This is a genomic window from Microvirga lenta (genome assembly GCF_020532555.1).
Lineage (GTDB): Bacteria > Pseudomonadota > Alphaproteobacteria > Rhizobiales > Beijerinckiaceae > Microvirga > Microvirga lenta.
Window position 1 is genome coordinate 167,350 of record NZ_JAJBBR010000005.1, and the last position, 55,696, is coordinate 223,045.

Sequence of the window (55,696 nt, forward strand, 5' to 3'; positions counted from 1 at the left end):
GTTCTCGGGGCCGTCCCCCCGGGCGATGGCCCGCAGGATATCCACCGTGGCGGTCAGGCAGACGCTGTCGTCGATGGGCAGGGTGGACTGGGCAATGTGGTAATCGGGCGAGTGGAGCACGAAGCCGCGGCTTGTCTCGACGGGTCCGCCCATGAGCACCTGCATCTGGCCGACCTTTTCCGGCAGGCGGATGCGCTCCATGTCGGGGATGATTTCGAGCTGAACCAGGAGATCGGGAACGTTGACGTTGGCGGCAGGCCTGTTGAGCATGATGCCCATGGCCCCTTCGGCCGAATGGGCGCAGACATAGATGACAGCCCTTGAGAAGCGCTCGTCCGTCATTCCCGGCATGGCCACCAGCAACTGGCCGTCGAGGTAGCTGGAACCGGCATTGAAGGTAGTGGACTGTATCATATCTCGACTTCTGCCTTGCCAGGCCCGCAGCCCGATCACAGGATCGTGGATGGCATGCCCGAAGATAAACCGCATAAGGGAAGCGCGTCAGGAGGGCGTCAGTTCCATGCCAATCATGTTACGTACCGTTCCGGCGGCCATTTTTTTGATCTTGGCCGTTTTTCCGGCTTTCGCCCAGCCCCCGGCATCGTCCTCATGGGTTCAGGGTCTGCACTCCCGGGCGCGCCTGATTTCCGGAGAGACCGAAGGCGGCCGTCACCTGGCAGGCATCGAGATCGCCCTGGATTCGGGCTACAAGACCTATTGGAGGACGCCCGGCGATTCCGGATTGCCCCCGCGCTTCGACTGGGCGGGCTCGGAGAACGTCGCCGACGTGGAGATCCGCTGGCCGGCCCCCTCCCGCCACGAGGATCCGGGTGGCGTCTCCTACGTCTACGAGGATTCGGTCGTCCTGCCGGTCCTGGTGACGCCCAAGGAGGCAGGCAAGCCCGTCACGCTCGCCCTTTCCGCCGATTACGGCATCTGCAAGGACATCTGCATTCCCGCCCATGCGGAGATGAAGGCCACGCTCTCCGGCAAAGGACCGCATCAGGCGGACATCGCCAAGGCGCTGGCGGAGGTGCCGCGGCCTCAGGCCCTGGGAGCCAAGAGCGAGATCGCGGTGGAGAGCATCGAGCGGGTCGCACAGGACCAGCCCACCTTTCGGGTGACGGTCCGGGCTCCCGCGGGAACCAAGCCCGCCCTTTTCCCGGAGGCTCCCGAGAACTGGTATCTTTCGGCTTCGGAGCCCGACGACGCCAATCGCGTCACGGTGACGGTGGAGGACAGGCCGAAGGAGGCCTCCGGCCCCGTTCCGGTCCGGCTCACCCTGGTGGCCGGCGGGAAGGCGATCGAGACGCAAGTGAGCCTCGACGCCGGGCAACAGCCACGCTAGTGAGAAGGCAGCCCCTCGGCACAGTGTTGGAGAACTGCCTATGACGATTCAGATTGGAGAAAGTCTGCCCCAGGCCACGTTCCGCGTGATGACGCCGGACGGACCCGTGGCCAAGACCACGGATGATCTCTTCAAGGGCCGCAAGGTCGTTCTCGTGGCCGTGCCGGGCGCTTTCACGCCGACCTGCCACCGCAACCACCTCCCGGGTTACGTGGAGAAGAAGGACGAGATCATGGCGAAGGGCGTCGACGCCATTCTCGTGACCTCGGTCAACGACGTGTTCGTGATGGATGCCTGGGCGAAATCGAGCGGCGCGGACGGGATCGAGTTCGTGGCGGACGGCAACGGCGACTTCGCCAAGGCTCTCGGCCTCTCCATGGACGGCACCGGCTTCGGCCTCGGCGTGCGCTCCCAGCGCTATTCCATGCTCGTCGAGGACGGCGTGGTGAAGGCGCTGAACGTGGAGGACGCCCCCTCGAAGGCCCAGGTCTCCGGCGCGGAGAACCTGCTCAAGGACCTCTGATCCGGCATTTTCATGCAGGATGGCCGTCGCTCAGTCGGATGCGAGCGACGGCTTCGGGGCACCGCCATTGCCCTTCTTGAACGGCCGCATGGCCGCGACGGCGAGTTCGTCGACCCGGATGTTGATCGGGTCGTCCGCGTGGCCCTTCACCCAGTGCCAGGAGACCTGATGGCGGGACGCCGCCTCGTCGAGGGCGCGCCACAGATCCTCGTTCTTCACCGGCTTGTTGTCGGCGGTGCGCCAGCCGCGCCGCTTCCAGTTGTGCATCCAGGACGTGATGCCCTGGCGCACATACTGCGAATCCGTAAAGAGTTCGACCGTGCAGGGGCGCTTGAGGGCGTTCAGCCCTTCGATGGCCGCGCGGATCTCCATGCGGTTGTTGGTCGTGAACGCCTCTCCGCCGGAGATTTCCTTCTCGCTTCCCCTGAAGGACAGGATGGCGGCCCAGCCGCCCGGGCCCGGATTGCCCGAGCAGGCGCCGTCCGTATAGATCACCACGCGCTCTGCCCCGCTCATGCGTCGAGCCCGTATTCCCGCGCATGGCGGACATGGCGGTGGAAATTGAGCTTACGGTCGTATTCCAGCGGATCCTTGGGCTTCACCAGCGCCCCGGGCGGCACGTTGAGCCAGTCCACGAGGCGGGTCAGCATGAAGCGCAGGGCCGAGCCGCGGCAGAGGATCGGCAGGGCCTCGATCTCGGCGGGCTCCAGCGGACGCACCGCCCGATAGCCCGCCAGCAGGGCGCGCCCCTTGGTCAGGTTGTAGGATCCGTCGGCCTCGAAGCACCAGGCATTGAGGCAGATCGCGACGTCATAGGCGAAGGCATCCGTGCAGGCGAAGTAGAAGTCGATCAGCCCCGAGACCTCGGGACCGATGAAGAACACGTTGTCGGTGAACAGGTCCGCATGGATGATGCCGGTGGGAAGCCCGCCCGGCCATGCGCCCGTCAGGTAGTCGAGCTCGCGCCGGGTCCGCTCGGCGAGCCGGTCCGAGACCGTGTCCGCCTGCGCCTCGGCCTGCGCGAAGAGCGGCGCCCAACTGTCCAGGGACAGGGCGTTGGGCCGGGTCATCCCGAAATCCTCGCCCGCCAGATGCAGCTTGGCCAGGGCTCCCCCCAGGGCGGCGCAGTGCTGGGCCGTGGGGCGGCGGATCGCGATGCCGTCGAGGAAGGTGATGATGACCGCGGGCCGGCCCGCGAGTCGGCCGAGAGACTCGCCCTGGCGGTTCACGACCGGCAGCGGGCAGTTCAGGCCCTTGCGGGCCAGATGCTGCATGAGCGCCAGGAAGAACGGCAGATCCGCCTCCCGCACTCGCTTCTCGTAGAGGGTCAGGATGTAGGAGCCCGCCGTCGTGTGCAGGAAATAGTTGGTGTTCTCCACGCCCTCGGCGATGCCCTTGTAGGACAGGACGGTGCCGATGTCGTAGGTGGCGAGGAAAGCGGACAGCTCCTCGTCGTTCACTTCGGTATAGACAGCCACTCTTTACTCCGCCGCGTGCTCGCGAAGCTCGCGAGGCAGAGGAAAGAAGACGCTCTCATCCGCCGTCGAAACGCTTTCCACCGACACTTCGTAACGCTGGGCGAAGGCGTCGATGATCTCCTCCACCAGAATTTCGGGAGCCGAGGCCCCCGCCGTGATGCCCAGGCTCCGGATGTTGCCGAACAGGGCCCAGTCGATGTCCTCGGCCCGCAGGATGAGGCGCACCAGCGGGCATCCCTCCCGCTCGGCCACCTCGCGCAGGCGCTGCGAATTCGAGGAATTCGGCGAGCCGACCACGATCATCGCGTCCACGGAAGGCGCCACCCTCTTGACCGCGCCCTGGCGGTTGGTGGTGGCGTAACAGATGTCCTCCTTGTGGGGTCCCACGATGGAGGGGAACCGCGCCTTCAGGGCATCCACCATGTCCTGGGTGTCGTCGACCGACAGGGTCGTCTGGGTGACGAAGGCCAGATTGTTCTCGTCGGCGGGCTGGAGGCGGGCGATGTCGTCGACGGTCTCGACCAGGGTCGCGGCGCCCTCGGGTAGCTGCCCCATGGTGCCGACGACCTCCGGATGCCCCGCATGGCCGATCAGGATGATGTGCCGGCCGCGCTTGTGATGGACCTGGGCCTCCCGGTGGACCTTGGTGACCAGCGGACAGGTGGCGTCAATGGCGAACAGCCTGCGGGCCAGCGCCGCTTCGGGAACCGATTTGGGAACGCCGTGGGCCGAGAAGATCACCCGGGCGTCGCCGTCGGGGATCTCGTCGAGTTCCCGAACGAAGACGGCGCCCTTCCGCTTCAGGTTTTCCACCACGTACTTGTTGTGAACGATCTCGTGGCGGACGAAGACCGGCGCGCCATAGATCGACAGCGCCTTCTCGACGGCATCGATGGCACGCACGACACCGGCGCAGAACCCGCGCGGTGCGCAAAGAAGAATATCGAGAGGCGGCTTGGTCATGATGCGGCGATGTGGCGAGAGCAGAGCCCTCCTGTCAAGCGGGAGCGACGCTTATTCGCGGCCGACGCCGCCTGCAAGAAACGCTCGCTCTTCCGGAAAAGACTCCCTAGAAAGGAAGCGTCAAGTCGCACCTCCCGATGACCGATGGCAAACGCAGCCTCCCACGTCAGCTTTCTCCCACCCATTCTGACCTTCTGCGGGGCTGCGGCGGTGGCTGTCCCCCTGTTCAGGCTCCTGGGCCTGAGCGCCGTCCTCGGCTATCTCGCCGCGGGGGTCGTCATCGGCCCTTCGGGCCTGGCACTGGTAGGGGATCCTCAGACCCTGGTCACGGTCGCGGAACTCGGAGTCGTGCTCCTCCTGTTCATCATCGGGCTCGAGCTCAAGCTTTCCCATCTCTGGTCGATGAAGAGGGACATCCTGGGGCTCGGCTTCGCGCAGCTGGCGATCACCGCACTCTGCCTGGGAGGCGCGGCGCTCTATATCGGCTTCTCGCCCCATGCCGCCTTTGCCACCGGCATCGCGGTCGCGCTCTCCGCAACCGCCATCGCGCTGCAGATGCTGGGCGAACGCAACGATCTTCAGACGCCCTACGGCCAGCGCTCCTTCGCGATCCTGCTCTTCCAGGACATCTCGGTCGTGCCGATCCTGGCGCTTCTGCCCCTCCTGGCCTCCGGCACCGGCGAGGTCCAGCATGAAAGCCTCTCCGACCGCCTGTTCGCCCTGGCCGAGGCCGTCGCCGCCATCGCCGCGGTCGTGCTGATCGGCCGCTACGGGCTGAACCCGTTCTTCCGCGTGCTCGCGCGCAGCGGCGCCCGCGAGGTGATGACCGCCTCCGCCCTCCTCGTCGTGCTGGGCGCGGCCCTGCTCATGGAGGAAGTCGGCCTGTCGATGGCGATGGGCGCCTTTCTGGCCGGGCTTCTCCTGGCCGAGTCGAACTTCCGCCACCAGCTCGAGGCGGATATCGAGCCGTTCCGGGGCATGCTGCTGGGCCTGTTCTTCATCAGCGTCGGCATGACCATCGACCTCGCCCTCGTCGGCCGGCAATGGGTTCTGTTGGCGATCGCGGCTCCGACGGTGATCCTCGCCAAGACGTTCATCATCGCCGTCCTGTCGAGGCTGTTCGGCGCCACTTGGCGCGACGGCCTGCGGTCGGGCGTTCTGCTCTGCCCGGCGGGCGAATTCGCCTTCGTGCTCCTCCCCGTCGCGGCGGGGCTTGGTCTCATGGAACCGGAGGAGGCGCAGCTCGTGACGGCCCTGGCCGCCGTCACCATGCTGCTCGGCCCCATCGTCTCGACCCTGGTCGAGAAAATGCTGGAAAGGCGCGGCGGCGAGGCCGGGCCCGGGCTGGCGGACCCGCAGGGGCATGAAGGCGAGTTCGAGAGCCGCGTCCTCGTGATCGGCTTCGGCCGCTTCGGGCAGATCGTGAACCAGGTTCTTCTGGGCCAAGGTGTTCCGGCAACCGTCATCGACAAGGATGTGGAACGCATCCGCGATGCGGGCCGTTTCGGCCTCAAGGTCTATTACGGGGACGGCGCGCGCCTCGACGTGCTGCGCGCGGCGGGAGCCGAGAAGGCGGAAATGATCTGCGTCTGCACGGACGACCCTGAGGTGACGCTCAAGATCGTCGAGATCATCCACGAGAATTTCGGGAATGCCCGCAGCTTCGTGCGCGCCTACGACCGGATCCATGCGGTCGAGCTGATGAAGCACGACGTCGACTACCAGGTCAGGGAAGTCTTCGAATCCGCGATTGCCTTCGGCCGGGCCGCCCTCGAAGAGCTCGGGACGCCGCCCGAGATCGCCGCGGGAACCGCCGACGACATTCGCAAGCGCGACATCGCCCGGCTCGTCCTGCAGAAAGCCAGTGGCGCGATGGGCGGCGCGGAACTCGTCGTCGGGGCCAAGATCGCCCCCGAGCCTCTCCTGGCTCCCGCCGGGAAGGCTCGCGCGCTCAGCGAGGAAACGAGAGACATTCTCGGCGAAGGAGTCTTCTGATGGACGCCTCCCCTGCGGGGAAAACCGCGGACGATCAGGCGGCGCTCCCTCGCTTCGTCGCAGGCTCCACCATGCGCCACGTTCTCGTGATGACGGGAACCGGGACAGCGGGCCTGATCGCGATCTTCGTCGTCGATCTCGTTTCTCTTCTCTACATCTCGTGGTTGGGGGATCCGAGTCTGACGGCGGGCGTCGGCCTTGCCACCGTGGTCATGTTCTTCACCATATCGATCAATGTGGGGCTGATGATCCCCATCGGCGCGCTCGTGTCGCGCGCCCTGGGGGCGAGGCGCCGGGAGGACGCCTGCCGTCTGGCCTCGTCCTGCACCGTTCTCATGGCCGTCGTCGCCGCCGTCGTCAGCGCGGTCGCCCTGCCGCTGCTCCCGTGGGTCCTGAAGCTTCTCGGGGCAACCGACCTGACCTATCGCGTCGCCCACGGCTTTCTCTGGATCGTGCTGCCCACCAATGTGCTGATGGCCATCGGCATGGCCCTCTCTACCGTCCTGCGCGCAGCCGGCGATGCCAAGCGCAGCATGTATGCCACGCTTTCGGTCGCGGCCGTCACGGTCGTGCTCGATCCGATCCTGATCTTCGGCCTCGGGCTCAAGGCTAATGGCGCAGCGCTCACCATCGGTATCGCGCGGGTGGTCTATATCGCTGTCGCCTACGGCTATGTCACCCGGTTCCACAACCTGATCGCAAAGCCGCAGGTGAAGAGCATCATGGCCGATGCGAAGCCTTTCTTCGCCATCGCCGTGCCGGCCATCCTGACCAATATCGCGGCCCCCGTGGCGAACGCCTTCTTCACGAGCATCATGGCCCGCTTCGGCGACCAGGCCATCGCAGCATCGGCCATCATCGACCGGGTGACGCCCGTCGCCTTCGGCGGCCTGTTCGCCCTGGCCGGGGCGATCGGCCCGGTTCTCGGCCAGAACTGGGGCGCGCATCGCTACGACAGAATGCGGCAGACGCTGAAGGATTCGCTCACCTTCATGACCGTCTATGTCGGTTGCGTGTGGCTTCTCCTCTACCTCGTGCGCGTACCGATCACCCAAGCCTTCCATGCCGAGGAGCTGACCGCCGAAATCGTCCAGTATTTCTGCGTGCTCAGCGGATTCATCTGGTATTTCGTCGGTCTCGTCTTCGTGGCGAACGCCTCGTTCAACAATCTCGGCTTTCCCCTGTTCTCGACATTCTTCAACTGGGGCCGCGCGACCCTGGGCATGATCCCCTTCGCCTATTTCGGCGCCGAGATCGGGGGGCCCATCGGCGCCCTGGTGGGCATCGGCCTCGGCTCCATCGCATTCGGGATTGCGGCCATCGTCACTGCGTTCTGGACAATCCGACGTCTGGAGAGGCAAGCTAGCCGGCCCTTGTAATCGGCAAGGCCGGGGCGAGCGCCCGGAAGGAGCCTGCGATGTTCAACTGGTTCGATCTGATGCGCCAGGCCCAGACGAGTGCGGGCTTCGACATGCTGGCGCGGCAATATCACCTCTCGGGCGATCAGACTCAGAGAGCCATGGCGGCCCTGCTGCCGGCCTTCGCCATGGGACTGCAGCATGCGGCCTCGCCCAACGATCCAAGCCGGTTCATGCAGACGATGATGAGCAACGCCTACCAGAATTTCTGGCAGGGCGCGGGGCAATCCTTCTCCGCCCAGGCGCAGCAAGAGGGAAGACGGCTGCTCGACCAGCTCTTCGGCTCCGACGACGTGACCCGCCGGGTGGCGCACCAGGCCGCCGACTATGTCGGCGTGAGCGTGGAGACCATGCAGCAGATCCTGCCGCTCATGACCGGGATTCTCGCGGGCGGGATGTATCAGTGGATGGCGCATCAGGGCCGCGCCTTTCAGGCCGCCGCCACGCCGCAGCAGCAAGGGAGAGAAAACCCGGCCGATCCGTGGGCGCAGCTCTGGGCGATCTGGATGAATGCGGCGACGCCGGAGAAGAAGCCGGCCGCCAACCCGTTCGAGGAGATGATGGCCGGTTTCATGCAGCAGCCGGCCCCTCCCCCACCGGACCCGGCGCCATCGGCCGCGCCGTGGGACGACATGATGGAGAAGGGACGCGATATGCAGAGGCAGTATCTCGCGTCCCTCCAGTCAATTTTCGAGGATGCTTCGAAGCCTCCTGAAAAATAGCCTCAGGCGCAGGCCTGCTCGGGACGCGTCACCGTCGGCACCACAGGTCGGCGTGAAGGCTTCGGCCGTTCGGACCGAGCCTGCCGCTCCATGGATTGAACCAGAACCACGGACGGGTTGCGGAGCAGCGACTTCGACAATGCGCCCTGCACGTCGTCCCGGGTGAGGCCGATATCCTTCAGGAGCCGGTCGTCGAGATCCGTCAGCGCCTTGATCTCCTGGCGGTGCCGCACGTTCTTGACGAGGTTGCCGACGGCGCGGGAGATCCACTGGACGAGGACCCGCCCGGAGAAGGATGTGGTGGAACCGATGGTCTTGGCCATGGGAATTCTCCTCGCGCTGCATCACGTGACCGCCCTGGAACGGCAGCGAGCGTTCCAGGGGCGTTGCAAGCCCGTTCCAGGGGCGTTCCAGGGATGTTGCAGAAACGTTCCAAGCCGAGAATTCCACCTAACTTATTGAAATATAAGTAGAATTTTTCAGTTTGTATTTTTAGTGTAGCTTGATGATCTCATAACTTGAAACGATTGTTTGAGATATGTATCATCAAAGTCATTGATGATGAGGCTGATCCCATGCACCTTCTCGACATCGACCAGCTGCGGACCTTCGTGGCCATTGCGGATACCGGCTCGTTCACCCGGGCCGCGGAAATCGTGCACAAGACGCAGAGCGCCGTCTCCATGCAGATGAAGCGCCTGGAGGACCGGGTCGGACGCCCGATCTTCGAGCGCGACGGGCGCCTGTCGAAGCTCACCGAGGAGGGCGAGCGCCTGCTCGACTACGCCCGCCGGATCGTGCGCCTGAATGCGGAATGCATGGCCTCCTTCAACGAGAACGAGCTCAGCGGCCGCGTGCGCCTCGGGCTGCCGGATGACTACGCCGACCGCTACCTGCCGGAGATCCTGGCGCGCTTCTCGCGCTCGAACCCCAAGGCCGAGGTGACGGTGATGTGCGAGCCCACGCACAACCTGATCGAGCGCATCCAGCACGGCGACCTGGACCTCGCCATCATCACCCATGTGGACCGGCGCGGCCCCTCGGAGATCGTGCGCATCGAGCAGCTCCTGTGGGTCACCTCCGCCCGCCAAGGGGTGCACGAGGAAATCCCGATTCCCCTGGCGCTCGGCCGGCCCAACTGCGACTGGCGCCACTCGGCCACCGAGGCGCTGGAGAGCGCGGGCCGCGCCTTCCGCATCGCCTATGTGAGCTGGCATTCCACCGCGGTCGGCGCGGCGGTTCTGTCGGGGTTGGCGGTGTCGGTCCTGCCGGAGAGCGCCGTGCGGCCCGGCATGCGCATCCTCGGCCCCTCGGACGGCTTCCCCGCCCTGCCTTCGTGCAAGATCGGCCTGATCCGCGCCCGCGGCGAGGAGAGCCCGCTGGCGGACGCCCTGTGCTTCCACATCAAGCAGTCGCTGGACAATCTCGGCGCCACCCGCACCGTGGTTCCGGCGGCGGCGGAGTAAGGCCTCAGGCCTTGGCGGCCGGCCGGCGCAGGACCAGCACGTTGCCGGTCAGCGCCAGCACCACGCCGAGGACCGCCAGCGGCGTCCAGGCATAGCCCTCGATGGCGGTCGAAACGGCGAGCGCGATGATGGGGAACAGCACCGTCGCGTAGCCCGCCCGCGCCGCGCCGAGGCGCCGCAGCAGGGTGAGGTAGCACGCGAAGGCCAGCACCGAGGCGCCGACGGCGAGATAGACCAGGGAGCCCACGTATCTCACCGTGGGCTCGATGATGAAGGCGTTGCCGCGAACGAGGTTCAGCCCGAGGAGCACCAGCGTGCCGTAGGTCATGCCCCAGGCATTGGCCGAGAGCAGCGGCACGCCCCGGCGCTGCACCACCGTCGACATCATGTTGCCCGAGCAGAAGAACAGGGTGCCGACGACGCACAATCCCAGACCCCACAGGGCGGCGGCGTTGAAGCCCGCTCCCGTGATCTCCGGCCAGAACAGAAGGCCGATTCCGGCAAATCCGATCGCGCCGCCCAGGGCCACCCGCGGCTCCACCTTCTGGCGGAAGAGGACGAAGCCCAGCACCAGGTTGAAGATCGAGGCGAGCGAGAACACCACGGAGAGAAGGCCCGACGGGATCGGGATCGCGCCGTAATAGAAGCAGATGAAGTTGAACGAGAACAGGCAGCACCCGAGCACCGCGAAGCGCAGGTGATCGGCGCCCGAGAAGCGCACCGGCTTTCCGGTGGCGAGCACCCAGCCCCACATGACCAGGGCGGCGAGAACGAAGCGCCACAGCACCGACATCTCCGGCGCCACCACGCCCACCTGCGCCTTCATGCCGATCCAGCTCACGCCCCAGAGCAGGACGGTGGCGACGTAGAGGCCGAAGGTGGTGCCGTCGAACCGGGCCGGGGCCGGCGCGGAGCTCTGGAGGGCGGTGGCGTGGGACATGAAGGCGACCTTGTTGCGAGCCTCCGATCTACGCCGGATCATGCATCAGCACAAATGATGAAATGTCATCGGTTCCGGTTGGAACGCTGATGAAACGTTCCAGCAACGGCCCTGGAATCCCTTGGAATTCCCTGCAACGCCTTGGAACGCCGTTCCAAGGCAACCTTCCCCTGCGGCATATCCATGGGGCAGGAGCGGGATGCGGGAAGCATCGGATGTTATCCACAACCGCAAGCCGGCACATGGTCAGCGCCGCAACCGAAGCTTGACCGGGCCTCCCGCCACGCTATTATGTTCATGTTTTGTACTCACCTGATCATATTTCATTCCTTGCCCATGACCGAACCTGACACATTGCCCAAGCCGACTGAAGATCCGCTCCTTTCGGCGCCTCTCGCGGCTCCCTCCCCGGCCGTTTCGCGGAGGAATGCGACCGCCGCGAAAAGCCCGGAGCTGCGCGAGAAGCTCTCGCCCGCCCGCGTGACGCAGCTGCGCGAACTCGTGGAGGGCACGACGAAATCCTACAAGCGCATCGGCGCGGAGCTGGGCGTGTCGCCCTCCACCATCTCGCGCTACGCGACGGACGGCGAATGGCGCCGCCCGCCCGGGGCCGCCCTTCCCGCCCGCATCGCCCGCCACCGGGACAAGACCACCGAGAAACTCTGGAAGCTCACCGCCCGCCACGTCGAAGCCCTGGAGGAGCAGGATGTCGAGCTGACACGGCGCTCGCTCCAGCCGCTCGCCAGCCTCACCCGCGCCCTCGGTGCCCTCACGCCGGCGAAGATCCCGGTCGCCCCGCTCGAGCCGGAGCACGACGCCTCTCCCGAAAAGCCCACACGCACGATCCACGAGCTTCGGGACGAACTGGCCGCGCATCTCGAGCGGATCGAGCGCGAGGAGGCGGAATACTGGGACCGGCACGCCTGGCATTTCGAGAACGGCGCAGGCATTTGAAATCCGGCCCGCCGCGATGCACGACCATGCCCGATCCTCATCCTGAGGCGCCGCGGAAGCGGGGTTTCGAAGGAGGATCCAGGGCACGCTGGAGACGCCGCGTTCCTCCGCACCGGGGCGCGGGGGCAGTCCGGACGGAACCCGATCGCTGAGGGGGCCGCGTTCGTCTCGGTACGAATCCCAGCCCTGCCCGACTTCGCCGGAAGCGCCACCCTGCTCTCCTCCCCACGGACCTCGGGCTTGCCAGTCGACATCTCGCACCGATGGCGTAACCGGACTCTCCTCCCCCTTGTGGGGAGGAGGTGGAGGTGGGGATGTGAGCGCCACACCGTCATAGGCTATCGCTCACACCCCCACCCTGGCCCTCCCCACAAGGGGGAGGGAATGAGGTCGCGCTGAACACCGCCACATCCACGACGGTCGTAACCAAACTCCACCCTCAACCTGAGGAGCCGCGTCAGCGGCGTCTCGAAGGGGGCTCAGGCAGGCACGGGAAGCACCAGCAGACTCGCCCCGGCGCCTCAGCGCACCGTGACCTGATCCTTGATGCGGGCATAGACCGAACGGTTCAGCACGCGCTTCTTCACGAGATCCTCGACCGAGGCATAGGGACGACCGCGCACGATGGCCTTGCCGATCCGGCCGCCGCCGCGCAGGGAGTTGAGTTCTTCGAGGGAGGCGGCGTTGAGGTCCTTGAGTCCGTCCGCGGGTTCGGGCTCGGGAATGGCGGCCGGCGCGGCGCTGGCCAGAACGGGCGCGGGCTGGGCAGGTTGCGGAGGCGCCGCTGCGACGGGAGGCTCGGGAGGTGCGACGGGGTTGCTGCCCGTGATCTCCGGAACGTCGGCGGGTTCGGTCTCGACCGCCGTCGGCGCCGTCGGAACAGGACCGCCATAGGCGCCGTCCGTCGTTACGGCCGCCACACGCACCGGAGCAGCCGGCTGCGGCGCGGATACCGACACTGTCTCGACCACCCTGGGCGGGGTGGCCGCCGCGACCCTCTCCGGCGCCTTCCCTTCCGGTCCGGGCGGCGGCACGGCCAGCCATCCGGCGAGGAGCACGCTGGTCACCAGAAGGAGGAAGAGGGCCCACAACGAAAGATCGCCCTTGCGACCGCTGGGAGCTTGGGCACGGGAGAGATCGCCAATTCGCATGGAAGTCTCACGGCTATGTCCTTCGGATCGCCTTTGTTAGGCGCGGGATGTGGCGCAGACATGGCAGCCGAAAATCATGCACGGCCCAAAGGTGGATGCCTCCTTCGCACGTGTTCACCGGGGATCACGTCGCTCGCAGTGTCGCCTCGGAGCGCATCCCGACGAGCGGTGGATAACGGGCACCCTCGAAAACGAACAACTTGCAAACGTTATATAGTTTTCGCGAATGTGCCGCACATCGGTCTGTGATGTGCGCCGTCCTTTCCATGCTTCTCTGTCTCGTATCCGGCAAGGCCGCTTCGCAGACCGCCTGGTCTCAGTCGCGCGGGAACGAGTTGCACATCGCCCACGCCGCATCCACGGACCAGCGGGCGATGAGCTTCTCGGAGATCGTCGCTCCGAGCATGGTGTAGAACCTTTTCGCCGGCATGTTGTCGACCAGAAGCTCCCAGCGCACGGCCATCTCCTGTGCGGCGGCGATCTCCGCCATCCGCCGCATCAGCGCGCGGCCGGCGCCAAGCCCGCGGGCCCGTTCGCGCACGTAGAGGTCGTCGAGATTGATGAACTCGCCGCCGCCCCAGATCGAATAGCGGATCATGTAGCTCAAATAACCGACTGCGCCCTCCGCATCCTCGGCGAGCAGAACCCTGAAGCGCGGCGCGGGACCGAAGCCGTGCTCGCGCAGCCGCGCCTCGTCGATGCGAATGGCCTCGGAGAGGTTCTCGAATGCCGCAAGTTCCTTGATCAGGTCGAGGATCACCGGCACGTCGCCGGCTTCGGCGTCGCGCACGACGATGGAGCGGTTCAGGATCATGGACGTCTCGGACCAGGAGGATGAAGGATGGCGGGAAGGCGGATAGCACGCACGGCGCGCGCATGACAGAGCCGACCGCCCCCACCTCTCCCACCGGGCGAGGTGCGGACGTCAGGCGATCGATGTTCATCCACATTCACCCGCAGTCTTCGTGCCGGGGAGGTTGCACGATGACCATCTCGAAGCGTCTCAAGAACGAAGGCGTCTCCGGAGTGCACTGGAGCCTCCTTCGAGACGCCGCTGATGCGGCTCCTCAGGATGAGGGTGGAAGTTGGTGAGAGGCTGTCGTGGATGTGGCAGCGTACAGCGCGACCTCCTTCCCTCCCCCTTGTGGGGAGGGCCAGGGTGGGGGTGCCGGCGCAGGACTGGAACCAGGATGGCGCTCACACCCCCACCTCCACCTCCTCCCCACAAGGGGGAGGAGAGCAGCGCAGCGCCATCCGCATGAGCTTTGAACCGAGGCCGAGACCGGTGGGAGAGAGGCCGCACCGTAGGTTCGTGTGAGAGGATGATACCGCTGTAGGATTTGGCTGTGATGGCGCGACCTCATTCCCTCCCCCTTGTGGGGAGGGCCAGGTGGGGGTGTGGGCGCCACACCTTCATAGGCTATCGCCCACACCCCCAGCTCCACCTCCTCCCCACAAGGGGGAGGAGAGTCCGGTTGCGCCACCGGTGCGAGATGTAGACTGGCAAGCCCGAGGTCCATGGGGAGGAGAACAACGCGGCGCCTCCGGCAAACCCGAGGGCCGTGGGGAGGAGAGTTCGCGCGGCGCGTTGCGCACCTCCATCAGGCCTGCGATCCGCAAGCGCCAGACGGCGCGAGCCGCGCTGAACTCCGACACGGCCCGTTATCGCCTGTCGTGGCGTTCCGCCTGCGCCTCAGACCACGTAGTAGCCCATCGGGTCGGAGCCGAAGCGTCCCGGCTCGATATCGACGAGGAGCGGTTTGTTGCTGCCCCCATGGAGCCGGTAGAGTTCGGCGCCATGCTCCTCGGTGGTGGCGGTGAAGTAGAGCTTCCTGCCGCTGACGGTGAAGTCGTGCGGGTTCGAGCTCTCCTCACCCCTGTTGATGTCGATCAGCTTCGGCTTGCAGCGCCCCGGCCCCAGCTTGTACAGCTCGCGCCCATGCTCCTCCGTGTAGGCGCTGAAATAGAGCTGCCCCCTGAACTCGGTGAAACCGGACGGGTTCGAGCTTTCCGCGCCCCGGTTGATGTCGATGAGAACGGGTTTCTTGCTGCCGGGAGAAAGCCGGTAGAGCTCGCGCCCATGCTCTTCCGTCGTGGCCGTGAAGTAGAGGTGGCCCCTGTACCCGGTGAAGGCGTCCGGATTCGAATCCGCAACGCCGGGATTGATGTCGATCCGCGTCGGCGTGGTGCTGTCGTCGGCCAGCCGATAGAGCTCCCGCCCCGCCTCCTCCGTTCCCGCGGCGAAGTAGACGGCATCTTTGAACGCGGTGATCTTGTCCGGAAACGAGCTTGCGGGACCGGGATTCACGTCGATGATCGTTCCCGTGTCGCAGCCCGGCGTGAAGCGCATCAGCTCCACCTCCAGGCCGTCTCTGCGCGCGGGGAAGTAGAACGCGCCGTCGAGCTCCGTCATGGTCGTGGTGCCCTGCAGGGAATCGCCGGGACCGGGCGTCAGGTCGATCACGGTGGGCGCGCCGCCGCCCGCTTCGAGACGATAGAATTCGATGCCCCGCTCCTCGGTCTGCGCGCCGAAATAGAGCGTGTCGCCGAACACCTGCAGCCGCGTGATGCTCAGTTCCGCCCCGTCCGCGGTCTCGATCCGTTCGGGCGTGTTGCTGCCCGGGGCGAGCCGGTAGAGCCGCGTGCCGAGGTCGTCCGTGAACGCGGTGAAATAGAGGTGGCCGTCGAACTCGATGAGGTTGATGGGAAGCGAGCCGAACTGTTCCGGCCCCGGACCGCCGGGCCCCTTGTTGATGTCGATCAGGATCGGCGTCTTGCTGCCCGCGGGCAGCCGGTAGAGCTCCGTTCCGTATTCCGGCGTCGTCGCCGTGTAATAGAGGTCGCCGTTGAACACGGCGAGGGGCCGCGGACCGGGGACGAATTCGCCCAGATCGATGTTCAGGGACATGGGTTTCGAGCTCCAGTGCGGAAGCCAGTGCAGCTCCCTGGTCCCTTCCTGGGTCAGGGTGTGGAAATACAGACCTCGTCTCGCCATCGGGCACTTCCTGAAAAAGCGGTTGGTGGGACTGCCCCTCGACTCGCAACACTTTGCGCCTGCCCGGCAGGCATAGAATTATTCGCAATCTCGATACGGCGGAAGCAAACCGAGACCACGCAATGCTTGGTTGCCTGCACACCTTCGATGCACAATCACGATGACATGATTTGCCGGCGCGGGACCTCAATCTTTCGGATACGGCGCTCCGCAACAAATGGTTGAGGGGCTACCTCTTTTGATAGAAATAACGCCCGGCATCCACAAAGACGACTTCCTCGAAATACGAAGCGTTTCCTTGCGCTTCGCAGATGACGACTTGCAGAATCATGACCCTGCATCTCTTCACTTTGAAACCATAGAAGACTAAACCGACACATCATGGAATATTCTGCGCGTACCGGAATGAATTCTTTAATCTTTCCGATCTAACGTTACGCTATGCATCACGCGATGCATCCGCCGTTGCACATTCCGGCGGTGAACAGCCTCATTCCAAGGGGGTCGGCCGTGGCCGCCATGTTATCCCGCATATCTCTCCGGTTTCAGATCCTCACGACCTGCCTCGTCGGCGTCGTCGGCATTCTGGCACTTGCCCTCGTCTACGTCATAGGATCCGGCACGGCCGAGCAGCAGCGAAGGGCGGCCGCCGCCGCAACGAAGCTGGAGCTTCTGGTCGTCGAGATCGACGCGGACCTGCTCAACGCGCGCCGCGCCGAGAAGGACTTCTTCCTGCGCGCCGACGAAAAATACGCGGCCCGCCATGCGGAGATCGTCGAGGAGGCCCAAGGCGACCTGAAGGAGGCCCATGAACTCACGGGATCGTCCGCCGGCGGCGACCTCCTGGCGAAGGTCACGCAGATCGAGAAGGGGATCGGAGCCTATGCGGAGCGGTTCAGGAACTCCGTCGCGCTGCGGCAGAAGCTGGGGCTGAACGAGGAGAGCGGCCTGCAAGGCAGCCTGCGCGGGTCCGTGCGAGCCGTCGAGAAGAAGCTGGCCGAGTTCGACGAGCCGCGGCTGATGATCCTGATGCTGATGATGCGGCGGCACGAGAAGGATTTCATGCTCCGGTTGGACGCGAAATACGGTGAGGAGATGAAGAAGCGGGCGGACGAATTCGCGAAGGCGCTTTCGACATCCACCCTCGCGCCCGCCACCCGCAGCGACGTGGCTGCCGCCATGGCGGCCTATCAGCGGGACTTCGCGGCCTACATGGAGACCCAGCTCAAGTTGGCGGAGGAGATGAAGTCCGTCTCGTCCGCCTATGCCGAATTCGAGCCGACGATGGATGAGGTCAAGAAGGCGGCGGAAGAGGTCTAGAAAGCCGCCCGCGCCGATGCCGAGGCCACAGAAGCCCGCACCTCGCTTCTGATGTGGTCGGCCATCGCCATCGTGCTCGTTCTCGTCCCCTCGCTGGCCGTCGGCCTGGGCAACGCGATCGCGAAGCCCCTGCTGCGCATCACGGACGCGATGCAGCGCCTCACCGAGGGCCAGCTCGCCGTCGCCGTGGACGGCACGGGCCGCCGCGACGAGATCGGCGCGATGGCCCGCGCGGTTCAGGTGTTCAAGGAAGCGTTGATTGCGAAGAAGGCGGCCGACGAGGCCGCCGCGCTCGAAGCCGACGCCAAGATGCGCCGCGCCGAGACCCTCGACCAGCTCACCAAGCGCTTCGAGACCAACATTTCTGTCCTGACGCAAAGCCTGTCGGGCGCCTCGACCGAAATGGAGGCGACCGCCCGGTCGATGACCGCGATCGCCAATCAGACCAGCAGCCAGTCCATGGGCGTGGCCTCCTCCGCGCGGCAGACCTCGGCCAACGTGCAGACGGTGGCGGCCGCGACGGAAGAGCTCTCGATCTCGATCCGCGACATCGCCGGTCAGATCCTCCGGTCCTCGCACATCGCCGAGCGCGCCGTGGAGGGAACGAAGCGGACGAACATGACGGTCCAGCAGTTGTCCGGCATCGCCGAGAAGATCGGCAACGTGATCGCGCTCATCAACACCATTGCGGGCCAGACCAACCTGCTGGCGCTCAACGCCACCATCGAGGCGGCGCGCGCGGGCGAAGCCGGCAAGGGCTTCGCCGTGGTGGCGAGCGAGGTCAAGGAACTCGCCAACCAGACCTCCAAGGCCACCGAGGAGATCGGCAGCCAGATCGCCAGCGTGCAGCAGGCGACCCAGGAGGTGGTGGGCGCCATCCAGGAGATCGCGCAAACCATCTCGGAAATGTCGCAGATCTCCACCAGCCTCGCGGCCGCGATGGAGGAGCAGGGAGCCGCAACGGCCGAAATCTCCCGCAACGTGCAGGAGGCCGCGCAGGGCACAGAGTTCGTCACCGGCAGCATCACCGACGTGCAGCATGGCGCGTGCGAGACCTGGGCCGCCGCATCCCAGGTTCTGGGAGCGGCGCAGGAACTGGCGCGCCACTCGGAGGAACTCAGCCGCGAGGTCGAGCACTTCCTCAGCGGCGTGAAGGCGGCCTGACGGCTGACGCGGCACCGCGGGCCCGGAGCCATCCGCTCCGGGCCCTTCTTTTTGGGTCAGATCCCGCTGCGCAGGCGCCGGTCGCAGCTGAAGATGCACCAGCCGATCTGGCTGATGTTGACGAGCATGCCGACCACGGCGAACAGCGCCACCGCGACCGTGCCGTCCTGGTACACGAAGGCGCCGACGGCGAGCGCGGAGGTGCGCAGGGCCAGCACCACGATCTCATAGGCGAGAAGATGCCCCTGAAGCCCGAGGATCGGGATGGCCTGATAGGCGGGCGAGCCGATGAAGACGATGTAGAACCACAAGGACAGCCAGCGGGCGTAATCCCCCGCGGCGGTCCATTCCGCGCCGAAGACGAGGCTGAAGAGCCAGGGCGCGAAGGCGATCATGATCCCGAAGGGAAGAAGGCCGACCGCCGCCAGCGCGGCGGTGCCCTTCAGGAGCAGCGGACGCAACCTTTCCGACCGGTGGCTCGCCTCCGCGATGCGCGGCAGGAACACCGTGCCCACCGCCGCCGAGATGACCGTGATGGGGAGCGACACCACCCGGTAGGACAGGACGTAGAACCCCGCCGCCACCGGCCCCACCAGGGCCGCCAGCATGAGCGACGGGATATTGTGCGAAAGGCCGTTGAGCCAGTCGTGCGGCGCGCGAAAGAGCGGGAAGTCGCGGTAGCGATAGGCCACGTCCCTCAGCGGCACAGGTGGATCCTGATCGGCGCGTTTTCCCGGCACGAGCGTGTCGCGGGCGCTGGTCCAGAGCAGCGCCAGCTTGAGCAGGCCCGCGAGCGCCACCGATGTGAGCAGCACGGGCGCCGTCGCCGCCACGAAGCCGACCGCCGTCTTCGCGCCGCCGACGATGGTTGCCTCCGCGACGGAGATGCGCGAAAGGGCGCCGAACTGCTTCTTGCGCGCCAGCCAATGGTGGAACGGCTGCGCGACGGCTATGACGAGGATCGTCACGGGCGCGAGCCACAGCAATTGCGAGGGCGCGGTGAACCCGATCGCCTCCGCGATGTCGCGGTGGAAGATGCCGAACACCAATGTCGAGAGCGCCGTCACCGCGAGGCTGATCAGCACCGAGAGCCGGAAGAGCGCCCGCGCCTCGTTGTCGGTCGCGGGCAGCACGATGGATGCGCCGTAGGCCAGATTGGCGAAGGGCAGCACGAGGCCGACCGCCGCCAGGAAGATGCCCTGCACGCCGAAGATCTCCGGCCCGTAGAGGCGCGTGATGAGCGGCGAGAAGGCCAGCGTGATGAGCTGCGCCGCCGCGGTGCCGCCCACCACCACGGCGACGCCGCGCAGGAACGCGTGTCCGCGCAGGCGGTCGATCCAGACAGCCGCCCTTCCCGGCGGGCTGACGCCGCTCGAGCGCAGGCGCCGCCGCGGCGGGCGGCCGAGAAGCGGCCTTCTCTCGGGGATCGGCGCGATCATGGAATCCCGCCGTCCTTCTCTCTGTCCGGAGCGGGGCGGCTCTCCGCCGCCCGTTGGGGCTTGCGGTCTCCCCGGCGCCGGAACCGGCGATGGGCTTCCTTCAGGGCTTCCGGAATGTTCGGCCGCACATAATCGCGGTAGATCGAGCGCGACACCACGCGCGACAGCTGGAACAGAACCGGCAGCGCGTTCGCGCGCACGAGATGCACGTTGGTGTAGGCGTCCTGCGGCATGTGCCAGTAGCGGTGCGCCTCCGCGAAGCTCATGTGATTGATCTCGTCGATCTCGGGACGGGAGAAGGCGTCCTTCAGCGCCTCCGCCGTGACGAGAGTGCCGGGCCTGCACATGGCGAAGTTCTCGTCGAACGCCACCTTCGGGAGCATGAGGGCGCTCCCGCAGCGGATGCCCAACCGGGCCGCCACGAGGTGATCGTCCACCCGGATACCGTACCATTCCAGACCTCCCTCGGCGGCGAAGTTCCTCACCAGGGTGGTGTGGTATGCGAGGGAGTTCTCGCTGTTGAGGATTGCCGTGCCGAGGCGCCCTTTCCAGCCCGATGCCTCGAGGGCCAGGAACTCGTCCAGGAACCCGACATCGGCCTCGTCCCCTTTCCTGATCTCGACCGAGACATGCCCCATTCCATCGAGCTTCCTTCGATAGCGCTTGAGGTTGGTGCGCATCTTTCCGGCGGTCGTCAGAAAGCTGTCGAAATCGCCGCTCACGTCGAGAAAGGAGTTCATGTAGCGCGCACCGCGACGCACCACGTAGCCTTCGAGCCCCTCCTCCAGGGCCGCCCACAGGGGCGAATTGCTGCGCACCGCCATGAGATCGATGCCGAGATGGCTCGGCACCTCCCTGTCGACGGCTTCCAGCAGCGCCCTCAGCGCGGGTCCCGCCTGGTCCGGCGCCAGCAGGATCCTGTCCATGGTGACATGCCTGTCGCAGGTGCGCAGGACGGGCCGGCTCCGGCCCAGCACCGGGTGCGGCCCGGCAATCACCGGCAGCACGCCGACGAGCCTTTCGGCCAGATAGACGAAGCAGCAGAACCAGAGTTCGCCGGGCTCCGGACCATGGCGGAAACCGGCATCGACCCAAGCCGGCAGCAGCGTCGCCAGCTTCTGCGGCGCCTCCAGGGCCAATCGCCGCCACGAGTCGAAATGCGGCCGCAAAGCTTCGAGATCATGAACGACGACCGTGCGCAGCCCGGTCGACGGGATGGTCCTGGGCCGCCGGCGACCCTGTACGTGATAACTGTGGCTTGATCCCATCTCGCTGACCGTGCTGGGGCTCCGTCGCGGCATGCCCGCAGGTCAATATTGGCACCGCTGCCCAAAGGTCATGACCTCTATATTGGGTATCCCGCCTCTGGCCGCCGAGACATCCGGGCTACTTCACAAGATGAGGAAAAATGCATCCGGGAAATACGGCCATCGGGAGTTGTCTCGACCCGGCAGTCGCCCGGCGCCGGTCGGGACCCGGTGCCTACCCCCTCACGTCCGCACTTCTCACGCCACCGCGGGACCTGTAGCATCTTCCCCAACGTAATTGGGTGCGGGACACATGACAGACGGGGTTGGGCACCGGAGGAGGACGAGGCCGCTTCTCCTCCTGATCGCCGCGGGGCTCCTGACGGGCGCGGCGGCTCAGGCCCAGGGAAACGGCAAGCCGCAGCTCCTGTGCCCGGGCTCGGCGAAGATGATGGCGGCGGACCCGCTCCTGCGCGACGCGGTCAAGGCCGCCTATCCGAAGATCCCGGAGAGCCGTCGCAGCGTTCGCCAGCACGGGGCGGCGCCGTGCCTCTTTCCCTACCAGGCCATTCTCTACGGCGATTCGGTGGTGCTGCTCACCCTGGGCCGGATTCCCGGAGAGGCCTGTCATGGCTGCGCCGGCGAGCTGAGCGCCGTCTTCCTGCGCAAGAGCAAGGACGACCTGACCGTCGAAGGGCGCCATGACGGGTTCGCCGAAAGCGGAACCTTCGGCGATCCCGGCATCGTCACCCCCACGCGGCTCGGTCCCGACAACGGCATCGTCATCGAGGGCGGCGGCACGTTCCAGGGCGAGACGTCGAGCTCCCTGCAGGCCTTCATCTTCCGGGACAGACGCGCCGTCAGGCTCGGCCCCAGGGACGGCATTCCGCTGCGCCTGAGCAACTGCGAGGCGAAGGAAAAGGGCGAACCCTGCACGGACATCAACGCCGCCTGGCGCGTGGATCCGGGCGGTCGCCTGCTGATCGATTACGGCGGCAAGTTCGCAGACGGAACCAAGGTGGCCACGACGGTCATCTACGAGCGTCGCGGCGACAAGCTCGTCCTCGCCTCCGGCAAACCGCCTGCGTTCTGAGGCCGGAAGGGTCCGCCTCCCCCGCCTTCACTTCCCGGTCCGGCAGAACGAAACCGGGCGCGACAGGAGCTTCCCGCCGCGCCCGCTCGGGATAACGAATCTTCCTTTACGGTTCGAGTCCGAACAACACCTTGCCGGTTTCCATGTCGAAGGGGGCCGAGAAGTGTTCGTGCACGATCGTCCACTGGTCGGCCTTCTTTCGGCAGCCGACGCTCACGCGCATCCAGCAGAACTTCTCTTCGCCGTTCGCATCCGCTCCACCGCAGCGGCTGAGATAATGGCCGAAGGCCACGTCCTCGCCCGCCGCAATGGCGAGGTCGTGAATCTCGAAGGTCATGGCGCCCTCGCACATGTCCATGCACGCCTTCCAGTGCTGGCTGTAGGCGTCGACTCCCTTGAACTGCAGCTGCGCGATGGCGTCGAAGGCCACGATGTCCGGCGCATAGTGGGATGCGATCGCATCCACGTCCTTGGCTCGGACCGCATTGAGCCAGGAATGCAGCAGATCGCGAACCTGGTCCTCGGACCTGACTTTGTAGGCAGCGGTATCCATGGTCTTCTCCCTCTTCGAGAATGGTCGGCCTTGCCGACGGCGTGGCGATGGGTGTGATCGCTTCCCAGCCTGGACATCTGGCGGCCCGGTGAGTCCGGGCACTCGGCCTTGACAAATACGTTGATATCAACATAATAAAGACCATGTCAAGCCGTGACGAGCTTCCCTTCGATCTCACCCTCAGGGTCCGCGATACCTGCCTGTGCCTGCACGTGCAGCGTGCGGCCCGGGCCGTCGCCCGTCGCTACGACGTGGCGCTGCGGCCCCTGGGGCTGACGAATTTCCAGTTCTCGCTGCTGATGTCGCTCAACCGGCCGGCGCCGCCGACGATGAGCCAGGTCTCGTCCCTGCTGGCCATGGACCGCACCACCCTGACCGCCAACCTGAAGCCGCTGGAGCGGCGGGGCCTCGTGACGGTGGGCGTCGATCCGGCCGACAAGCGCAGCCGGCTCCTGAGCCTGACGCCCGAAGGCCGCTCGCTGCTGGCGGCGGCCATGCCGCTCTGGGAGAAGGCCCAGGAGCAGACGGCGCAGCTGATCACGCAGGCCGAGCCCGATGCCCTGAGGGCGGATCTGCGCGCGCTGTCCTGAATCCGGCGTCGCCTACGCGTCGCGGAAATAGGGCTCGACCTTGCCCTTGAGCTTGATCGTCATGGGATTGCCCGCGCGATCCTTGGCATTGCCGGCGGTGACCCGGATCCAGCCTTCGCTGACGCAGTACTCGTCCACATTGGTCTTTTCGGCCCCGTTGAAGCGGATGCCGATGCCGCGCGAGAGGAGGGCCTCGTCGTAGTAGGGGCTGCTGGGATTCACGGACAGGCGGTCGGGGGGCGTGTCGGTCATGGCTCTGCGGCTCACTCTCGTTCCTGGTTTGATTTGCGGCGCAACCTAGCCGCAGACGGCCGCGCTGCCAATCGCCCGGAAACGGAGTATCCCCTGCCCCGGCAGCCTCAGCCGGTCTCGCCCGCCGCCACCCGCTCGGTGGCCCGGCGCCAATAGATCTCGCCGTCGTATTTTTCGCGCAGATCGTCGAGTTCGCGGCGGAGCTCGCCCAGACGCAGATCCATGCGATGCACCTGCCGTCGCCTCCGGCGCAGCATGGCGGCCAACACCACCGCCAGAAGCCCCGCCAGGACCGTGAGCGCCGTGAGCGCCCAGCGGAAGAGCGGGTCCGTCCCGACCTGGAAGCTGAAGAGTGCGATGGCGGCCAGAACGAGCGTGAGAAGAAAGGCGGTGAAGCTGCGGAACAGGAGCGCCAGGATCGCCGGCGCCGCCAGGATCGCCAGGAGCACCGGATCCAGGGTGCGGAGCATCTCGGTGAGCTGCTCGCCCCAGCGAAGCAGCTCGGGCCAGAGGTTCCGCCAGAGATTCTCCACCTCGACCATCACCGCCTCCGCTCCAATCCATCCGCAGGGGATGGGCAGGGAGACACCATATCAGACGACATCGCCTTTTCCGAGACGGACCAAAGGGCAGCCGCTGCCGTGTCGTTCAGAGAGCGTGGAGGAGCCCTTCCTTCGGCCGGGCGCTGACGGCGACCTTCGCCTGCTCGATGCGAACCAGAACCGCCGTCCGGTCGCTGGGCGCGAGACCGGCCTCTCCGACCGTCTCCGCCAGCTTGGCGAGCTGCAGCGTCACGGCCTCGCGCATGGCGTCGGTCTTCGCGGCGGGCGCGAGCTGCCCCAGCACGTCGGCCATCCGGATGAGCACGGCGGGATGCCCGCGGGCCGCCTGGCGGATGGCGTCGAAGGCCGCGTCGGCCAGCCCCTCGACGTCCGAGCGCTGGGCGATGACGCGCATCGCCCCTTCCTTGTCCCGCAGCACCCTCGGTTGGAGCTGCCGCCCGAAGATCTCCTCCAGGGCGGCTCCCAGACGGTTGATGACCGCGATCGCCGTGAAGGGATCGTTGATGCCCGGCGAGAGGGCCCGCAGGGCAATCTCGACGAGCTGACGCAATCCGTATTCCAGGTCCTGCGCCGGGCTGCGCTGGCTGTCGATCACGAAGGCGCGCCGCACCGCCTCGGCGGCGTCGGGCTCGAGCGGGCGCTCGCCATGAACGACCACGTGCTCGCCGCTCTTCATGACGAAGTGCCCTGCCCGCACCTTCACCTCGAGGAGCGCCATCTCGCGGCAGGCGACGGCGACGAGCTCGTCGTAATCGATCACCTGGATGTACCCGCTCCGGCCGAGCGAAATCGTGCAGGCTTTCCGCATCGTCACGTCCGGCACGGCACGCTCCGTCCCGTCCGCCTCATCGGGCAGCATCTCGCAAATGTCGCCGTAGAGATCGCTCGCCACCCGCGCGACGATGTTGTCGGCGATGATCGAGCGGGCGATCTTGTGCACGTAGAAGAGCAGCGCGAAGAGGCAGACGATGGTGAGCCCGCTGCCGAGGGTCACCGCGATATGCGGCACCCCCTCGGAGCCGAGATCCTCGTCGAGGGTGCGCAGCACCACGAGCACGTAGAGAATGGTGCCCAGGAAGAGGCCGAGAACCACCTGGATCTGCCGGTCGGCCATGAAGGTGCTGATGAGGCGCGGCCCGAGCTGGTTCGCCGACAGGGTGAGGATCACGAAGGTGACCGAGACGATGAGGGAAATCATCGTCATCAGGCCCGAGAGCTGGCTCGACAGGAGATCCCGGGCGCTGCTGGCATCGCCGCTGTAGAGCCACCAGAGCTTGCCGTCGTCCCAGGATGCGAAGAGCACGGCGCCGGAATTGAGGATCCACAAGGCGAAGGCCATGGACAGGACGCTGATGACCAGCGGAATGATCCAGAGCTGCGCGCGCAGGAGAGCGAGGATGTTGCGGACCCGATCCATGAATGGTCAACCTTGAGCAGGCCCGGAGGATCCATGGGAGGCCGTCCGCTTGCGCTGCAGCCTTTCGGTGAGAGGCTATAGGCCGGTCGGCCAAGCGTATGGGCGAAATGGGGAGGACCGAGGTCCTCCCCACGATTCGTTACGGACGCGGAGCCGTCGTGCCCGTTCCGGTCGTACCGGTGCCGGTCGTGCCGGTCGTGCCGGCGCCCGATCCGCGGTTGTTCTCCTCGAACTTCGGCGCGTTCTGGAGCTGCTCCTTGGTCATGACCACGACGATCATGTCCGGCGCGCTGGCATTGGCACCCCCGGCCATGCCCGGCTGGTTGTTGCCCGTCCGGGCGGCCGTGTTCTGACCGGCGCCGCCCATGGTGGTGGCGCCACCCGTCGTCGTGGTTCCGGTCGTGCCGGCGGTCCCGCCGACGGAGCCCGTGGCGGTGGCATTCTGCTGACCGCCGAACTGGACCGATTCCATGGGGATGGCAACGTGCGTCTCGCCGATGCCGAGGAAGCCGCCGATGTCCACGACCACGGCGCGGGCCCGGCCGCTGCTGTCGATCAGGACGTCGCCGACCTCGCCGATATCCTCGTTTTTGGCGCCACGGACCTCGGTGCCGATCAGCTCGGAGGCGCGGTACATGCCGGGCTCGCGCTGGGTGATGAAGGAGTTGGCGCCCATGGCCGCGTTGGGGTTCGCCCCCATGGTGGAACCGGCCGGTCCGGCCGGGGTCGTCACGGGAGCCGTGTTCGTCGCCGGGGCCGTCGGGGACGTCTGGGCCAGGGCCGGCGCCGCGAACAGGGCGGAAGCGGCAAGGCATGCCGCCATATGGCGTTTCAGCATAAGTCTCTCCATTCTGTCGAATGAGATCCCACTTGATCCCGAAGGAAAACGTGTACTGCCCGGCTTGGTTCAGTTCGGCCTCGGTCAGTCGCGGAAGGCCCCGTTCGGCAGCGCGCTTCAGTCCGGGCGCCGCCCCTGCAGTTCCTTCCGCAGCAGGGCGATTTCCTCGCGCAGGGCGGCCAGGTCCCCGACGCCGGCCACGTCGCTTTCCCGGGATTTCGCTTCCTGGCCGATGAAGAAGGTGGCGAAGCTGGCGGTGATGTAGCCGAACACGGCGAAGCCGTAGAGGGAGATCAGGAGCGCCAGGAGGCGCCCCTCGGCCGTCTCCGGCCAGAAGCCCGACCCCATGGTGGTGACCAGCATGGCGGTCCACCACAGGGCGTCGCCATAGCTCTCGAACCCGCCCTCCACCTCCCGCGCCGGCTCGAAGGCCAGCATCCCGGCCGCGCCGAGCACGGTCACGAGAACGGTGGCGCCGAGCACGTAGCCCAGGCCGCGCCGGTCGAAGCTCTTGCGCAGGGCGTTCAGCCCTCGGTTGGCCGTGCCGACGATGCGCACGAGGCGCAGGCCCCGCGCCAGGCGCAGGAAGCGCAGGACGTAGAACATGCGGAAGGCGGGCGCGAGCAGCGCCACGATGGTGATCGGGTTGCGGCGCAGGAAGTTCAGCTTGTCCGGGGCCAGGACGAGGCGCAGGACGAACTCGGCGATGAAGACGATCCAGATGATCGTGCCGAGAAGCTCGAACACGCCGGACGTGCCCCAGACCAGCTCGACGAGGACCAGGGAGAGCCAGACGAAGCTGAGCACCAGCATCGGGGTCTCGAGCCACTCCTCGAGCTGGGTCAGGACCTGCCAGCGCTCCTCGCGCTCGGCCTCCGGCGCCTGGTTCGGATCGCTCACCGCTCGCTCCTCCTCCGCTTCAGCCTGCCCTCCTTTCGGTTCCCGGCAATCACGCGGACGAAGTCACCGCCCGAGCGCCTGCATGGCCTGCGCCGCATAGCGGGTGCCGGCGGCGGCGCCGGGCGGGATGATCCGGTCGATGCGCTCCATGTCCTCCTGCGTCAGCCGCACGTCGAGGGCGCCCACATTCTCCTCCAGATAGCGCCGGCGCTTGGTGCCGGGGATCGGCACGATGTCCTCGCCCTGGGCCAGCACCCAGGCCAGGGCAAGCTGGGCGGGCGTACAACCCTTCTCGCGCACCATGGCCTCGATCTCGCGCACGAGGTCGAGGTTCTTCTGGAAGTTCTCGCCCTGGAAGCGCGGGCCGTTGCGCCGCCAGTCGTCGGGGTCGAGATCGTCCAGGCTCTTGATCTGCCCCGTGAGAAACCCGCGCCCCAGGGGGCTGTAGGGCACGAAGCCGATGCCGAGTTCGCGCACCACGCCCAGGATCTCGTCCTCCGGGTCGCGGCTCCACAGGGAATACTCGGTCTGCAGCGCCGTGATCGGATGCACCGAATGGGCGCGGCGGATGGTCTGGGGACCGGCTTCCGACAGGCCGAGATAGCGAACCTTGCCCTCGCGCACGAGGTCGGCCATGGCGCCGACCGTGTCCTCGATGGGCGTCTCGGGATCGACCCGGTGCTGGTAGTAGAGGTCGATGGTTTCGACCCCGAGCCGCTTCAGGCTCGCCTCGCAGGCCTGGCGCACGTAGTCGGGCCTGCCGTTGATGCCCAGGAAGGTCCCATCCGGCGCGCGCATGTTGCCGAATTTGGTGGCGAGCACGACCCGGTCGCGCCGGTCGCGGACGGCGCGGCCGACGAGCTCCTCGTTGCGCCCGACGCCGTACATGTCCGCCGTGTCGAGGAAGGTGACGCCGAGCTCGACGGCCCGGTGGATCGTGGCGATGGCCTCGTCCTCGTCACGGCCGCCGTAGAAGTCCGACATACCCATGCAGCCGAGACCGATGGCGGATACCTGCAACTGACCGAGTCGACGCTGCTGCATGGGAAATCTCCTGGATTGGAAGCGTTCGGCCTGAACACACCGCGGCGCACCCGGTTCCGTCACGTAGGCATGGTGCCGTAGGCGTCCGCCATCGTGGCGATGTCGTCCAGCTTCGCGGTGAAGATGGTCCAGTCGTCGCGATCGGCAATGGGGGCCCAGGCCGCCTCCACATCCTCGACGAGCATGGTGCAGGGGCTCCTACGGGCGAAATAGGGATGGTCCAGCCGCGCATCCGGCGCAGGCTCGAAGCCCTCCATCGCCGCGTGCACGGGACGGAAGGCGGGCTGCGCATAGAACGCGGCCGAGGGGCTTCGCGCGGCCCGCTGCTCGCTCGCCCATCCGCCGCGCCAGTCGAACAGGGTCTGCTCGAAGGGCGCCTTCGTCTCGTGCAGGAAGGTCCAGAGCGCCCGGGCGAGCCTGCCGTCGCGCTCGAACCCCGCCGAAGCCAGGCCGAGACGGCGCAGGAGCGCGGCCGGAAACTCCCGGTGCAGGGCGGGCTCGAAAACCTGAAGCGCCTTTTCGAGCTCCGCCTGCGGCGCGAGCGGCAGAAGGCATTCCGCCAGCCGGAAGAGATTCCACAGCAGCGCATCGGGCTGGCGGCCGAAGGCGTAAAGCCCGGTCTCGTCGAAATAGGCGGCGGTGAAGGCCGGGTCGTAGGCGGGAATGAAGCGCCAGGGGCCGTAGTCGAAGCTCTCGCCGGTGACGTTGATGTTGTCGGTGTTGAGCACCCCGTGCACGAAGCCCGCCGCCATCCACTGCGCGCCCATGCGCGCCACCCTCCGGCAGACCTCCTCGAGAAAGGCCACCGCACGGGCGGGCTCGTCCTCGCGCCGCGCATCGGGCATGTAGGTCTCGACGGTGTAGTCGAGGAGCTTGCGGATGTTGTCCGTCTCGTCGAGATAGAGGAAGCGCTGAAACGTCCCGATGCGGATGTGGGAATGGCTCAGGCGCACCAGCACCGAGGAGCGCGTGGGGGAAGGCTCGTCGCCGCGCTCCAGCTCCTCCCCGGTCTCGATCAGGCTGAAGGTCTTGGAGGTTTCGACGCCGAGCGCCTCCAGCATCTCCGTCGCCAGCACCTCGCGCACCCCGCCCTTCAGGGTCAGCCGCCCGTCCGCGTGGCGCGACCAGGGTGTCTGGCCGCTGCCCTTGGTGGCGAGATCGAGCAGCCGCCCGTCCGCGAGGTCGTGCAGCTGCGCGAAGAGAAAGCCGCGCCCGTCGCCGAGATGGGGATTGTAGGTCCGGAACTGGTGGCCGTGATAGCGCAGCGCCAGCGGCTCCCGCAGGCTCCCCGGAAGCGGCTCGAAGCGCCCGAAATGGGCGATCCACTCCTCATCCGTCAGCGTGTCGAGTCCGACCCTGGCCGCCCAGCGCCGGTTGCGGTAGCGCAGGATGTGCTGCGGGAACGAGGCGGGCGCGACCACGTCGTAGAAATCGGAGCCGAGGCTCGCGTGGCGCGTCGAGGGGCGAACGGCGGTTGAAACGGGCATCGGGAACCAATCGCGCTGCAGTCGAAAAGGTTCAACGCATCAGGCGCCGTTTCGGCGCAGGCGGAGCTCCGTCGGCATATCTCGCATACCGCGTGTGAACCCGAACGGCCCGCTCCGGGTTGTCCCTTCAGATCATTTGCAGGAAACACGCCATGTTCAAGCTCATTCGCAATTTCTTCATCCTCCGGCAGGCCTGGAAGCTCATCAAGCGCCGGCGCTAGCGCTCGCGCGGCGCAGCACGCGAAGCCAGTCGCGGGGGGGGGCACGCACGCTACCCCTGGGGGGGGGGGCGGTTACCGCGCCCCCCCGCCGACGCGCGCACAGAGCCGGCTCCTGGACCCGCTGGAGATGGTGGAGCAGGGCTCCGGACAGGGCGTTCGACGCTCCCGCAATCCAGTAAGCGTCACGGACCGACGAGGTGAGGCCCCCGTCTGCTCCGAAAGCGGACAGGTAGGCCGCGAGCAGCGTGTCGTGCCGGCGCCCCGCCTCGGGCTCCCAGACGCGGAGCGATTGCAGCCAGGAGCTCGCATCTTCGAGCGGAGAGCCGAGGCGCGCCCGCCCCCAATCCAGGAGAACCGGCTCGGCGCCCTGCCCCCTCCGGCACACCAGCACATTCCCGGGATGAACGTCGCCATGGATCGGCCGGCATCCGAACGGGTGCTCGGCCAGGAGTTGCTCGCGCAGGCGCACCCGCTCCAGCACGATGCGCCTCAGGGCGGGCAGGTCCCTGGCCAGAGCCGACAGGCCGGGCTGGCTCCGGCACCGGTCGAGCGCCGTCCATGTGGCCTCGGCCAGCAGGCCGAGCTCCGCCTCGTAGTCCCATGCCGGGATTTTCGCATCCGCCTCCCCGGCAATCCGGTGGAAATGCGCGAGACGCACGAGCAGCTCGCTCCCGGCGGACAGGTTCCGCCATGGCCAGGATGCGGTTCTGCGAATGGCCTCGAGGCACAGAAGAACTGAATCGTCGGAATGCTCGACCGCGAGCAGACGCGGCGAGATCCGGCTGGCGCAGTGCGCCACGAGTCCTTCGTAGATCGCGGCCTCGCGTGCGGGCCGTCCCTGGAGCCGCTTCATGACCACGCGCAGAAGCCTCGGGAGCCCGCCTTCACGGTAGCGGGCGGTCACCAGCACCACCTGGGAGGCCTCCATGCCGCCGCCGAAGGATTGCCGATCCACCTGCGCCTGCAGCATCTGTTCGCCGGCGATGCGGACGAGCATCGTCCTGACGGGGTCCTGGCGTTCGAGCGTCGTCGTCATGCCCAAATGATGGCCCCGGCCCGAGTGGCCTCAACCCTGCTCCCGATATTGTCAGGCTGGCCTGCATCGCCGACCGGCTTGCCCCGCTCGGTTCGGCGGCACATCTTGGTGGGCACGGACCCTTCCCGAGACAATTGTCCTGACGAGGTGAGAAACCAGATGCCGAAATCCACCGCGCGCCGCGCCATCATCCCGGTCGATCTCGCCCTCCAGGGCGGCGGTGCGCACGGCGCGTTCACCTGGGGCGTCCTCGACCGGCTGCTGGAGGAGCCCTGGCTCACCTTCGACGGCATTTCCGGCACCTCCGCCGGGGCCATGAACGCGGCGGTCCTCGTGGGCGGCTATGCCGAAGGCGGGCCCGAGGGCGCGCGGGCCGCCCTGGAACGGTTCTGGCGGCGGGTTTCCGAGGTGGCCCTGCTCAGCCCCTTTCGCCGCACGCCGCTGGACATCCTGCTCGGCCGCTGGTCGCTGGACTATTCCCCGGCCTTCGTCGCCTACGACATCGTGGCGCGTCTGGTCTCGCCCTACGACCTGAACATCCTGAAGGAGAACAATCCTCTGCGGGACATTCTGGAGGCGACCATCGATTTCGGCCGTCTCGCCGATGCGCCGATCAAGCTCTTCGTCACCGCCACGAACGTCCATACGGGCCAGGGCCGGATCTTCCGGAATCCCGGCATCACGCCGGACGCGCTGCTCGCCTCCGCCTGCCTGCCCTTCCTGTTCCAGGCGGTCGAAATCGACGGCGAGCCCTATTGGGACGGCGGCTATACGGGCAATCCGGCGATCACGCCCCTGGTGAAGGAATGCGGATCGGACGACGTCATCATCGTGCAGGTCAATCCGGTCGAGCGTCCCGGCACGCCGCGCAGCGCCCGCGAAATCGTGAACCGGGTGAACGAAGTATCCTTCAACTCCAGCCTGCTGAAGGAACTGCGGATGATCGCCCTGCTGCGGCAGGTGGCGGATCCCGGCAATTGCGAGGGGGCCCTGTGGGCGAAGATGCGCGTCCACCGCATCGCGAGCCCGGAGATGGCGGATCTGGGCTATTCCTCGAAACTCAACGCGGAGTGGGATTTTCTCTGCCATCTGCGGGATGCCGGACGCCGCTCGGCGGAGACATTCCTGCAGAACGACGCGGGCCGGCTCGGCCGGGATTCGAGCCTCGATCTCGATGCTCTGCTGGACGAATGACCATGCGTCCGCACGCTTTTCGCTGGCGCGACGGTTGACCATCGGCCATTGACAGGCCCTGATGCAATCTGGTTCGAGGCACTGCACGCCCTAGTTAGCGGCGGACGTGAAGACCCATTTTCCGTAGCAAGAGCGAGACAGATCCGACACCGATGAACATTGCCCTGCTTCCAGTCCTGCCGCTCCTTGCCGCCTTTCTTCCCTCGCTGGCGATCAAGTCGGGGCGGACCATCTCCGCCATCGTGGCGGCGGTGCCGACGGTTGCGGCGCTGTTCCTCCTGGCGGCCGCCGCGCCCCGGATCTATGGCGGCGAGGTCCTCACCGCGCGCTACGAATGGCTGCCGCAGATCGGCCTGTCGTTCAGCGTGTTTCTGGACGGGCTGGGCTTTTTCTTCGCGGCCATGATCCTGGCGATCGGCCTGCTGGTGATCGTCTACTCGCGCTACTACCTGAGCCCCAACGATCCCATGGGGCGCTTCTACACCTATCTCCTCCTGTTCCAGGGGGCGATGGTGGGCGTCGTCGTCAGCGACAACGTCCTCCTGCTGACGGTGTTCTGGGAACTCACGAGCCTCAGCTCCTTCCTGCTGATCGGCTACTGGCGCGCCGTCCCGGAAGGGCGGCAGGGCGCACGCATGGCCCTCGTGGTCACGGGCGGCGGCGGCCTTATGCTGATGGCGGGCGTCCTGCTGCTCGGCCAGATCGCGGGCTCATACGAGCTGACGGAGATCCTTCAGCGCGGCGACGTGATCAAGAACTCCCCGCTCTACCTGCCGATGCTGCTGCTGATCCTCGGCGGCGCCTTCACCAAGTCGGCCCAGTTCCCGTTCCATTTCTGGCTGCCGCACGCCATGGCCGCGCCGACGCCGGTCTCGGCCTACCTGCACTCCGCCACCATGGTGAAGGCCGGCGTGTTCCTCCTGGCCCGCCTGTGGCCGGTGCTCGCCGGCACCGAGGCCTGGTTCCTCATCGTCACCCTGACCGGCCTCGTCACCATGCTGGTCGGCGCGTGGATCGCCTTTTTCAAGGACGACCTCAAGGCCATCCTCGCCTATTCGACGGTCAGCCATCTCGGCCTCATGACCATGATGCTGGGCATCGGCACGCCCCTGGCGGCGGTGGGCGCGGTGTTCCACATCCTCAACCATGCCACCTTCAAGGCGGCGCTCTTCATGAGCGTCGGCATCGTCGACCACGAGACCGGCACGCGGGACGTGAAGCGGCTCGGCGGGCTGCTGCGCCTCATGCCGATCAGCGCCTCGCTCGCCCTCGTGGCCACGGGCTCCATGGCGGGCCTGCCGCTTCTCAACGGCTTCCTCTCCAAGGAGATGATGCTCGAAACCGTCGGCCACACGACCTATGCGGGCAATTACTGGATCCTGCCGACCCTCGCGACCGCGGGCGCCCTGCTCTCCGTCGCCTATTCGGCCCGGCTGGCGATGCTGGTCTATCTCGGCCCCGTGCGCCACGACTATCCGCACCACCCGCACGATCCCCCGGTGGGCCTCTGGCTGCCGGTGGCGATCCTCGTGGTGCCGGTGATCGCCATCGGGCTCCTGCCGGCCTTCTTCGCGGGCCCGGTGGTCGAGCGCACGGCGCTCGCGGTCGTGGGCGCGCCCCTGCCCTCCTACTACCTCGCGCTCTGGCACGGGGTCACGCCCGCGCTCTTCATGAGCATCGTGGCCTTCATCGGCGGCGGAGCCGTGCTGGCCGCCTTCGGCCTCTTCGACCGCCTGCGCCTGTCCGTCCCGCGCCCGGAGGCCAAGCGCCTCTTCGACGCGACGGTGAGCGCCGCCGTCGAAGGCGCGCGCGATCTGATCGGGGCGCTGCACACGGAATCCCTGACGCGCTACTTCGCCGTCATCGTGGTGTCGATCGTCGCGGTCGGCATGGTGGGCTTCTTCACGGGCCCCTACGAGGCGGGCGACAGGCCTCTCCTGCCGGTCAACCTGCCGGCCCTGATCATCTGGATCTCGCTGGTGGCGACCTGCCTCGCCGTGGTGGTGCTCCACGCGAACCGGCTTCTCACCCTCATCCTGACCAGCATCGTCGGCCTCGTCGTCTCCCTGGCCTTCATCCAGTTCTCGGCTCCCGACCTGGCCCTGACGCAGATCTCGGTCGAGGTCGTGATGACGATCCTGATGCTGCTCGCCCTCAACCTCCTGCCGCGCACGACCCCGCGGGAATCCGGACGGATTCGCCGGATCAGGGACGGCGTCGTGGCCTGCGTGGCGGGACTGGGGCTCGGCGGCCTGTCCTACGCGGTCATGACGCGCAATTTCCAGTCGATCTCCGAATACCACCTGGCCCAGTCCAAGCCGGGCGGCGGCGGCACGAACGTGGTCAACGTGATCCTGGTGGATTTCCGCGGCTTCGACACCTTCGGCGAAATCATCGTGCTGTGCATCGCGGCGCTGGCGATCTACGCCCTGCTCGACAGCTCGCTCCGGGGCGCCGCCGCGCAGCGCCTCGCCGCCATGCGCCAGGATACGGAAGCCGCCGACGCTCATCCGCTCATGCTCGTGATCGTGACGCGCGTGCTGCTGCCGCTCGCGCTGACGGTCGGCGTCTTCATCTTCCTGCGCGGCCACAACCAGCCGGGCGGCGGCTTCATCGCCGGTCTCGTGGTCGCCATCGCGCTTCTCATGCAGGCGATGGCGAGCGGGTACACCTGGACGGCGAACCGCCTGCACCTGAACGCCCACACCATGCTGGGCCTCGGCGTCCTGATCGCCGGCCTCACCGGCCTTGCCGCCCTGCTCTTCGCGCGCCCCTTCCTCACGAGCACCTTCGGCTACTTCCACCTGCCGGTCATCGGCGAGTTCGAGCTGGCCTCCGCGATGGCCTTCGACACCGGCGTCTTCTTCGCCGTGGTGGGAACGGTGCTCCTGTCCCTGGCCCAGATCTCGCGCGTGCAGGCACGGGCCGAGCGCAAGCCCGTGCCGGAAGGCCCCTCGGACATCCGGCTGCCGCCGGTGCGCGTCTTCAACGCCCCCACCCCCGCCTACGGAAAGGAGGACTGACCGTGGAAATCCTCATGGCAAGCAGCATCGGCTTCCTGAGCGCCGCCGGCATCTACCTGATCCTGCGCGGACGCAGCTTCCCCGTGATCATCGGGCTCACCTTCCTCTCCTATGCGGTGAACGTGTTCCTGTTCGCCATGGGCAGGCTGGCGGTCGACGAGCCCCCGATCATCGCCTACGACGCGGCGCGCTACACCGATCCGCTGCCGCAGGCCCTGGTGCTGACCGCCATCGTGATCTCGTTCGGCATGACGGCGCTGATCGTCGTGCTGGCCCTGCGCGGCTATCTGGAGACCGGGTCCGACCGGGTCGACCAGGGCGTGCCCAAGATGGAGCCGGCCGAGGAGCGGCTGACCTCATGAGTTCCTGGATCGTCGCCCCCATCCTGATCCCGGCCCTGACGGCGCCGCTGCTGCTGCTGACCCGACGCGCGCCCAACCTGCAGCGCCGGACGTCCCTGGCCGCGGTTGCGCTCCTGCTGGTCGCGAGCATCGGCGTCTTCATGCTCGCCACCGACGGTATGGTGCGCTCCTATCGCCTCGGCGACTGGCCCGCCCCGTTCGGAATCGTGCTCGTGCTCGACCGGCTTTCGGCCACCATGGTGCTCCTGACGGCGGTTCTGGCCTCGGCGGTGGCGATCTACGCCTCGAACGGCTGGGACGAGAAGGGACACCATTTCCATCCGATCCTCCAGTTCCAGCTCATGGGGATCAACGGAGCCTTCCTCACGGGCGACGTGTTCAACCTGTTCGTGTTCTTCGAGGTCATGCTCATCGCCTCCTACGGGCTGCTCCTGCACGGCGGCGGGCCGCGCCGTCTCGGAGCCGGCTTCCAATACGTGGCGATCAACCTCATCGGCTCGACCCTCTTCCTCTTCGCGGTCGGCCTGATCTACGGCGTCACCGGCACCCTCAACATGGCCGATCTCGCCGGCAAGGTGGCGCAGGTTCCGGCCGCCGACGCGGCGCTCCTGCGCACGGGAGCGCTCCTGCTCTTCCTGGTCTTCGCCATCAAGGCCGCGCTGGTGCCGCTCCACTGGTGGCTGCCCACCGCCTATGCGGCGGCGCCCGCGCCTTCGGCCGCGCTCTTCGCCATCATGACCAAGGTGGGCGCCTATTCCATCATCCGCGTCTTCACCCTCGTCTTCGGACCGGAAGCGGGCTTCGCGGCGAACATCGCCGCCCCGTGGATCATGCCGGCCGCCCTCGCCACCCTGGCCATCGGCGCGGTGGGCGTGCTGGCGAGCCGGGTGCTGGTGGACCTCGTGTGCTTCGCCATCGTCTGGTCCATGGGCTCGCTCCTCGTGGCGGTCGCGCTGTTCGACGTCACGGGACTCACGGCCGCGCTCTACTACACCCTGCACTCCACCCTGATCGGCGCCGCCCTCTTCCTGCTCAGCGACCTCATCGCCCGCCGCCGCGGCCGCTGGCGGGACGATCTGGAGCCGAGCCCCGTCATGGCCCAGGCGCCGCTGATGGGGGCCCTGTTCTTCCTGGCGGCCATCGCCATGAGCGGCCTGCCGCCCCTGTCCGGCTTCATCGGCAAGATCATGATCCTGGACGCGACGCGGCCCTCGGGCGCGGTCGGCTGGATCTGGGCCGTGGTGCTCGCTACCAGCCTTGTCGTCATCCTCGGCTTCAGCCGTGCGGGCACGACCCTGTTCTGGAAGAGCGAAGCCGTTGCGGGCGAGCCCGAACCGATGCCTCAGCCGGCCCGGGCCATGCCCGTCATGGCGGCGGCGGCGCTGGTGGCTGGAACCGTGCTCCTCTCCCTGTGGGCGGGCCCGGTGACGCGTCACCTGGAGGCGACCGCACGGCAGCTCGTCGACCCCAGGGCCTATGTGGAGGCCGTACTTGGCGCCCCGCCCCAGGCGCAGCTCTCGGAGCCGCAGCCATGACCCGCCTCTTTCCCCACCCGATCCTGAGCGTCGTCATCGCCATCGTCTGGATCCTGCTCGTGAACGAGATCACGGCCGGTCAGATCGTCATCGGGATCTTCCTGGGCTGGGCCATTCCCAAGCTGACGAGCCCCTACTGGCCCGATCGCCCGCGCATCAGGCGTCCGGGCGCGGTGATCGCCTATATGGGCATCGTCCTGTGGGACATCGTGGTCTCGAACATCCAGGTCGCCTATTGGGTGCTGTTCCGTCGCGGAAACTCCCTCCGGTCCCGGTTCGTCACCGTTCCCCTCGATCTGACCACGGCCGAGGCCATCACGGCGCTCGCGGGCACCATCACCATGACCCCGGGCACCGTGAGCGCGGACCTGTCCGCCGACGGACGGTCCCTCCTCGTCCATTGCCTGGAAACCGACGATCCGGACGCCACCGTCGCCCAGATCAAGGACCGCTACGAGCGCCGTCTCAAGGAGATCTTCGAATGATCGACGTCGCCTGCCTCATCGCCACCGTCACCATCGCCGCCGCGAGCCTGCTGACCCTCTACCGGCTGGCCCGCGGCCCGGACGTGGTCGACCGGATCCTGGCCCTCGACACCCTGGTCATCAACACGATCGGCCTCATCGTCGTGGTCGGCCTCTGGTTCCGCTCCACCATGTATTTCGAGGCGGCCCTGCTCTTCGCCATGGTGGGCTTCCTGACCACCGTCGCCCTGTGCAAGTATCTCCTGCGCGGGAACGTGATCGAGTAGGGTTCAAGTCCATGATCATCGCCGAAGCGGCCGTCGCGGCCATCATTCTGATCGGAGCGTTCTTTCTCCTCGTCGGCTCCTTGGGCCTCGCCAAGCTGCCCGACCTGATGCGGCGGCTGCACGCGCCGACCAAGGCGACCACCTTGGGCATCGGGAGCATGCTGATCGCCTCCATGCTCTATTTCGCGATCATCGAAGGCAAGCCTTCGATCCACGAGCTTCTGATCACCCTGTTCCTGTTCCTCACCGCCCCGGTGACGGCCCAGATGGTGGCCAAGGCCTACATCCTTCGCACCAGACAGCTTCACGAGGTGCTTCCCGGCACCGGCCGCCCCGTCGGATGGGCCACGCTCGATGCGGCGCAGGCCGATGCGTGCTCCGAGACGGTGCAGCACACGACCATCGACTAAGGGTTTCTGGAGCCCGGCATGGAACGCCTCCGTCGCAATATTCTCGCCGGTCTCCTGACGGTGATCCCTCTCTGGATCACGGTGTGGATGATGTGGTTCATCCTGGACTACATCATCTATCTGGGCCGCCCCCTCGTCTTCGCCCTGGCCGCCGCCATCCGCCCCTATGCGGAGGACGTGGCCGACCTGCTCATCCTCGACTGGTTCCAGCAGGCCGTCGCCATCCTCATCGTCCTGGCCGCCCTCTACATGATCGGCGCCACCGCCAACGCGGTGATCGGCCGCCGCATCCTGCGCCTCGTCGACCGGCTGATCGACCGGGTGCCCCTCGCCAAGACCATTTACGGAGCGACCCGCACCCTGATCGAGTCCGTAAAGGGGGGCCAGCAGGGCGGCCAGCGGGCGGTCCTGATCGAATTCCCGCACCCTGACATGCGCGTGGTCGGGTTCGTGACGGCCACCTTCCATGCCAGCGACACGGGGGAGGAACTGGCCGCCGTCTACGTGCCGACGACCCCGAACCCGACCTCCGGCTACGTGGAGATCGTGCCCACGCGGCGGCTGGTCTGGCTCGACTGGAGCGTCAACGACGCCATGTCCTTCATCGTCTCGGGAGGCGCCATGACGCCGAGCGGCATCCGGATGAACCCGACCCCGCCTCGCGTGCCCAGCGTGGACGACCTCGTGGCGCCGGAGCGGGAGCGGGAGAGCGAGACCTCGCCCACCTGAGGGATCAGTGCGTCCGCCGCGCGATGATCCAGACCGCGTGCACGATTCCGGGAATGTAGCCGAGCAGCGTGAGCAGGATGTTGAGCCAGAACTGGCCGCCGAAGCCCACGGTGAAGAAGACGCCGACCGGCGGCAGCAGGATGGCGAGGATGACGCGAAGAAGATTGCTCATGGGCTGCTCTGGTCAAGGTGGGATGCATGGCAGGAACGCATCCATGTCCCGCCTGTTCCTCAACCTGTGACGCGGCGGCCCTATTGCCGGGCCGTCGCGGCCTTTTTCCGTCGAACCGTTGCCTGTTCCGGTCGTTCACCCCTGGAGGTTCGCGACGGGATTTGGAATGACCATTCTGCCGGGAGGAAATGAGGAGCGCGGCCAGGTGCCGGCCCGGCCCATGGCCGGGAGCACAGGGCCGAGTCTTGGGGAGCGCCCGCATCACGTAGTCGTCGTGGGGGCGGGCTTCGCCGGCCTGTCCCTGGCCCAGGGTCTCGGCGGCACGCCGCTGCGGATCACGCTCGTGGATCGTCGCAACTACCACCTGTTCCAGCCCCTCCTCTATCAGGTGGCGACCGCCGTCCTGTCGCAGGGCGAGATCGCCGAACCGATCCGCCGCATCCTGAGGCGGCACAAGAACGTGAGCGTCCTGCTCGGCGAGGTCGACGGCATCGATACCGGGCGGCAGGAGATCAGCATCGACGGAGAGAGACTGGCCTACGACACTCTCGTGCTCGCGACGGGAGCGACGCACAGCTATTTCGGCCATCCGGAATGGGAGCGGTTCGCCCCCGGCCTCAAGACGCTGGACGATGCCCGGCGCATTCGCGCCAAGGTTCTGATGGCCTTCGAGCTTGCCGAGCTGGAGGAGGACCCGGCCGAGCGCGAGCGGCTTCTGACCTTCACGGTCATCGGCGGCGGACCGACGGGCGTCGAGATGGCCGGCGCCATCGCGGGCCTCGCCAAACAGGCCCTGGCCCGAGACTTCCGCAATATCGATCCGACGAAGGCGCGCATCCTCCTGGTGGAGGCCGCTCCCCGGATCCTGGGTCCGTTTCCGGAGGACCTCGCGACCTACGCCGTACGGGCGCTGGAGCGGCTCGGCGTGACCATCCTCACCGACCGTCCCGTGGAGAATATCGACGAGAGAGGCATCGTCGTCGGGGGCGAGTTCGTCCCGACGGCGACGGTCGTCTGGGCCGCGGGCGTGACCGCATCGCCCGCGGGCAAATGGCTGGATGTCGGCACGGACAAGGCCGGCCGCGTCGAGGTTGGGCCCGACCTCTCCGTCCCCGGCCTCGAGAACGTCTATGTTCTCGGCGACCTCGCGCTGGCGCGCGACGAGAACGGCAAGCCCCTGCCGGGCCTGGCGCAGGTGGCGCATCAGCAGGGCGATTATCTCGCGAAGGCTCTCCAGGCGCGCATTCTGCGGGGCGAGACCCCGAAGCCCTTCCGCTTCCGCAGCCGTGGCAATCTCGCCGTCATCGGCCGCAACGAGGCCGTGGTGCATTGGGACACGGTGAAGCTGAAGGGCTTCTCCGCCTGGCTCGTCTGGGGCATCGCCCATGTCTACCTGCTCGTGGGGTTCCAGAACCGGCTCCTGGTCAGCCTGCGGTGGCTCTGGTCCTACATCACCCACCAGTTCGGGTCCCGGATCATCGACGAGGATCTTTCCCGGCGGCATTCGCACGAGGCGAGAACGGAGGTTTTCATTGACGCAGCTCATGGCGAGGAATTGCGGGACCGTGCGAGAAGTTGAGGCCGCGGGGCGTCTAAGCCGGATCTTGACCCGCCGGACGGACGTTCCCGCACGAACCGGGAAAGGCGAGGGTTGAGCATGGGATGGTCGATCCCCGTCGGCACGGTGAAGGGCACGGTCATCCGGATCCATTTCACCTTTATTCTCTTCCTCGTCTGGATCGCGGTGTCGCATTACGCGAGCGGCGGACGCCAGGCGGCCATCGAAGGCACGGCCTTCGTCATCCTCCTGTTCCTGTGCGTGCTGCTGCACGAGTTCGGCCATGTCTTCGCGGCCCGGCGCTACGGCGTGCAGACACCCGACATCACGCTGCTGCCCATCGGCGGCGTGGCGCGCCTGGAGCGCATTCCCGAGGAGCCGTCGCAGGAGCTGATCGTGGCTCTCGCCGGGCCTGCGGTGAACGTGGTGATCGCGGCCATCCTGTTCGCCGTGCTCGGCGGCTTCGTGCCCGCGGACAGCATGGACGTCCAGAACCCCGGCACGAGCATGGTGGCCCGCCTCGCGATGGTGAACGTGTTCCTGGTGGTGTTCAATCTCATCCCGGCCTTTCCCATGGACGGCGGGCGCGTGCTGCGCGCCATTCTGGCCTCGCGCCTGGGGTATCAACGCGGCACGCAGATCGCCGCATCGGTGGGACAGGTCGTGGCCTTCGGCCTCGGCCTGCTCGGCCTCATGGGCAACCCGCTCCTGATCTTCATCGCGATCTTCGTCTATCTCGGCGCGGCCGGGGAGGCCCACGCGGTCCAGATGCGTCAGGTCTCCCGCGGGATGCTGGTCGCGGACGCGATGATCACGAAGTTCGAGAGCCTGCGCCCCGGCAGCAGCGTCGAGGATGCGGTGCAGTGCCTGATCCACACCACCCAGCACGATTTTCCGGTGGTCGACGGCGCCGGGCACCTGCGCGGCGTCCTCACCCGCGACGACATGATCCGCGCCCTGCGCGAGCAAGGCCCTCAGACCTCGGTCATGGAAGTGATGCGCGCCGACATCCCTCTCGTTCACCACCGGCAGCCGCTGGAGAAGGCCCTGCAGATCATGCAGCAGTCCCGTGTTCCGGCCATCGGGGTGACCGACAGGGAGTCCCGGCTCGTGGGCCTGATCACGCCGGAGAACGTGGGAGAGATGATGATGGTCCTCGCGGCCAGTCCGCCGCGCCGCTCGCCCATGCCCTGGCAGCGCATCCCGAAATAGAAAAGCCCGGCACGCGTCCGGGATCTTCACGACGGAACGAACTTCCACGCCGGACGCGGGAGGGAAATGATCACATCTTCTCCCGCTATATCGTTCCGGTGAGGAACGCCATGCATCCTGCCGGAGCGTCGCGCTTCGCGCACGCCGCGCGGATACGCCATGGCGAAGCTGAAACGTCTGGCCATCGGTGACGTTAACGCCATAGCCCCGGTCTGTTTCGGTCGACCGGGGCTATGCACATTGCCACAACCCACAAACGACAGGGGACTTCCATGGCCGACAAGCGCCCGACCCTCACCACCCGACAGGGACATCCGGTCTCTGACAATCAGAGCCTGCGCAGCGTGGGGGAGCGTGGACCAGCAACGCTCGAAAACTATCAGTTCATCGAAAAGATCACCCATTTCGACCGCGAGCGGATTCCCGAGCGCGTCGTCCATGCCCGCGGCACCGCCGCCCATGGCTATTTCGAAGCCTACGGCAAGATCGGCGACGAGCCCGCATCCAAGTACACCCGGGCCAAGGTGCTGACCCAGACCGGTGTGCGCACCCCCGTGTTCCTGCGCTTCTCCACCGTGATCGGCTCGAAGGATTCTCCCGAGACCGCCCGCGATCCGCGCGGCTTCGCGATCAAGTTCAAGACCGTCGACGGGAACTGGGACCTCGTGGGCAACAACCTGAAGGTCTTCTTCATTCGCGATGCGATCAAGTTTCCCGACATGATCCACGCCTTCAAGCCCGATCCGGTTTCGAACCGCCAGGAGCCGTGGCGCTTCTACGACTTCGTGATGCACCACCCCGAGGCGCTGCACATGGTGACCTGGGTAAAGAGCCCGTGGGGCATCCCGGCCGATTACCGGCACATGCAGGGTTCGAGCGTCAACACCTACAAGCTCGTCAACGACAGGGGCGAGGCGGTGCTGGTCAAGTTCTCGTTCGAGCCGAAGCTCGGCGTGAAGAATCTCACCAGCGAGCAGGCGGCCGAGATCCAGGGCCGGGACGTGGGCCATGCGACCCGCGACCTCTACGATGCCATCGAGCGCGGCGACTATCCCGAGTGGGAGATGTGCGTGCAGATCATGTCGGACGACGACCATCCGGAGCTCGACTTCGACCCGCTCGACGACACGAAGCGCTGGCCGGAGGATCAGTTCCCGCTGCTGCCGGTGGGCCGTCTCGTCCTCGACCGCAACCCCGACAACTTCTTCGCCGAGACGGAGCAGTCGGCTTTCGGCACGGGCGTGCTGGTGGACGGCATCGACTTCTCCGACGACAAGATGCTGCAGGGCCGGACCCTGTCCTACTCGGACACGCAGCGCTACCGCGTCGGCCCCAACTATCTGCAGCTTCCGGTCAACGCCCCGCAGGAGCAGGCGCGGGCGCAGACGAACCAGCGGGACGGCCTCATGACCTTCTATGTCGACCGTGGCCCCGATCAGAGCAAGCACGTGAACTACGAGCCGAGCTCCATGGGCGGCCTGCGCGAGGCGCCGCGGCCCGCGAAGGACTACCACCAATGGGTCGAGGGCCATCTCGGCCGGTACCAGACCACGCGCACGGCCGACGACTACAAGCAGGCCGGCGACCGCTACCGCACCTTCGAGGACTGGGAGCGCGACGACCTGATCAACAACCTCGTGGCCGACATGAAGGAATGCCCGGAGCACATCGCGCTCCGCATGGTCTGGCACTTCTGGCACTGCGACGAGGATTACGGCCGCCGTGTCGCCGAGGGCGCGGGCATCGACCTCAAGAAGGCGCTGGAACTGCCGCCGCTGGAAGGCAAGCCCGCCCCGGGCCAGAACCGTCCGGGCAGCACCTATACCAGCGGCAAGCGCGAAGGCTCCTCGCCGCGGACCGAGGCCGCCGAGTAAGGCGCGCCACGAATCCTGAAACGCCGCGAGCCGGGCTCACGCCCGGCTCGTCCTGTTTCAGCCCGCCATACGCAGCAGGGGTCACTTCTTCGCGCAGATCGCGCGGGCGAACATGCCGCTCGGATTGTCGCTCGTGGAGAAGCAGTAGATGCCGACCTCGTCCATATCGATCCGGTCGCCGCGATTGCACGTGCCGTTCACGGGATACTCGTCCTCGGCGCAGCGGGCCACGCAGCGCCCCTGGGCCTCGCATTGCTGCACCAGCACCCGCAGGATCGTTCCGGCCGTTCCCGGCCTCCCCTCCGGCCCCGCCGGGCCGGGAGGCCCCGGAGGGCCTGCGGGTCCCGCCTGCCCGACAGGCCCGGGCGGTCCCGGAGGTCCCGCTGGGCCGGCAGGTCCGGCCTGACCGTCCGCTCCATCGGCGCCCGCCGGACCGGGCGGGCCTTCGGGCCCGGGCTCTCCCCGGGGGCCCTGCAGGCCCTGCGGCCCCTGAGGACCCTGGTGCCCCGCCACGCCCTGCGGCCCCTGCGGGCCGGGCGGTCCCGGAGGTCCTTCGGGCCCCGCTTCGCCGGGAGGACCCGCCGGGCCGGGCTGGCCGCCGGAAGCACCCTGTCCCGGCTCACCCGGAGGCCCGGGCGGCCCCGGAGGACCGGCCGGTCCCGCTGGCCCCTGCGGGCCCGGGGCGCCGTCGCGTCCGGCCACTCCCTGAGGACCCTGAGGTCCCGGCGGACCGGCCTGGCCCTGCGGCCCTTCCGGTCCGGGAGGTCCGCTGGGCCCCGTCGGCCCCTGAGGTCCCGGCTCTCCTTGCGGTCCTGGCGGGCCCGGAGGCCCGGGAGGACCGTCCGCCCCCGCGACGGGCTGCGGAGCCTCCGCGGCGGCGGTCTGGGGTCCTTCCGGACCGCGCTGTCCGCAGAAGCCGACGACCACGTCCCGCTGCTCGTCGTCCGCCTGCAGGGTCACGACGCAGTCATCAGGATGGTAGGCGAGCCGAAAGACGAAGCGCCCGTTCGCCTCGGTTCTCGTCTGATGGTTCTGATCGAGGGTGACGGCGGTCTGGCGGGGCCTGCTCAACCGTCCGACGACGCGCAGCTCCCCGCCCGTGATCATGGCCTGATCGACGATGATGTCGGCACTGGCCGGCGTGCAGGTGAAAGCGAATACGGATCCCGCCAACAGACGCTTGATCATCATGCCCCTCGCGCAAGCTGTGCCTTGAAGCGTCTCTCCCTCGTGCGGGGGCGTCAATTAACTAAGAAGGGTAGAACGTTCGGCTACCACCAACGCACTCACGCGGTAGCCGAAAGGATCCGACCCGTCCTCACCCCGCCAGCAGGCCGTCGAGGAACTGCCCCAGGCAATCGCCGATGACGGAGACCTGATAGCCGCCTTCCTGCACCACCACGGTGGGAAGCCCGATGGAGCGGATGCGCGCGCCGATTCCGCGGAATGCCGCCGTCGAGACATCGAGGAGGCCGATGGGATCCTCCCGATGGCTGTCGTAGCCCAGGGCCACCACCAGGGCCTCCGCACCGAAGGCCTGAACGGTCTCGAGGCCGCGCTCGACGGCCTGGAACATGGCATCGTCGCGGGATTTCGGCTGGAGCGGGATGTTCAGGTTGAAGCCCTCGCCTTCGCCGTGGCCGCGCTCATGGGCATAGCCGGTGAAGAAGGGATAATAGGAGTTCGGATCCACATGGATCGACACGGTCAGCACATCGGCGCGGCGATAGAAGATCTCCTGCGTGCCGTCGCCGTGATGCGCATCCACATCCAGAACGGCCACCCGGCCGAAGCGCGAGCGCAGGTGCTGGGCGGCGATGGCCGAGTTGTTGAGATAGCAGAAACCGTTCGCCTGATCGGCGCGGGCATGGTGCCCCGACGGGCGGCACAGGGCATAGACGGCGCCCGCGCCTTCGACCACCGCGTCCGCCGCGGCCATGGCCGTGTGGCTGGACCTCAGCGAAGAGCGCCAGGTGTTCGGACCGACGGGCACGGAAAGCCCGCCGAGATAATACCCCGCCTGCGCCACCACGGATTGCGACGGGCATGGCGGCCGGTGCGGCCAGTCGGGCCGCCCGCTCCAATAGGGCGCCACATTGGGCAGCACCTCGATTCCGGCGTTGGGGAGCTGGCGCCAGCGCTCGTAGGCCGTGGCGAGGAATTGCAGGTAGTGTTCCGCATGAACCGTCAGGGCGGGACCGAGCTCGTAATCCTCGGGCTGCTCCGGCTGCAAGCCGCGTGCCGACAGGGCCCGAAGCAACGCATCCACCCGGTTCGGACGGTCCTGCGGATCGACGATCCTGCCGACCTGCATGAATTGCTGCGGATCGTGCAGGTGCTGATCGGGATGGAAGAAGACGCGCATCGGACAGGCTCCCGTCAAGAATTTCGTAAAGTCGGATCGTTAAAGGACGGCCTCGATCAGGAACGGGCCGCGGCGCGAGAGCGCACCTTCGAGGAGCCTCACGAACTCCTCCACCGTGGTGGCGCGTCCCGCCTCCACGCCCATGCCCCTGGCCATCGTCACCCAGTCGAGCGCCGGCTCGTCGATGGTGAGCATGCGCTCCGCGTTGCGGCCGAACCGGTTGACGCCGACATTGCGCATCTCTCCCTGGAGAATGGCATAGGCGCGGTTGGAGAAGACGATGGTGACCACGTCGAGATTCTCGCGCGCCTGGGTCCACAAGCCCTGGATCGTGTACATGCCGCTGCCGTCCGCCTGGAGGCCGATCACCTTGCGGTCGGGGCAGGCCACTGCGGCGCCGGCGGCCATGGGGATGCCGATGCCGATGGCGCCGCCCGTGAGCTGCAGGTAATCGTGCGGCGCCGCCTGCTGCGACAGAGCGAAGAACCGCCGCCCCGAGGTGACGGATTCATCGCAGACGATCGCGTTTTCCGGAATGAGACGCGCGACGGCGAGCGAAATCGCGTCCTGCGTCAGCGGGCCGGTCGGAAGGGCCTCGTCGATCGTGCCGGGCCGGACGACGGGGGCAGGCGCGCCGGGCTTCACTCCGAGCTCGTCGGCGAGCCAGGCGAGCGCCGTCTTGGGATCGCCGCCCATCCGCGCGAGCTCCACCACTTGGCAATCGTCGCGAATGAGACGCCCGGGCTTGCCGGGATAGGCGAAGAACGCCACCGGCACCTTCGCGCCGACGACGATGAGGACATCGATGTCGCGGAGCGCCTCCACGGCCTGATCGACCGGGTACGGCACCTTGGTGACGGGTACGCGGCCCACGCCGCGCTCGATGCGCCCGTTGGAGGTCTGCGCCATGAGCCGGACGCCCGTGGCTTCGGCGATCCGCCCCGCGATTTCCAGCGCATCGGCGCGCAAAGCCCGCCCGCTCATGAAGAGCGCCGCGCGGCGCCCGGAGCGGACGGCATCCGCCGCGGCCCTGACCGCCTCCGCTGCGACGGGCTGCGGGTCCGGAACGACCGCGCGGGAGATCGGCTTGTCCGACGCCTCGCCCCAGGCGGCATCGGCGGGCAGGATCAGGGTCGTCACCCCGGGCAGCGACATGGCCGCCGCGTAGGCTGCCGCCGTGTCGGGACCGACGCTCTCCGCATCCGCGATGCGCCGGACCCAGTGGGACATGGGCCGGGCGAGGCTCTCGATGTCGCTGGTCAGCGGCGCATCGTGCTGCAGATGGTAGCTGGCATGGTCGCCGACCACGTTGATCATCGGCGTGAAGGCCCGGCGCGCATTGTGGAGATTGGCCAGACCGTTGGCGAGGCCGGGCCCCAGATGCAGGAGGGTGGCGGCGGGCTTGTCCGCCATGCGGGCATAGCCATCCGCCGCCGCCGTCACCACGCCTTCGAAGAGACCGAGCACGCAGCGCATGCGCGGCTTGCGGTCGAGGGCCGCCACGAAATGCATCTCCGAAGTGCCGGGATTGGCGAAACAGACATCCACGTCGTTCGCAAGCAGCACGTCGCACAGGCGGTCGGCACCGTTCATCGATTTTTCCGTCTTTCGTCCGTTGGCTGAAGGTTCGCGGGAGAGCTTATCCCGCTGCGGCGTCGAAGCTCCAGAAGGGATTCCCTGCACAGGTCCTCATCCACCGCCCATTTCGGCTCGAAGGATATCGTCCATGGCCGAGAGGAACAGGTCGGCGTTCCCGGTCGAGAAGACGAGCGGAGGGCGGATCTTGAGGATGTTCGCCGCAGGACCCGTGGCGCTGATGAGGATCCGCCGCTCCCGCAGGGCGTTGACGAGCCGCGCGGTCTCCTCCGTCGCAGGCTCCTTCGTCGGGCGGTCGCGCACCAGCTCGACGCCGATGAAGTGACCCGCGCCACGCACATCGCCGATGACCGGATAGCGTTGCGCCAGCGCCTGAAGGCCATCACGCAGGTAGTCGCCCACGCGGCGGGCATTCTCGACGAGCCCCTCCTCCTCGATTACCTCGAGCACCGCCATGCCGACGGCGGCGGAGACGGGATTGCCGCCGAAGGTGTTGAAGTAGCGGGTGCGCTGTCCGAACTCGGCCAGCACGTCCGGCCGCGCCACCATGCCGGCGACGGGATGGCCGTTGCCCATGGGCTTGCCGAGGGTGACGATGTCGGGCACGAGGCCATGGCGTTCGAAGCCCCACATCTGCCCGCCCGTGCGGCCGAAGCCGGGCTGCACCTCGTCGGCGATGAACAATCCGCCTGCCTCGCGGATCGCCGCGGCGGCAGGAGCCAGGAACCCAGGCGGATCGGCATAGACGCCGTCGCTGGAGAAGATCGTGTCCACCAGAAGCGCCGCCGGCCTGATGCCGCTCGCCGCCATGTCGGCGACGGCGGCGCGGACATGGCGGGCGAAGACCTCGCCCACATCGCCGCCGTTGCCCCGGTAGGCATCGGGCGCGGGCACCGTGCGGGCGTGCTCGCCCAATGTCATCGAGCGGCCGAGCGAGGGCGAGAGTTCCGCCGTCGCGGCCGTGGTGCCGTGATAGGCGAGCCGCGTCACGATCACCCCCGTGCCGCCCGTGTGGGTTTTCGCGACGCGCAGGGCGAGGTCGTTCGCCTCGCTGCCCGTGCAGGTGAACATCACGTTGGAGAGCTCCGCCGGAAAATATCCGAGGAGCTTTTCCGCGTAGTCCAGGATCGTGTCGTGCAGATAGCGCGTGTGGGTGTTGAGGATCGCCGCCTGTCGCGACAGGGCCGCCACCACATGGGGGTGGCCGTGCCCGACGGAGGCGACGTTGTTGTACATGTCGAGATAGGCCCGCCCGTCCGGATCGTAGAGCCACACGCCCTCCCCTCGCACCACATGGACCGGGTTGGCATAGAAGAGCCGGTAGGCCGGGCCGAGCAGGCGCTGCCTCCGGGCGATCATCTCCTTCTCGCGCAGGGCCACGCCGGCATCCTCGCCCGCGTCATAGGCGTTGATCATCGACACGTCGGTCATTCCCCTCGGCAGACGTTGTGCAGATAGGCGCGGGCCTCCTCGCGGGAGAGGCCCGAGAGCCTCTCCAGCCCGGCCCAGGCCTTCGGATTGTTGCGCAGAATATAGTCCCGGTTCTCGGGATAGCGCGCGGCGCGCCAGCCGCTGATCGCCACCGTCAGCACCATACGCGTCGCCAGGAGGTCGAACAGGATGTCGATCTCCTCCGGCGCCAGCGGGAGCACCGCATGGTAGCCCGCCAGCATTTCGCCGGGCCCCTCCAGCGGATGCCCCGCCTCGTTCAGCTGATACGCGGCCGCCACGGCGAGGTCGTTCACCAAAGGCGCGTGAACCGCATCGCCGAAATCGATGATGCCGGCGATCTCGTCGGTTGCGTCGGGAGACACCAGAACGTTGTGCGGGTTCATGTCGTTGTGGATCACCTGAGCGCGCAGGCCCGGCATCGCCGGCAGGGCATGGCGCTCGAAGGCGTCGAGAAAGCGTGCGGCGAGCGCGCGCCGCCCTTCGTCCGCGATGTGAACGAGCAGGTGGCGCACGCGGCTTGCGTGCTTCAGGTCCCACATCAGCTCGTGGCCGGAAGCGGGATGCGAGAAGCCCTGCAGCGCCCGGTCGAGCCGGGCGAGGCATGTTCCGAGATTGCGCTGCTGCAAGGCGCTGCGGGAGGCCCGGTGGAGGGGTTGCCCCTCGAGATAGGTGAGAATGCGCAGGATGCGCGGCGGCTCGCCGGGCCGCGTCAGGACCACCTCCGCCTCGCCCGCCTTCGTTCGCAGGACCCGCGGCACCGGCAGCGATGCGTCCCTGCTCTCGATGTGCAGCAGCGCCTGCGTCTGGAAGCGGGTGACCTCCGGATCCTCGGCCGGATTGCCGATCTTCAGCACGAAGTGGCGACCGTCTCCGGTCCGGAGGTGGAAGTTGCTGTCCCGCTCGCCCTTGAGCTCCACGGCCACCGCGTCGAGGCCGTAGAACGCGGCGGCGAGCCGCCGGGCTTCCCCGGCAGGAATGTCCGGCGCGGCCGTGGCGAGAAGCGGATCGATATTCTGTTGCGACATTATGATCGGCAGGCTTTCGTCGTTTCCCGACCTTAGCCCATGCCTTGCCGCATGTCCGCACCATGCGCGAAGAATATCGCCGGGACCGTTCCGCCGCCCTATCTCGACCATTCCCGGGTTTTCCCTTGGCCCCGGATGTGGAATACGAAGCTGAACGATCCCGCACCTTGCAGCACGACCTCAAAGGACCAGGCCAGACCATGAACGAGCATCTCTCCTTCTACATCGACGGCAAATGGGTGCAGCCGGAAGGCCGCCAGACCCTCGACGTCATCAATCCGGCCACGGAAGAGCCTTTTGCGCGCATCGCCCTCGGCACGGCCGCCGACGTGGACAGCGCGGTCGCCGCGGCCAAGCGCGCCTTCCCGTCCTATTCCCGCACGAGCCGCAAGGAGCGCCTGGATCTCCTCGGCTCCGTCCTCGACGCCTACAAGAAGCGCATCGACGACATCGCCGAGGCGATCTCTCAGGAGATGGGCGCCCCCATGACCCTGGCGAAGCAGGCCCAGGCCGCGGCCGGCGTCGGCCATATCAGCCGGGGCATCGAGGTCCTGAAGACCATGGAATTCGAGGAGCTCATCAACAACACCCTCGTGGTGCGCGAGCCCATCGGCGTCGTGGGCCTCATCACCCCCTGGAACTGGCCGCTCAACCAGATCACCTGCAAGGTGGCGCCCGCCCTCGGGACCGGCTGCACCATGGTGCTCAAGCCCAGCGAAGTCTCGCCGATTTCCGCCATCGTCTTCGCGGAGATCATGCACGAGGCGGGGGTGCCGGCGGGCGTGTTCAACCTCGTCAACGGCGACGGACCGACGGTCGGCGCGGCGATCTCGAGCCACCCCGACATCGACATGGTGTCCTTCACCGGCTCCACCCGCGCAGGCATCCTCGTCGCCAAGGCGGCGGCCGACACGGTGAAGCGCGTCCATCAGGAGCTCGGCGGCAAGTCGCCCAACATCATCCTCGACGATGCCGATTTCGAAGCGGCGATCACCCACGGGGCCAAGGGCTGCTTCAACAATAGCGGCCAGTCCTGCAACGCTCCGACGCGCCTGCTCGTGCCGCGCGCCCGGCAGGACGAGGTGGCGGCCATCGCCAAGCGGATCGCGGAGGCGACCATCGTGGGCGACCCGCGCTCGGCGGATACGGTCATCGGCCCCGTGGTGAGCGAAGTGCAGTTCAACCGGATCCAGGACCTCATCGATGCGGGCATCAAGGAAGGTGCCCGGCTGGTGACCGGCGGCCTCGGCCGTCCGGAAGGCCTGAACCGGGGCTACTACGTGCGGCCCACGGTCTTTGCCGATGTGACGAACGACATGCGCATCGCGCGCGAGGAGATCTTCGGCCCCGTGCTGTCGATCCTGCCCTACGAGTCGGAGGAGGAGGCGATCTCCATCGCCAACGACACGATCTACGGCCTGTCGAGCTATGTGACCTCGGGCGATCCCGAGCGGGCGCGCCGCATCGCCCGGGAGATCCGCGCCGGCATGGTGCACATCAACGGCTCCAGGGGCGACAACGCCGCGCCGTTCGGCGGCTACAAGCAGTCGGGCAACGGCCGCGAATGGGGCCGCTACGGCTTCGAGGACTACCTCGAGGTCAAGTCCATGTTCGGCTATCAGACCGCCGGACAGGCGGCCTGAACCGGGACCGCAGGTCGATTCGGATCAGACCGGCAGGGAGGCGACCTCCCTGCCGGTCTTTCTCTTTCTGGAGGACTAAAGTCTTTGAACTTTCAGCGTCCTTTCGAATTTCAAAAGGAGTGAACTCGAGCCGGAGACGCGGATTTGTACGGAATCGGACAGAACCTGGAGGACCGAGTCGCGGTGGTGACCGGCGCATCCGCCGGCGTGGGCCGGGCCACGGCCATCGCGCTGGCCGAAGCCGGCGTCCATGTGGGCATCATCGCCCGCCACGAGGAAGGCCTCGCCGAGGTCGCCCGTCTTGTGGAGAGCCACGGCGTGAGATGCGCTCCCGTCTCCTGCGACGTCGCGGATGCGGAGAGCATGATCGCCGCAGCCGACCGGATCTCCGAAGCCCTGGGGCCGATCGACATCTGGGTGAACTGCGCGATGGCCACGGTGTTCGCGCGCTTCGAGGACATCGCACCCGACGAATACGCGCGCGTGACGAATGTCTGCTATCTCGGCATGGTCAACGGCACGCGCGCGGCCCTCAGGCACATGCGCCCGCGCGACCGGGGCCTCATCCTCCAGGTCGGCTCCGCCCTCGCCTATCGGTCGATCCCCCTGCAGAGCCCCTATTGCGGCGCCAAGCACGCCATCGTCGGCTTTACCGACTCGCTCAGGAGCGAACTGCTCAAGGAGAAGAGCTCCATCACCATCACCGCCGTGCATCTGCCGGCGGTGAACACGCCGCAATTCGCCTGGGGGCGGGCGCATGTTGACTACGAGCCGCGTCCAGCCGGCACGCCCGTCGCGCCGGAGGTGGCGGGCGAGGCCATCGTCTCTGCCATCCGCAACCCGCGCCGGGATTACTGGCTCGGATTGCAGACGGCGCAGGCCATCCTCGGCGGAATGGTGGCGCCGGGCCTGCTCGACCGCTTCCTGGCCTGGACGGCCTATGAGGGACAGTTCGGCCCGGACCGCCTCGACGAGGACCGTCCGGACAATCTCTTCACGCCGGTCGGAAGCGTGGATCGTGAGCGCGGGCCCTATGCGGATGAGGAGAAGGGTTCGGCCGTGCTCGTCTCCGGCGCGGCGGCCCGTTTCGCCCTGGCCGGCGTCGTGGTGGGCGCGCTCGTCGGGGCAGGCTTCGCGCTCCGCGCCGGCACCCGGAACGGGAACCGTCTCCCTCGCCCGCCGGCGAGGCGCGCGATGAGATGAGACCGGACAAGCGCTCCTACCGCCCGATCGAGGATTACGCGCTGATCGGCAACGGCTTCGGCTCCGCGCTGGTCGCGCGGGACGGCTCCATCGACTGGTGCTGCCTGACGCGGTTCGATGCTCCTCCGGTTTTTTCACGCCTGCTCGACCGGATCCGCGGGGGCTTCTTTCAGATCGTGCCTGAGGAACCGCACGAGGTCTCGCGCGCCTATCTTCCCAGCACCAACATTCTCGAAACGACGTTCAAGACATCGGGCGGCACGGCGAAGCTGACGGACTTCATGCTGATGCCGCATGACGGTTCGCCCAGGCCCCTTCTCGTGCGGCTCGTTTCCGGCCTCGCGGGAGAGATTGCCTTGCGCGCGGTCTATCGTCCCCATGCCGGCTTCGCCCAGACCTTCCCGCCCCTGAACGTCTCAGGGGAAAGGGTGAGCGCCCCCGGATGCCCGGCATTCCTCTCGGATACCCCGTTCGCGGAGAAGGATGGAGCCGCCTGCGCGAGGCTGCATGTATACGAGGGCAGCGAGCATGTGTTCTGCCTCTTCGACGAGGACGCGTCCGAAATCTCGTGCCCCTCCGCGTCGGAGCTGCTCCAGCACGCCCGCACGCGCTGGTCCGACTGGGTGCAGGATGCAAACTATGCCGGCCCGCTCGAACAGGAGCTGATCCGCAGCGCCCTGGTTCTCAAGGCCCTGACCTACCAGCCGACGGGCGCGATGGTCGCGGCGCCGACCACCTCACTGCCGGAAGTGGTCGGCGGCGTGAGGAACTGGGATTACCGCTTCTGCTGGCTGCGCGATTCCTGCCTGGCCTTCTATGCACTCAAGAAATTCGGCTATGTGGCGGAGGCCGGCGACTTCTTCTCCTTCATCAATGACATCGCGCATCGCCGGGAGGTGAGCCTGAAGCCGCTCTATCCGGTGGACGGCGTTGCCGACATGCACGAGAAGGTCGTCGATCATTTCGAGGGCTGGCAGGGAAGCGCTCCGGTCCGCGTCGGCAACAAGGCCTCGGAGCAGCACCAGATCGACACCTACGGTCAGGTGCTCGATCTCATGTACATGCACGTCCGCCTCGGCGGAGCCCTCGACGACAAAACCAAGATCACCGGAACTTGCCTCGCCGACCACGTGGCGCGGGAATGGCGCAAGCCCGACAACGGCTTGTGGGAGCCGCGCCTCGAACCTAAGCGCTATCTGCATGCCGCGATCATGAACTGGGCGGCTCTCGACCGCGCCATCGCGCTCTTCGGCGAGAAGAGGGAATGGTGCGAGGCCCGTGCAGCCATCGAGAAGGACATCAAGACCGAAGGAGTTCACCCCGAGCACGGCTACCTGACCCAGGCTTTCGGGGAGGATGCGGTGGATGCGGCCGTGCTCGTTGCGCCCATGGTCGGATTTCCCGTCGATCATGACGTCTTCGCACGCACCGTCGACACCGTGATCGAGCAGTTGGCCCGCGGGCCGCTGGTCTACCGCTATCTCAACGACGACGGTCTGCCGGGACACGAAGGAACCTTCCTGCTCTGCGCCTTCTGGTTGGTCGACGCCCTGGCATGGCTGGACAGGGGAGAAGAGGCGGCGCAGCGTTTCGAGGATCTGCGGAAGCTTGCGAACGATGTCGGCCTCTATCCCGAGGAGATCGCCGAGGATGGCCGCTTTCTCGGCAATTTCCCGCAGGCTTTCAGCCATCTGGGATTCCTGCACTCCGCCCTCGTGCTGGATCTCTACCGGGAGGGCGGCCCGGAGGCCCTGCGGGGCACCTATGCCGACCGCACCCTGCGCGAGACGCGGCACCGGCAAGCACCCCGCATCGGCGGCAATGGCGAGGGCGCGGCGGAAATGCGCCGCTGAACGCGCAAAACAGGCCCGATCTGGGGCGCAGCTTCCCGCGTCTTTTGCAAGTCTCTCGAAAGTCCCACGCCTTACCCATTTGGGAGCATGTCAAAGTGCGGCAGCCTCCCGTACGCTCACCTCTTCCGGAAGCGGGAAGAGCGGGCACGCCCATGAAAATCGCATGCGTCGGAGCGGGACCGGCGGGTCTCTATTTCGCGATCCTGATGAAGCTGCGCGACCCGCGCCACGAGATCACCGTCTACGAGCGTAACCCGGAAGGGGTGACCCATGGATGGGGTGTCGTGTTCTGGGACGATCTCGTCGCCGATCTGCGGGCGAACGACCCCGTGACGGCGCAGGCGATTCTCGACCGCTCCTTCGGGTGGATCGATCAGGTCGTCGACGTGAAGGGCAGCAGGCCGGCGCGCGGCGGTGGAACGGGGTTCGGCATCTGTCGCCGGACATTGCTCGCCATCCTGCGGGAGCGTGCGACGGATCTCGGCGTCGAGATCCTGTTCGAGCACGAGATCGCGGAGGGGGCCCAACTGCCGGATGCGGACGTGATCGTGGCCGCCGACGGCGTCGGCAGTCAGGTCCGGCGCCTGCGCATGGACCGGTTCAGGACCAGGATCGATCTGGG

General features: G+C 67.2%; 52 protein-coding genes (2 of these 52 running past the window's edge). 26 read left to right on the forward strand and 26 right to left on the reverse strand.

Annotated features, from left to right (window positions below; translation table 11 throughout):
* Positions 1-414 carry the 5' portion of a YqgE/AlgH family protein gene (locus tag LGR44_RS09185; protein WP_226739614.1) on the reverse strand. The gene continues 195 nt to the left of window position 1, outside the view, so only the first 414 of its 609 coding nucleotides appear in the window; it begins with the start codon at positions 412-414; the stop codon falls past the left edge of the window.
* Positions 415-520: 106 nt separating this feature from the next.
* Here LGR44_RS09185 and LGR44_RS09190 point away from each other — a divergent pair, with 106 nt between their 5' ends.
* Positions 521-1,348: a protein-disulfide reductase DsbD domain-containing protein gene (locus LGR44_RS09190; protein WP_226739616.1), complete on the forward strand. Its 828-nt coding sequence runs from the start codon at positions 521-523 to the stop codon at positions 1,346-1,348.
* Between the two features lie 40 nt (positions 1,349-1,388).
* On the forward strand, positions 1,389-1,871 hold the full coding sequence (locus LGR44_RS09195) for a peroxiredoxin (RefSeq protein ID WP_226739618.1): 483 nt from the start codon (positions 1,389-1,391) through the stop codon (positions 1,869-1,871).
* A 30-nt stretch (positions 1,872-1,901) separates the two neighbouring features.
* Here the strand turns inward: LGR44_RS09195 and rnhA are convergent, their stop codons facing one another.
* Genes rnhA through ispH form a run of 3 tightly spaced genes read right to left on the reverse strand, consistent with a single transcriptional unit; the run spans position 1,902 to position 4,312 of the window.
* Positions 1,902-2,387, reverse strand: a complete 486-nt coding sequence (gene rnhA / locus LGR44_RS09200) for a ribonuclease HI (protein ID WP_226739620.1) — start codon at positions 2,385-2,387, stop codon at positions 1,902-1,904.
* Positions 2,384-3,349: a homoserine kinase gene (locus LGR44_RS09205; protein WP_226739622.1), complete on the reverse strand. Its 966-nt coding sequence runs from the start codon at positions 3,347-3,349 to the stop codon at positions 2,384-2,386. The genes rnhA and LGR44_RS09205 overlap by 4 nt, the downstream gene beginning before the upstream one ends.
* Before the next feature lie 3 nt (positions 3,350-3,352).
* A complete protein-coding gene (gene ispH / locus LGR44_RS09210; protein ID WP_226739624.1) occupies positions 3,353-4,312 on the reverse strand; it encodes a 4-hydroxy-3-methylbut-2-enyl diphosphate reductase in 960 nt (319 codons plus the stop codon).
* Between the two features lie 144 nt (positions 4,313-4,456).
* Between ispH and LGR44_RS09215 the strand changes: the two genes are divergently transcribed.
* Genes LGR44_RS09215 through LGR44_RS09225 form a run of 3 tightly spaced genes read left to right on the forward strand, consistent with a single transcriptional unit; the run spans position 4,457 to position 8,447 of the window.
* Complete coding sequence (locus LGR44_RS09215) at positions 4,457-6,307, forward strand: monovalent cation:proton antiporter-2 (CPA2) family protein (RefSeq protein WP_226739626.1); 1,851 nt, start codon at positions 4,457-4,459, stop codon at positions 6,305-6,307.
* A complete protein-coding gene (locus LGR44_RS09220; RefSeq protein ID WP_226739628.1) occupies positions 6,307-7,686 on the forward strand; it encodes an MATE family efflux transporter in 1,380 nt (459 codons plus the stop codon). The genes LGR44_RS09215 and LGR44_RS09220 overlap by 1 nt, the downstream gene beginning before the upstream one ends.
* A gap of 38 nt (positions 7,687-7,724) precedes the next feature.
* Positions 7,725-8,447, forward strand: a complete 723-nt coding sequence (locus tag LGR44_RS09225) for a DUF937 domain-containing protein (protein WP_226739630.1) — start codon at positions 7,725-7,727, stop codon at positions 8,445-8,447.
* Positions 8,448-8,449: 2 nt separating this feature from the next.
* Here the strand turns inward: LGR44_RS09225 and LGR44_RS09230 are convergent, their stop codons facing one another.
* On the reverse strand, positions 8,450-8,770 hold the full coding sequence (locus tag LGR44_RS09230; protein ID WP_226739632.1) for a DUF1127 domain-containing protein: 321 nt from the start codon (positions 8,768-8,770) through the stop codon (positions 8,450-8,452).
* A 252-nt stretch (positions 8,771-9,022) separates the two neighbouring features.
* Between LGR44_RS09230 and LGR44_RS09235 the strand changes: the two genes are divergently transcribed.
* The gene (locus LGR44_RS09235) at positions 9,023-9,913 is read left to right on the forward strand and encodes a LysR substrate-binding domain-containing protein (protein WP_226739634.1); all 891 of its coding nucleotides are present in this window, start codon (positions 9,023-9,025) and stop codon (positions 9,911-9,913) included.
* A 4-nt stretch (positions 9,914-9,917) separates the two neighbouring features.
* On the opposite strand, the gene LGR44_RS09240 is transcribed toward LGR44_RS09235, so the two are convergent.
* A complete protein-coding gene (locus tag LGR44_RS09240; RefSeq protein ID WP_226739636.1) occupies positions 9,918-10,895 on the reverse strand; it encodes a DMT family transporter in 978 nt (325 codons plus the stop codon).
* Between the two features lie 294 nt (positions 10,896-11,189).
* Here LGR44_RS09240 and LGR44_RS09245 point away from each other — a divergent pair, with 294 nt between their 5' ends.
* Positions 11,190-11,807: a helix-turn-helix domain-containing protein gene (locus LGR44_RS09245; protein ID WP_226739637.1), complete on the forward strand. Its 618-nt coding sequence runs from the start codon at positions 11,190-11,192 to the stop codon at positions 11,805-11,807.
* Between the two features lie 521 nt (positions 11,808-12,328).
* On the opposite strand, the gene LGR44_RS21785 is transcribed toward LGR44_RS09245, so the two are convergent.
* The 3 genes from LGR44_RS21785 to LGR44_RS09260 all read right to left on the reverse strand — a co-directional run bounded on the left by LGR44_RS21785 (position 12,329) and on the right by LGR44_RS09260 (position 15,953).
* Positions 12,329-12,958 (reverse strand): ComEA family DNA-binding protein, encoded by a 630-nt coding sequence (locus tag LGR44_RS21785; protein WP_264196424.1) that lies wholly within the window; start codon positions 12,956-12,958, stop codon positions 12,329-12,331.
* A gap of 316 nt (positions 12,959-13,274) precedes the next feature.
* Positions 13,275-13,772 carry a GNAT family N-acetyltransferase gene (locus LGR44_RS09255; protein ID WP_226739640.1) on the reverse strand — a complete coding sequence of 166 codons (498 nt, stop codon included), beginning with the start codon at positions 13,770-13,772 and terminating at the stop codon, positions 13,275-13,277.
* A gap of 879 nt (positions 13,773-14,651) precedes the next feature.
* The gene (locus tag LGR44_RS09260) at positions 14,652-15,953 is read right to left on the reverse strand and encodes a hypothetical protein (RefSeq protein WP_226739642.1); all 1,302 of its coding nucleotides are present in this window, start codon (positions 15,951-15,953) and stop codon (positions 14,652-14,654) included.
* A gap of 510 nt (positions 15,954-16,463) precedes the next feature.
* Here LGR44_RS09260 and LGR44_RS09265 point away from each other — a divergent pair.
* Together LGR44_RS09265 and LGR44_RS09270 are read left to right on the forward strand one after the other, a co-directional pair.
* Complete coding sequence (locus LGR44_RS09265; RefSeq protein ID WP_226739644.1) at positions 16,464-17,273, forward strand: hypothetical protein; 810 nt, start codon at positions 16,464-16,466, stop codon at positions 17,271-17,273.
* A 51-nt stretch (positions 17,274-17,324) separates the two neighbouring features.
* Positions 17,325-18,437, forward strand: coding sequence for a methyl-accepting chemotaxis protein (locus LGR44_RS09270; RefSeq protein ID WP_226739646.1), 1,113 nt, complete (start codon positions 17,325-17,327; stop codon positions 18,435-18,437).
* Between the two features lie 56 nt (positions 18,438-18,493).
* Here LGR44_RS09270 and LGR44_RS09275 read toward each other — a convergent pair whose 3' ends face one another.
* Together LGR44_RS09275 and LGR44_RS09280 are read right to left on the reverse strand one after the other, a co-directional pair.
* Entirely contained in the window at positions 18,494-19,876 is a 1,383-nt protein-coding gene (locus LGR44_RS09275) for a lipopolysaccharide biosynthesis protein (RefSeq protein ID WP_226739648.1), read from the reverse strand.
* Positions 19,873-21,144, reverse strand: coding sequence for a GNAT family N-acetyltransferase (locus LGR44_RS09280; RefSeq protein WP_226739650.1), 1,272 nt, complete (start codon positions 21,142-21,144; stop codon positions 19,873-19,875). Before LGR44_RS09280 ends, LGR44_RS09275 begins: the two co-directional genes overlap by 4 nt.
* Positions 21,145-21,436: 292 nt before the next feature.
* Here LGR44_RS09280 and LGR44_RS09285 point away from each other — a divergent pair, with 292 nt between their 5' ends.
* Complete coding sequence (locus LGR44_RS09285) at positions 21,437-22,216, forward strand: hypothetical protein (RefSeq protein WP_226739652.1); 780 nt, start codon at positions 21,437-21,439, stop codon at positions 22,214-22,216.
* A gap of 106 nt (positions 22,217-22,322) precedes the next feature.
* Here LGR44_RS09285 and LGR44_RS09290 read toward each other — a convergent pair whose 3' ends face one another.
* Positions 22,323-22,769: a YybH family protein gene (locus LGR44_RS09290; RefSeq protein ID WP_226739654.1), complete on the reverse strand. Its 447-nt coding sequence runs from the start codon at positions 22,767-22,769 to the stop codon at positions 22,323-22,325.
* A 143-nt stretch (positions 22,770-22,912) separates the two neighbouring features.
* Between LGR44_RS09290 and LGR44_RS09295 the strand changes: the two genes are divergently transcribed.
* Positions 22,913-23,359: a MarR family winged helix-turn-helix transcriptional regulator gene (locus tag LGR44_RS09295; protein ID WP_226739656.1), complete on the forward strand. Its 447-nt coding sequence runs from the start codon at positions 22,913-22,915 to the stop codon at positions 23,357-23,359.
* A gap of 12 nt (positions 23,360-23,371) precedes the next feature.
* On the opposite strand, the gene LGR44_RS09300 is transcribed toward LGR44_RS09295, so the two are convergent.
* The 8 genes from LGR44_RS09300 to LGR44_RS09335 form a co-directional block, all read right to left on the reverse strand.
* Positions 23,372-23,611, reverse strand: coding sequence for a DUF3297 family protein (locus LGR44_RS09300; protein WP_226739658.1), 240 nt, complete (start codon positions 23,609-23,611; stop codon positions 23,372-23,374).
* Positions 23,612-23,718: 107 nt separating this feature from the next.
* Complete coding sequence (locus LGR44_RS09305) at positions 23,719-24,153, reverse strand: hypothetical protein (protein WP_226739660.1); 435 nt, start codon at positions 24,151-24,153, stop codon at positions 23,719-23,721.
* 106 nt (positions 24,154-24,259) lie between these two features.
* Positions 24,260-25,591: a DUF2254 domain-containing protein gene (locus LGR44_RS09310; RefSeq protein ID WP_226739662.1), complete on the reverse strand. Its 1,332-nt coding sequence runs from the start codon at positions 25,589-25,591 to the stop codon at positions 24,260-24,262.
* Between the two features lie 139 nt (positions 25,592-25,730).
* Positions 25,731-26,429 carry a PRC-barrel domain-containing protein gene (locus tag LGR44_RS09315; RefSeq protein WP_226739664.1) on the reverse strand — a complete coding sequence of 233 codons (699 nt, stop codon included), beginning with the start codon at positions 26,427-26,429 and terminating at the stop codon, positions 25,731-25,733.
* 117 nt (positions 26,430-26,546) lie between these two features.
* A complete protein-coding gene (locus tag LGR44_RS09320; protein WP_226739666.1) occupies positions 26,547-27,329 on the reverse strand; it encodes an ion transporter in 783 nt (260 codons plus the stop codon).
* A 63-nt stretch (positions 27,330-27,392) separates the two neighbouring features.
* Positions 27,393-28,373 (reverse strand): aldo/keto reductase, encoded by a 981-nt coding sequence (locus LGR44_RS09325; RefSeq protein ID WP_226739668.1) that lies wholly within the window; start codon positions 28,371-28,373, stop codon positions 27,393-27,395.
* 59 nt (positions 28,374-28,432) lie between these two features.
* On the reverse strand, positions 28,433-29,860 hold the full coding sequence (locus LGR44_RS09330; RefSeq protein WP_226739670.1) for a protein adenylyltransferase SelO: 1,428 nt from the start codon (positions 29,858-29,860) through the stop codon (positions 28,433-28,435).
* Positions 29,861-30,064: 204 nt separating this feature from the next.
* The gene (locus LGR44_RS09335) at positions 30,065-31,117 is read right to left on the reverse strand and encodes a phosphotransferase (RefSeq protein ID WP_226739671.1); all 1,053 of its coding nucleotides are present in this window, start codon (positions 31,115-31,117) and stop codon (positions 30,065-30,067) included.
* 159 nt (positions 31,118-31,276) lie between these two features.
* On the opposite strand from LGR44_RS09335, the gene LGR44_RS09340 reads away from it, so the two are divergent.
* The 8 genes from LGR44_RS09340 to LGR44_RS09375 all read left to right on the forward strand — a co-directional run bounded on the left by LGR44_RS09340 (position 31,277) and on the right by LGR44_RS09375 (position 39,121).
* Positions 31,277-32,311, forward strand: coding sequence for a patatin-like phospholipase family protein (locus LGR44_RS09340; RefSeq protein WP_226739673.1), 1,035 nt, complete (start codon positions 31,277-31,279; stop codon positions 32,309-32,311).
* Positions 32,312-32,463: 152 nt separating this feature from the next.
* The gene (locus LGR44_RS09345) at positions 32,464-35,334 is read left to right on the forward strand and encodes a monovalent cation/H+ antiporter subunit A (protein ID WP_226739675.1); all 2,871 of its coding nucleotides are present in this window, start codon (positions 32,464-32,466) and stop codon (positions 35,332-35,334) included.
* 14 nt (positions 35,335-35,348) lie between these two features.
* Entirely contained in the window at positions 35,349-35,696 is a 348-nt protein-coding gene (locus LGR44_RS09350) for a Na+/H+ antiporter subunit C (RefSeq protein WP_264196427.1), read from the forward strand.
* Positions 35,693-37,231, forward strand: coding sequence for a monovalent cation/H+ antiporter subunit D (locus LGR44_RS09355; RefSeq protein WP_226739679.1), 1,539 nt, complete (start codon positions 35,693-35,695; stop codon positions 37,229-37,231). Before LGR44_RS09350 ends, LGR44_RS09355 begins: the two co-directional genes overlap by 4 nt.
* Entirely contained in the window at positions 37,228-37,716 is a 489-nt protein-coding gene (locus LGR44_RS09360; RefSeq protein ID WP_226739680.1) for a Na+/H+ antiporter subunit E, read from the forward strand. Before LGR44_RS09355 ends, LGR44_RS09360 begins: the two co-directional genes overlap by 4 nt.
* Positions 37,713-37,982, forward strand: coding sequence for a K+/H+ antiporter subunit F (locus LGR44_RS09365; protein ID WP_226739682.1), 270 nt, complete (start codon positions 37,713-37,715; stop codon positions 37,980-37,982). The genes LGR44_RS09360 and LGR44_RS09365 overlap by 4 nt, the downstream gene beginning before the upstream one ends.
* 11 nt (positions 37,983-37,993) lie before the next feature.
* A complete protein-coding gene (locus LGR44_RS09370; protein WP_226739684.1) occupies positions 37,994-38,392 on the forward strand; it encodes a Na+/H+ antiporter subunit G in 399 nt (132 codons plus the stop codon).
* A gap of 18 nt (positions 38,393-38,410) precedes the next feature.
* On the forward strand, positions 38,411-39,121 hold the full coding sequence (locus LGR44_RS09375; RefSeq protein WP_226739686.1) for a DUF502 domain-containing protein: 711 nt from the start codon (positions 38,411-38,413) through the stop codon (positions 39,119-39,121).
* Between the two features lie 4 nt (positions 39,122-39,125).
* Here LGR44_RS09375 and LGR44_RS09380 read toward each other — a convergent pair whose 3' ends face one another.
* Entirely contained in the window at positions 39,126-39,293 is a 168-nt protein-coding gene (locus LGR44_RS09380; protein ID WP_226739688.1) for a YqaE/Pmp3 family membrane protein, read from the reverse strand.
* A 220-nt stretch (positions 39,294-39,513) separates the two neighbouring features.
* Here LGR44_RS09380 and LGR44_RS09385 point away from each other — a divergent pair, with 220 nt between their 5' ends.
* The 3 genes from LGR44_RS09385 (at position 39,514) to LGR44_RS09395 (ending at position 43,937) form a co-directional block, all read left to right on the forward strand.
* Positions 39,514-40,872, forward strand: coding sequence for an NAD(P)/FAD-dependent oxidoreductase (locus LGR44_RS09385; protein ID WP_226740185.1), 1,359 nt, complete (start codon positions 39,514-39,516; stop codon positions 40,870-40,872).
* Positions 40,873-40,950: 78 nt separating this feature from the next.
* On the forward strand, positions 40,951-42,063 hold the full coding sequence (locus LGR44_RS09390) for a site-2 protease family protein (protein ID WP_226739690.1): 1,113 nt from the start codon (positions 40,951-40,953) through the stop codon (positions 42,061-42,063).
* Between the two features lie 272 nt (positions 42,064-42,335).
* A complete protein-coding gene (locus tag LGR44_RS09395) occupies positions 42,336-43,937 on the forward strand; it encodes a catalase (RefSeq protein WP_226739692.1) in 1,602 nt (533 codons plus the stop codon).
* A gap of 81 nt (positions 43,938-44,018) precedes the next feature.
* On the opposite strand, the gene LGR44_RS09400 is transcribed toward LGR44_RS09395, so the two are convergent.
* From LGR44_RS09400 to LGR44_RS09420, 5 genes are all read right to left on the reverse strand, one after another.
* Positions 44,019-45,125 (reverse strand): hypothetical protein, encoded by a 1,107-nt coding sequence (locus tag LGR44_RS09400; protein ID WP_226739694.1) that lies wholly within the window; start codon positions 45,123-45,125, stop codon positions 44,019-44,021.
* 130 nt (positions 45,126-45,255) lie between these two features.
* Positions 45,256-46,302: a histone deacetylase family protein gene (locus tag LGR44_RS09405; RefSeq protein WP_226739696.1), complete on the reverse strand. Its 1,047-nt coding sequence runs from the start codon at positions 46,300-46,302 to the stop codon at positions 45,256-45,258.
* A 39-nt stretch (positions 46,303-46,341) separates the two neighbouring features.
* Complete coding sequence (locus LGR44_RS09410; protein ID WP_226739698.1) at positions 46,342-47,895, reverse strand: acetolactate synthase large subunit; 1,554 nt, start codon at positions 47,893-47,895, stop codon at positions 46,342-46,344.
* Between the two features lie 96 nt (positions 47,896-47,991).
* Positions 47,992-49,320: an aspartate aminotransferase family protein gene (locus LGR44_RS09415; RefSeq protein ID WP_226740187.1), complete on the reverse strand. Its 1,329-nt coding sequence runs from the start codon at positions 49,318-49,320 to the stop codon at positions 47,992-47,994.
* Between the two features lie 5 nt (positions 49,321-49,325).
* Positions 49,326-50,375, reverse strand: coding sequence for a phosphotransferase (locus LGR44_RS09420; protein WP_226739700.1), 1,050 nt, complete (start codon positions 50,373-50,375; stop codon positions 49,326-49,328).
* A 200-nt stretch (positions 50,376-50,575) separates the two neighbouring features.
* On the opposite strand from LGR44_RS09420, the gene LGR44_RS09425 reads away from it, so the two are divergent.
* From LGR44_RS09425 to LGR44_RS09440, 4 genes are all read left to right on the forward strand, one after another.
* Complete coding sequence (locus LGR44_RS09425; RefSeq protein WP_226739702.1) at positions 50,576-52,018, forward strand: aldehyde dehydrogenase family protein; 1,443 nt, start codon at positions 50,576-50,578, stop codon at positions 52,016-52,018.
* Positions 52,019-52,162: 144 nt separating this feature from the next.
* Entirely contained in the window at positions 52,163-53,221 is a 1,059-nt protein-coding gene (locus LGR44_RS09430) for an SDR family oxidoreductase (RefSeq protein ID WP_226739704.1), read from the forward strand.
* Positions 53,218-55,074 carry a glycoside hydrolase family 15 protein gene (locus tag LGR44_RS09435; protein ID WP_226739706.1) on the forward strand — a complete coding sequence of 619 codons (1,857 nt, stop codon included), beginning with the start codon at positions 53,218-53,220 and terminating at the stop codon, positions 55,072-55,074. The genes LGR44_RS09430 and LGR44_RS09435 overlap by 4 nt, the downstream gene beginning before the upstream one ends.
* Positions 55,075-55,226: 152 nt before the next feature.
* Positions 55,227-55,696, forward strand: partial view of an FAD-dependent monooxygenase gene (locus LGR44_RS09440; RefSeq protein WP_226739708.1) — the 5' portion only. Its footprint extends 742 nt past the window's final position; only the first 470 of its 1,212 coding nucleotides appear in the window; the start codon lies at positions 55,227-55,229; the stop codon falls past the right edge of the window.

What these genes read in the sequence shown, in the direction of transcription:
- LGR44_RS09340 (WP_226739673.1), top strand. Translation starts at nt 31,277, where the DNA reads ATGCCGAAATCCACCGCGCGCCGCGCCATCATCCCGGTCGATCTCGCC.
- LGR44_RS09230 (WP_226739632.1), bottom strand. Translation starts at nt 8,770, where the DNA reads ATGGCCAAGACCATCGGTTCCACCACATCCTTCTCCGGGCGGGTCCTC.
- LGR44_RS09290 (WP_226739654.1), bottom strand. Translation starts at nt 22,769, where the DNA reads ATGGATACCGCTGCCTACAAAGTCAGGTCCGAGGACCAGGTTCGCGAT.
- LGR44_RS09190 (WP_226739616.1), top strand. Translation starts at nt 521, where the DNA reads ATGCCAATCATGTTACGTACCGTTCCGGCGGCCATTTTTTTGATCTTG.
- LGR44_RS09365 (WP_226739682.1), top strand. Translation starts at nt 37,713, where the DNA reads ATGATCGACGTCGCCTGCCTCATCGCCACCGTCACCATCGCCGCCGCG.
- LGR44_RS09245 (WP_226739637.1), top strand. Translation starts at nt 11,190, where the DNA reads ATGACCGAACCTGACACATTGCCCAAGCCGACTGAAGATCCGCTCCTT.
- LGR44_RS09425 (WP_226739702.1), top strand. Translation starts at nt 50,576, where the DNA reads ATGAACGAGCATCTCTCCTTCTACATCGACGGCAAATGGGTGCAGCCG.
- LGR44_RS09255 (WP_226739640.1), bottom strand. Translation starts at nt 13,772, where the DNA reads ATGATCCTGAACCGCTCCATCGTCGTGCGCGACGCCGAAGCCGGCGAC.
- LGR44_RS09270 (WP_226739646.1), top strand. Translation starts at nt 17,325, where the DNA reads ATGTGGTCGGCCATCGCCATCGTGCTCGTTCTCGTCCCCTCGCTGGCC.
- LGR44_RS09325 (WP_226739668.1), bottom strand. Translation starts at nt 28,373, where the DNA reads ATGCAGCAGCGTCGACTCGGTCAGTTGCAGGTATCCGCCATCGGTCTC.
- LGR44_RS09370 (WP_226739684.1), top strand. Translation starts at nt 37,994, where the DNA reads ATGATCATCGCCGAAGCGGCCGTCGCGGCCATCATTCTGATCGGAGCG.
- LGR44_RS09355 (WP_226739679.1), top strand. Translation starts at nt 35,693, where the DNA reads ATGAGTTCCTGGATCGTCGCCCCCATCCTGATCCCGGCCCTGACGGCG.
- LGR44_RS09280 (WP_226739650.1), bottom strand. Translation starts at nt 21,144, where the DNA reads ATGGGATCAAGCCACAGTTATCACGTACAGGGTCGCCGGCGGCCCAGG.
- LGR44_RS09345 (WP_226739675.1), top strand. Translation starts at nt 32,464, where the DNA reads ATGAACATTGCCCTGCTTCCAGTCCTGCCGCTCCTTGCCGCCTTTCTT.
- LGR44_RS21785 (WP_264196424.1), bottom strand. Translation starts at nt 12,958, where the DNA reads ATGCGAATTGGCGATCTCTCCCGTGCCCAAGCTCCCAGCGGTCGCAAG.
- LGR44_RS09240 (WP_226739636.1), bottom strand. Translation starts at nt 10,895, where the DNA reads ATGATCCGGCGTAGATCGGAGGCTCGCAACAAGGTCGCCTTCATGTCC.
- LGR44_RS09260 (WP_226739642.1), bottom strand. Translation starts at nt 15,953, where the DNA reads ATGGCGAGACGAGGTCTGTATTTCCACACCCTGACCCAGGAAGGGACC.
- LGR44_RS09215 (WP_226739626.1), top strand. Translation starts at nt 4,457, where the DNA reads ATGGCAAACGCAGCCTCCCACGTCAGCTTTCTCCCACCCATTCTGACC.
- LGR44_RS09390 (WP_226739690.1), top strand. Translation starts at nt 40,951, where the DNA reads ATGGGATGGTCGATCCCCGTCGGCACGGTGAAGGGCACGGTCATCCGG.
- LGR44_RS09235 (WP_226739634.1), top strand. Translation starts at nt 9,023, where the DNA reads ATGCACCTTCTCGACATCGACCAGCTGCGGACCTTCGTGGCCATTGCG.
- LGR44_RS09395 (WP_226739692.1), top strand. Translation starts at nt 42,336, where the DNA reads ATGGCCGACAAGCGCCCGACCCTCACCACCCGACAGGGACATCCGGTC.
- ispH (WP_226739624.1), bottom strand. Translation starts at nt 4,312, where the DNA reads ATGACCAAGCCGCCTCTCGATATTCTTCTTTGCGCACCGCGCGGGTTC.
- LGR44_RS09380 (WP_226739688.1), bottom strand. Translation starts at nt 39,293, where the DNA reads ATGAGCAATCTTCTTCGCGTCATCCTCGCCATCCTGCTGCCGCCGGTC.
- LGR44_RS09195 (WP_226739618.1), top strand. Translation starts at nt 1,389, where the DNA reads ATGACGATTCAGATTGGAGAAAGTCTGCCCCAGGCCACGTTCCGCGTG.
- LGR44_RS09295 (WP_226739656.1), top strand. Translation starts at nt 22,913, where the DNA reads ATGTCAAGCCGTGACGAGCTTCCCTTCGATCTCACCCTCAGGGTCCGC.
- LGR44_RS09225 (WP_226739630.1), top strand. Translation starts at nt 7,725, where the DNA reads ATGTTCAACTGGTTCGATCTGATGCGCCAGGCCCAGACGAGTGCGGGC.
- LGR44_RS09330 (WP_226739670.1), bottom strand. Translation starts at nt 29,860, where the DNA reads ATGCCCGTTTCAACCGCCGTTCGCCCCTCGACGCGCCACGCGAGCCTC.
- LGR44_RS09300 (WP_226739658.1), bottom strand. Translation starts at nt 23,611, where the DNA reads ATGACCGACACGCCCCCCGACCGCCTGTCCGTGAATCCCAGCAGCCCC.
- LGR44_RS09335 (WP_226739671.1), bottom strand. Translation starts at nt 31,117, where the DNA reads ATGACGACGACGCTCGAACGCCAGGACCCCGTCAGGACGATGCTCGTC.
- LGR44_RS09375 (WP_226739686.1), top strand. Translation starts at nt 38,411, where the DNA reads ATGGAACGCCTCCGTCGCAATATTCTCGCCGGTCTCCTGACGGTGATC.
- LGR44_RS09360 (WP_226739680.1), top strand. Translation starts at nt 37,228, where the DNA reads ATGACCCGCCTCTTTCCCCACCCGATCCTGAGCGTCGTCATCGCCATC.
- LGR44_RS09305 (WP_226739660.1), bottom strand. Translation starts at nt 24,153, where the DNA reads ATGGTCGAGGTGGAGAATCTCTGGCGGAACCTCTGGCCCGAGCTGCTT.
- LGR44_RS09405 (WP_226739696.1), bottom strand. Translation starts at nt 46,302, where the DNA reads ATGCGCGTCTTCTTCCATCCCGATCAGCACCTGCACGATCCGCAGCAA.
- LGR44_RS09400 (WP_226739694.1), bottom strand. Translation starts at nt 45,125, where the DNA reads ATGATCAAGCGTCTGTTGGCGGGATCCGTATTCGCTTTCACCTGCACG.
- LGR44_RS09220 (WP_226739628.1), top strand. Translation starts at nt 6,307, where the DNA reads ATGGACGCCTCCCCTGCGGGGAAAACCGCGGACGATCAGGCGGCGCTC.
- LGR44_RS09310 (WP_226739662.1), bottom strand. Translation starts at nt 25,591, where the DNA reads ATGGATCGGGTCCGCAACATCCTCGCTCTCCTGCGCGCGCAGCTCTGG.
- LGR44_RS09350 (WP_264196427.1), top strand. Translation starts at nt 35,349, where the DNA reads ATGGCAAGCAGCATCGGCTTCCTGAGCGCCGCCGGCATCTACCTGATC.
- LGR44_RS09420 (WP_226739700.1), bottom strand. Translation starts at nt 50,375, where the DNA reads ATGTCGCAACAGAATATCGATCCGCTTCTCGCCACGGCCGCGCCGGAC.
- LGR44_RS09410 (WP_226739698.1), bottom strand. Translation starts at nt 47,895, where the DNA reads ATGAACGGTGCCGACCGCCTGTGCGACGTGCTGCTTGCGAACGACGTG.
- LGR44_RS09275 (WP_226739648.1), bottom strand. Translation starts at nt 19,876, where the DNA reads ATGATCGCGCCGATCCCCGAGAGAAGGCCGCTTCTCGGCCGCCCGCCG.
- rnhA (WP_226739620.1), bottom strand. Translation starts at nt 2,387, where the DNA reads ATGAGCGGGGCAGAGCGCGTGGTGATCTATACGGACGGCGCCTGCTCG.
- LGR44_RS09285 (WP_226739652.1), top strand. Translation starts at nt 21,437, where the DNA reads ATGACAGACGGGGTTGGGCACCGGAGGAGGACGAGGCCGCTTCTCCTC.
- LGR44_RS09385 (WP_226740185.1), top strand. Translation starts at nt 39,514, where the DNA reads ATGGCCGGGAGCACAGGGCCGAGTCTTGGGGAGCGCCCGCATCACGTA.
- LGR44_RS09315 (WP_226739664.1), bottom strand. Translation starts at nt 26,429, where the DNA reads ATGCTGAAACGCCATATGGCGGCATGCCTTGCCGCTTCCGCCCTGTTC.
- LGR44_RS09435 (WP_226739706.1), top strand. Translation starts at nt 53,218, where the DNA reads ATGAGACCGGACAAGCGCTCCTACCGCCCGATCGAGGATTACGCGCTG.